The following is a 55,789-nucleotide window of genomic DNA, read 5'->3' on the forward strand; positions in this document are numbered from 1 at the left end:
GTGGCCTTGCAACACTTGCGGCACGATCGTTTTGGTCGGTTTGTCGGCGCCCATTTTCGGGCCCCAGAATGCCAGCTTGCCGGCGACGGTGGCGTTGATATGGTCGACCACCGGTTGTGGCGCCAGCACCTTGGCGTCGGGGAACGCGGCGGTCAGGGTGTCGAGGCCGAAGTAGTAGTCCGGGTCGCCATGGCTGATGTAGATGGTGGTCAGGTGCTTGCCGCTGGCGCGGATTTTCTGCACCAGTTGTTCGGCCTGGCCTTTGCCGAATTGGGCGTCCACCAGGATCGCGTCTTTGGCACCGCTGACCAGCACCGAGCTGACGGGGAAGATCGCCGCTTCGCCTGGGTTGTACACGTCCAGTTTCAGCTCAGCGGCTGCCGCGTGGGCGGCGAACGCCAGGGCGGCAGTGGCCAGGGTCAAGCGTTTGAAGGTCGAGAACATCGGGCAGCTCCTGCCATTGGTAAGGGGTGGGTAGAGCTTAGTTGCATAAAACACCACAAAAAATGCGATGCTTGGACATAGTTTGTTTCTGAAATCGGGCAGATCATGGATCGTCTTCAAGCAATGCGCGTGTTTGTCACCGTGGTGGACCTGGGTAGCCAGTCTGCCGCCGCCGATCATCTGGACCTGTCGCGCCCGGTCGTCTCGCGTTACCTGGCTGAGCTGGAGGATTGGGTCGGCGCGCGCCTGCTGCACCGCACCACGCGCAAGCTCAGCCTCACTGCTGCCGGGAGCGAAACCCTGCCGCGCTGCCGGCAATTGCTGGAGCTGTGCGCTGATATGCAGGCCGCCGTCAGCGAGCCCGATGACGCGCCCCGGGGCTTGTTGCGCCTGAGCGTCAGTACCTCGTTCGGCCAGGCGCAGTTGGGCGCGGCCATTGCCGAGTACGTCAAGCGCTACCCGCTGGTGACGGTGGACTTGCAGATGCTCGACCGCACGGTGAACCTGGTGGATGAGCGCATCGACCTGGCGATCCGCACCAGCAATGACCTGGACCCGAACCTGATCGCCCGGCGCTTGACCGTGTGCCGCTCGGTGGTGTGTGCCACACCGGCCTATCTGCGTGAGCATCCGGCGCCGCAAAAAGTCGAAGACCTGGCCCGGCACAACTGCCTGACCCACTCCTATTTCGGCAAGAGCCTGTGGCATTTCGAAGAGCAGGGCGAACACGTGTCGGTGCCGGTGCACGGCAATATCACCGCCAACGAGGCCAGCACGTTATTGCGTATAACCCTGGCCGGGGCAGGGGTGGCGATGCTCCCCAGTTATCAGGCCGGTGACCTGATCCGCAGTGGTGAACTGGTGCGCTTGCTGCCTGCAGCAGAGCCACGGCAGATGAACATCTATGCGGTGTACGCCTCGCGCAAGCACATGCCCTCGGCACTGCGCAGCCTGCTGGACTTTCTGGTGCTGCGGTTTCCCGAGGCGCCTGCGTGGGACGTCGGCCTCTGAGGCGATATAAACGCGCTGAATGGCAGCCAATCATGGCAACTTGCGCTGACTGACCTATGCTTTAAACAGCACCGTGTAGATCCGTTCAGAGGTCTGTGCCATGAGTATCAAAACCAGAAAATACCTGACGATTTTCACCCTCTGTGCATTGGCGACTGCGTTGTACGGGACAGCCGCCTATCGCGTTGAGCAAACGCGCATGCAACCGGCGGCGTTCGCCATCAGTTGCCATCAGGACCAATGCGTGCCGCGCACCGGCAGCTTCAGCGCGCTCAGGTAGGCTGCTCGGCCTTCAATTGCTCGCGAAACGCCTTGGGTGAAAACCCGACCCTGCGGCGAAACAGTCGTGAGAAGTTGGTCGGATCGGAAAAGCCCAGCACCTCGGACATCTCATTGATGGTCATGCTGGTGTAGGTCAACAAGCGCTTGGCTTCCAGCAATTGGCGGTCATGCATGATCTGCAACGCCGGTTGCCCGCCCAATTCCCGACAAGTCCCGTTCAAGTGTGAGACCGAGATGCCCAGCTTGTGGGCCAAATCTTCAATCTTGGGGTGCTCACGGTAATGCTGTTCGACCAGTTGGGTGAAACGCCGAAAATACTCACGGCCACGTGGGGCGCGTGGATGACGACGCTGGATCGCCTGGCGGCTGACCCACACCAGCAGCACGCTGACCAAGGCGTGCAACATCATGTCCCGTGCCGGTTGATCATCGGCGTATTCGTCCTGCAAGCGCACGAACAGGTTGTTCAAGTAGTCGCTGTCCTTGCCCGCAGGATAACTGCCGAGGGTTTGCAGGCCATCGACGGTGTCGCCCAATTGCGCCTGCAAATGGCTGACCAGCGGCGCCGAAAGGGTCACCACATAACCCTGCACATCTTCGGAAAAACGAAAGCCATGCACGCACAGTGGCGGCAGCACTTGCAGGCTCGCTTCATTGAGGGTGGTGCGCTGGCCTTCGATTTCCAGTTGTGCCTGGCCTTTGTGCACATACAGCAGTTGGCACAGATCCGCGTGCCGGTGGGGCTGGATTTCCCACTGGTATTCCCGACTGCGCCGGGAAATGGTTTCGCAGTGCAACAAATCGGGCGTCGGCCACTGCTGGCTTTCCCCGTAAAGCTTGAAGACCGGAATCGCGGTTTTGGTCATGGTTTCAATCCGATACTCAGGATAATGGTTCGGTAATCGCCCCGATTGGCGAAAAGCGCAGGCTTTGACGCAGTTTTCACCTTCTTATGCGGTTCGCTCAAGTGAAAAATGTCAGCCACAATTCCACTGACAACTCTTTCACTCGATACGTTCGGGTAAAGCGTGAAGGCCATAAAAATAATGAAAACCCTGAAAACCCAAGTCGCCATTATTGGCGCCGGTCCGTCTGGATTGCTGCTCGGCCAGCTGCTGCACAACGCCGGCATTCAAACCATTGTCCTAGAGCGCCAGAGCGCCGATTACGTGCAAGGGCGCATCCGTGCCGGTGTGTTGGAGCAGGGCATGGTCGACCTGTTGCGCGAAGTCGGGGTGAGCCAACGCATGGATGTTGAGGGGTTGGTGCACACCGGCTTTGACATTGCCCTCAATGACCAACTTATCCCAATCGATCTGAAGGCATTGACCGGTGGCCAATCGGTGATGATCTACGGCCAGACCGAAGTCACCCGCGACCTGATGGCCGCCCGCGCAGCCGCCGGCGCTACCACGCTGTACGAGGCGTGCGACGTACAGCCCCATGATCTGAAAAGTGATCGACCCTGGCTGACGTTCAATCACCAAGGCCAAGCCTATCGCCTGGAGTGCGATTACATCGCCGGTTGCGATGGCTTCCATGGCGTCGCCCGTCAGTCGATTCCGGCGCAGGCGTTGAAGGTATTCGAGCGGGTCTATCCCTTCGGTTGGCTGGGCGTGCTCGCCGATACGCCGCCGGTACACGCCGAGCTGGTGTATGCCAAACACCCACGGGGTTTTGCCCTGTGCAGCATGCGCTCACCGACGCGCAGCCGTTATTACCTGCAAGTGCCGCAGGACGAGGCTGTGGAGGATTGGTCGGATGAGCGTTTCTGGGATGAGCTGAAAACCCGCTTGCCCGGTTCATTGGCGCAGCAGTTGGTGACCGGCCCATCGATTGAAAAAAGTATCGCGCCGCTGCGCAGCTTCGTGGTGGAACCCATGCAGTACGGGCGCCTGTTCCTGCTTGGCGATGCCGCGCATATTGTCCCGCCCACCGGCGCCAAGGGGTTGAACCTGGCGGCCAGTGACGTGAGCACGTTGTTCCGGATCTTGCTCAAGGTGTACCGCGAAGGACGCCTGGACTTGCTGCAAAAGTACTCGGCTATCTGCCTGCGCCGGGTATGGAAAGCCGAGCGGTTTTCCTGGTGGATGACCTCGATGCTGCATGAGTTTCCCCAGGCGGACGCCTTCAGCCAGCGCATTGCCGAGAGTGAGCTGGACTATTTCATCCACTCGGATGCCGGGCGCAAAACCATTGCAGAAAATTACGTCGGGCTTGCTTATGAGCCTATCGAATAGCCTGCTATCGTATTGAGCATTCCCGCGGGCGATCTTGTCCTGCGGGCCTTGTTCGAAGGTTCTGCCGTGACTCACCTCAATCAGCCCGCCCCAACCGTTCCCGCCGTGCGCAGTATTCTTGCTGCGCTGATGATGGCGATCTTCCTCGGCGCCCTGGACCAGACCATTGTGGCGGTGTCCATGCCGGCCATTTCCGCGCAGTTTCATGACGTCAACCTGCTGGCCTGGGTGATTTCCGGCTATATGGTGGCGATGACCGTGGCGGTGCCGATCTACGGCAAGCTTGGCGATCTGTATGGGCGTCGGCCCATGATGCTGATCGGCATGGGCGTGTTCACCCTGGCGTCGCTGTTTTGTGGCATGGCGCAAAGCATGGAGCAATTGGTGCTGGCGCGGATTCTCCAGGGCATCGGTGCCGGCGGGATGATTTCAGTGAGCCAGGCAATCATTGGCGACATTATTCCTCCCCGCGAACGGGGACGTTATCAGGGGTATTTCAGCAGCATGTACGCGGTGGCCAGCGTGGCGGGGCCGGTGCTGGGCGGCTATATGACCGAGTACCTGTCGTGGCGCTGGGTGTTTTTGATCAACCTGCCGCTGGGTGCCGGCGCCTGGTACGTGGCCCATCGCACTCTGGTGGGGCTGCCGGTGCCGCAGCGCAAGCCGATCATCGATTACCTCGGCACGGTGCTGATGATCGTCGGCCTCACCGCCTTGTTGCTGGGTATCACCGAAATCGGCCAGGGCCATTCGTGGCGTGACGATCAAGTGCTGGGGTTGCTGGCCTGCGCACTGTTGGCGTTGAGCGTGTTTGTGTGGCACGAACGCCGCGCGCGCGAACCGCTGCTGCCCATGCACTTGTTTGCCAACCGCAGTGCGGTGTTGTGTTGGTGCACGATTTTTGTCACCAGCTTCCAGGCGATTTCCCTGACCGTGCTGATGCCCCTGCGTTACCAGACCGTGACCGGCGCCGGTGCCGACAGTGCGGCCCTGCACTTGCTGCCCTTGGCGATGGGCTTGCCGATGGGCGCGTATTTTGCCGGGCGCATGACGTCGGTGACTGGCCGCTATAAACCGATGATCCTGAGCGGCGCGGTGTTGAGCCCGCTGGCGATTCTCGGCATGGCCTACAGCGCGCCCCAGGCGGTGGTGCTCACCAGCGTATTCATGCTGTTGTGCGGCATTGCCGCCGGTATGCAGTTCCCGACCTCGTTGGTGGGTACGCAGAACTCGGTAGAGCAACGGGATATCGGTGTGGCCACCAGCACCACCAACCTGTTCCGCTCCCTGGGCGGGGCAGTGGGGGTGGCTTGCATGTCGGCGTTGCTGCTGGCGCTGTTGCACGACTCCAGTTTCGCCCATTTGACGAGCGCCGCACTGGTGGCCGAAGGCAGTTCTGGCAACGTGCTGCTTGACGGCCTCAACGCCGCACCCGGCCCGGCGCAGGATGCGTTGCGCGGGGAGTTGGCGGTGACGTTCCGGCATTTGCTGATGGTGAGTGCGGCAGTGTCGCTGCTGGGGTTGGCGGCTGCGATCGTGATGCCGAACCGGGTGCTGCGTGGTCGGGAAGACAAAGCCCGCTAGGTCCAACTGAATGTAGGAAACCAAATGTGGGAGGGGCGGCGCGACGATTCGACTTGCTCCCACAGTTTGATTGCATTTCAAGTCAGGTCAGGGGCTGTAATATCCCACCGCAACCATGAAATGCCCGCTTTTGCGCACATAAGCGTGCTTGTTCTCGACCTTACCCGTCACCGGGTTTTTCCAGCGGTATTTGTATTCGCCCTGGTCCTGCTCGGCCATCATCTTGAGGATCGGCACACCCACCGGTTTGCCATCCGGGTCCTTGATCTTGGCAAAGTCGGTGTTGATCAGGCGCAGGTTGGTGCCGTGGGCGACGTAGCGTCGCGTGTTCAGGTCTACCACGAACACGTACAGGTCATCTTGCAAGAAGCCGCCCTGCAAGGAGTTGATCGCCTTGAGCGTGCCGGTTTCATCCTTGACCAGCGCTTCCACCGCCTTGTTGCGCAGCGCCCGTGCCTGTTCTGGCGTGGCGCGCGGCAAGTAATAACCGACCGCCAGGATGCGTTCGCCCACCCGCTGATAAAACACATGCTTATGTTCGACCTTGCCGTCGTTCCAGTTCTGCCAGCGATAGTCAGCCTGCTGGATACCCTGGCCTTCCGGCTCGCTCAAGGCTTGTTTGAACGAGGCTTGCAGGTCGGGCCCGAGTACCTCGGACACGTCGCGACCGATCAGCGCGGAGGAGGGCCCGCCACTGGCCAACAGTACGCCTTGGGTATTGACCACAAACACATAACGGTCCTGGTCGATGAATTCGCCCTGACGGCTGAAGGCGGCAAACGCCTTGTCACCTTGCTTGTGGTAGTACGCCAAGGCCTTTTCCAGCAGGGCCTTGGCGGCTTGGGCATCCGCTTCCTGTGCCGTGGCGGCATGCACCTGGCTGCAACACAACAGCAGCAGCCAGGTGAGTCGGAGCAGTCTCTTCATTTACCGTCCCTCGTTCTTGTTGGTGTGCCAAGAGCGTAGACGGTTGGCGGCAAATCAGAAGGGTTTAGTGGGCAGGTATTTGCCGTCCAGGGTGATGACCGCACGGGAGCCGCCGTCCGGGTCTTCGACTTTCTTGATGTCCAGCTTGAAGTTGATGGCGCTGATGATGCCGTCGCCGAATTGCTCATGCACCAAGGCCTTCAAGGTCGAGCCGTAGACCTGCAGCATTTCGTAGAAGCGGTACATCGTCGGATCGGTCGGCACACCGCTGGGGAAACTGCCGCGCAGTGGGACGCTTTGCAGCAGGCGGCTGGCGTCCTGGTCGAGGCCGAGTTTGTCGCACACGATGTCGGCCGCCTCCTTGGGCAGTGGGTGCTGGCCGAGCAGGGCGGCGGTGACGAACGCCAGGCTCAGGCCGGTGCCATCGGTGAGGTCCTGCCATGACAGATTCTTGCGTGCCTTGAGGTCGATAACGGTATCGGCCAGGGCCAGGCGTGGGGTTTGGGCGAATTGGGATTGCAACATGGTGATGTCCTCTTGGGTGGTTAAGGTTCAGGCAGCGTGGGCGCGGGTGGTTGGATGGTCGAGCAGGGAGACGAAGCGTCCGGTGCGACCGTCCAGCGCGTCGATGCCACCGGTTTCGATGTCATACACCCAGCCATGCAGGTTCATCCGGCCTTGTTCCAGGGCCAGCGCAACGCTGGGGTGAGTCTTGAGATTAGCCAGTTGGGCGACCACGTTTTCACGCACCAATGAATCCAGGCGCGCAGCGTCCGAGACATGCGTACGGGATGCATTGATCACCTTGGCTGACTCGGCATGACGCAACCAGTTGGCCACGGCCGGCAGATGGTCCAGGCACTTGCAGGTGGAAATCGCAGTCATGGCGCCGCAGTCCGAATGCCCGCAAATCACAATGTCGCTGACCCCGAGTACCGCCACCGCATATTCAACCGTGGCCGACACACCACCCGGCTCGGGGCCGTAGGACGGCACGATATTGCCGGCATTGCGGATCACGAACAGATCGCCGGGTTCCTGCTGGGTCAGAAGCTCCGGTACGACACGGCTGTCGGAGCAGGACACGAACAAGGTGCCGGGGTTCTGTGTGGTGGCCAGGTGCTTGAACAAGTCGCTGCGTTGGGAAAAGGCTTCACGTTGGAATTTGCGAAAGCCATCGATGAGATGCTGCATGGTGGTTCTCCTTGCGTCGCTGATGGGGCAAGGATGGAAGTTTTCGGCTATAGCGTCCAAGACCGGTTTATGATGCTGTCTATAAGTCATGCCTATAGCTGGAGCGCTGTCGATGCTGCTGCGTCATATCCGTTACTTGCTCGCCGTTGCCGAGCATCGCAACTTCACCCGCGCCGCCGAAGCGCTGCATGTATCGCAGCCGACCCTCTCACAACAGATCAAACAGCTGGAAGAAAGCCTCGGCGCGCCGCTGCTCGACCGCTCCGGGCGCAGTATCAGCCTGACCGATGCGGGGCGAGCCTATGTGCGCTTTGCCCGGCTGGCCTTGCAGGACCTGCAGGCCGGCAGCCGCGCCATACACGATGTGCAAGACCTCAGCCGCGGGCATTTGCGCCTGGCCATGACGCCGACCTTTACCGCCTACCTGATCGGCCCGTTGCTGGCGCGATTCAATACGCTGTACCCGGGCATCACCCTCAGCGTCGAGGAGTTGACCCAGGACCGTATCGAAGCTGCACTGGGCGAAGACCTGCTGGATATCGGTATCGGATTTACCGGCGAACATGGGCCGGACATTGAGTGCAAGGGGCTGTTTGTCGAACAACTGAGCGTAGTGGTCAGTGCCAGCCATCCCCAATTGAGCCGACTCGTTTGGCTTGAACAACCCCTGGTGCTGCTGAACACGAGCTTCGCTACCCGCCGCCATATCGATGACTACTGCCGCGGGCAAGGTGTGAAACCATTTATCGCCATGGAAGCCAACTCCATCAGCGCAATCATCGAAATCGTCCGCAACACGTCACTGGCAACCGTCCTGCCCCAAGCACTGGCCGAGGCGCAGACGGGGCTGCACGCCGTGACCATCGACCCACCGCTGCCGCAGCGTACTGCCGCACTATTGAGCCGCAAGGGCGCCTACCGCAGCGCCGCGTGCAGGGCGTTCGTCGAGCTGATGTGGGAGGGGGCTTGCTCCCGATAGCGGAGTGTCAGTTAACAATTTTTTGGCTGATCCACCTATATCGAGAGCAAGCCCCCTCCCACATTTAGATCTCGGTGTGCCAGACAGGCCGTCATGGCAGCAAATTCAAGGCGCAGCCAACCACTGGCTGACAACCCCCCCATACACACCCGTCGCCACGCTCAAGTGCAACCACTGATCCACATAACTCTTCCAGGCCACATCATCGCGAGGTAGCAGGAAGGCTTTTTCACTGTACTGCATCGGCCGCTCAGGATTGACCGCACACAACCCCGGCTTGAGCTTCTGCTGATACCGCGCCTCGCTGGCATCGGTAATCATCACATCGGCCTTGCCCGCCAGCAGCTCATCAAAAATCGTCACATTGTCATGCAGGCGAATCTGCGTCTGGCCCAGGTGGGCACGGGCAAACACTTCATTGGTGCCACCTGCCGGCTCGATCACCCGCACCTGTGGCTGGTTGATCTGCTCAACCGTTTGGTAGCGCTGCACATCGGCGCAGCGCACCAGTGGGATCTTGCCGTCAACCCCCAGCGATTGGCTGAAGAACGCCTTTTTCTGCCGCTCCAACGACACCGAAATCCCACCCACGGCGATGTCGCACCGTTGGGCGAGGAAGTCCGGCATCAGGGTTTTCCAGGTGGTGGGCACCCACTTGATCGTGGTGTTGAGGCTCTTGGCCAGGGACTCGGCCATGGCAATGTCGATACCTTCATAATGGCCATCGGCGCGCAATGAGGTGTAGGGCTTATAGTCGCCCGTTGTGCAAACGGTCAGGGTGCCGCGCTGGATCACCTCGTCAAGACGTGACGGGACAGTGTCGGCCTGGGCGATGTTTACCAGGCTTGCCAGCACACAGAGGGCCAGAGGAGCTTTCATGGGGGCGAGTCCTTGGGGCACGGTCGGGGCGCCCATTATTTCCAGCGCCGGGCAGGGTGGCAAGGCGTGGGGAATGTTTAGCCAAACTGTACCCAAACTCCATCAAGCCTGAATTTAACCGCCTATCCAGGCGTGTGACGCTCGGGGTTCTCTATTTCTGTGATCCGCGCATGGACGGTTGCCCCGACACTCACGCCGCGACACTGCCTTCTGCACTTGCGTTCTGGGCCTTGTTCCATTGTCGACACGCGCGCCCGCCAGACACCTCTTTTCTACGTTGATCCACCCCCACGGATGACGTGCACCTGTGCCCATCTGCATCTGCCCGACCCAAACGTATGAGAATTGCCATGAGTGTCTTTGCCCGCCTGCACGAAGCCCGAACCTTCCTTGAGCAGAACCCCGACATCGAGATGTTCGAGCTGTTTATCCTCGACAACAACGGCGTACCCCGCGGCAAGCTGCTGCACCGCGACGAACTGCTGGCGGTGTACGAAACCGGTCGGCCACTGCCCAGCACCATTCTCGGCCTGACCATCAATGGCGATGACGTAGAAAACTCAGGGCTGGTGTGGGAAGTCGGCGATATCGACTGCCGCGCCTACCCGATCAGTGGCAGTTTGCAGCGTATGCCCTGGCGTCTGATCCCTACCGCGGCGGTGCAAGTCAGCATGCACCCCACACAAGGCTTGCCCGCTACCGTGGCCGACCCTCGGCATTTGCTCGCCAAGGTCATCGATGCACTCAAAGCCGATGGCTATTACCCAGTGATGGCGGCAGAGCTGGAGTTCTACCTGCTCGACCAGAAGCCCGACGGCAACGGTCGTCCGCGACCGGCGCGGGATATGGACGGCAATCGCCCGCGTTCGACCCAGGTGTATGGCCTGCGCGAACTGGAGCAGATCGAGCCGTTTCTCGCCGACCTTTATAGCGCCTGCAAGCTGCAAGGTATCCCGGCGCGAACGGCCATCTCCGAGTACGCCCCGGGCCAGGTGGAAATTACCCTTGAACATCGCACTGATGCTTTACAGGCGATGGACGAAGCGGTGCGCTACAAACGCCTGGTCAAGGGCGTGGCCCACAAGCATGGAATGGCCGCATGTTTTATGGCCAAGCCGTTCGACGACCTGGCCGGCACCGGTATGCATATGCACGTCAGCCTGGCCGATGCCCAGGGCAATAACCTGTTCGCCAGCGAGGCGGCTGATGGCACGCCACTGCTGCGCCAGGCGGTGGGCGGGATGCTCAGTACGTTGCTCGATTCGCTGCTGATGTTCTGCCCCAATGCCAACTCCTATCGGCGTTTCCAAACCAACAGCTATGCACCCCTGGCTGCCACCTGGGGCGTGGACAACCGCACCGTCAGCCTGCGCGTGCCCGGTGGCCCGGCCAGTTCCCGGCATATCGAGCACCGCATCTGCGGCGCCGATGCCAACCCTTATCTGGCGGCCGCCGCGATCCTGGCCGGCATCCATCGCGGCATTCGCGAGCAACGCGACCCTGGCGCCCCGGTGGAAGGAAACGGTTATGCCCAGGCCAAGGAGCTGTTGCCCACTGACTGGCTGACCACCCTGCGTGCGCTTGAGGCTTCGCGATGGGCAAAGGATGCGTTTGGCAGTGAATTCCTTGGTGTTTACCTGGCAGTCAAACGTGCCGAATATCGCCAGTTCATGGGCGAGGTCGGCGAGCAGGATTGGCGCTGGTACCTGCATCAGGCGTGACGGAGTTTACGGTGGCGGCTTTCGACCTTTTTTTCACGTTGCAGTGGTTAAGCTGGGAATCAAGGTCGTTCACTACCGTTTTACCCACATGAGCCCGTGATGTCGCCACAACCTCCATCCCCCATCGAGACTGAATTCACCGAGCGCTGTGACCGTGAGCATGCCAGGGTGTGCGGTGATCCGCGTCCGCCAAGGCTGTTGCAGCGCTTGGCCGCGTGGCGGGATGCGCGGCTGGTACGCCATGCGCTGAAGGTCGCGGGTGAGCCAGGGCTTATCCTTGACCTGGCCTGTGGTTCGGGGCGCTTCTGGCCGGTGCTGGCCGAGCACGTCAACCGGGTGATCCTCGCCTCTGACAACTCCCAGGCCATGCTCGACCACGCGCGCACCCATCACCCGGGCACGTTGCTAAAACGTGTCAAAACCTTCCAGGGCTCGGCGTTTTCGATTGGCCTTTCGGCGAACGCGGTGGACTGTATTTTCTGCCTGGAGTTGTTTCGCCATGTGCCCAGCAGCGATGTGCGATTAATGTTGTTGCGCGAGTTTCACCGCGTCAGCCGCGACACGGTGATTGTTTCCGTAAGCGCGGGTACACCGGTAGAGGATGAGTTTCGTCAGGCGGGCTTCAAGGTTCTGAATTACCAGGAGTTCCTGCCGGGCTCCAAACTCTGGTGTGTGTACGTCCTGCGTAAGAGAGGATAACTCCCATATGTCGGACTATTCTTCATCTCCTGTCGGAGTTTTCATGATGGTGTGTGCACTACGGATGCTCGCAAGCCCCTTTCGCGATATATACTGCGCGCCATTCTTCAAGGGAGAGCCGTGTGGCCATCGATATTCACTGGATCTGCGACAACGATAGCCTCGGCCAGCATTGCGCCCAATGGCAGCAGTTGCCATTCGTCGCCCTCGACACCGAATTCATGCGGGTCGACACCTTTTACCCTATTGCCGGGCTGATCCAGATCGGTGATGGCGTACGCGCTTACCTGATCGACCCCCTGACCATCGACAACTGGCAACCCTTGGCCGCTTTGCTGGAGAACCCGGCGGTGATCAAGGTGGTGCACGCCTGCAGCGAAGACCTGGAAGTGCTGTTGCGCCTGACCGGCAGCCTGCCGGCACCGTTGTTCGACACCCAGTTGGCCGCGGCTTACCTCAACCTCGGCTTTTCCATGGGCTATTCGCGCCTGGTGCAAGCCGTGCTGGATATCGAGCTGCCCAAGGGCGAAACCCGTTCGGACTGGCTGCAGCGGCCATTGTCCGAGACGCAGGTCAGCTACGCCGCTGAAGACGCGGTGCACCTGGCCGAGGTCTATATTCGCCTGCGCCCGCAGCTATCGGATGACAAGTACGCCTGGGTCCTGGAAGACGGTGCCGAACTGGTGGCCAACCTGCGCCGCGAAATCGACCCTTTCGAGGTGTACCGCGATGCCAAGCTGGCGTGGAAACTGTCCCGTGCCCAACTTGCCGTGCTGCGTGAATTGTGCGCCTGGCGCGAACAGCAGGCCCGCGCCCGGGACCTGCCGCGCAACCGCATCATCCGCGAGCATTCGCTCTGGCCGTTGGCCAAATCCCAGCCGGATAACCTGGCCGCGCTGGGCAAGATCGAAGACATGCACCCGCGTACCGTGCGTCAGGACGGCCAGTTCCTGCTGGACCTGATCAAACGTGCCGGTAGCGTGCCGATGGACCAATGGCCTCCCGCCGTGGCCGAACCGTTGCCGGTGGACGCCGCCGCGCTGATCAAGCAACTGCGCGCCCTGGGCCAGACGTTCGCCGAGCGCCTGGAGATGGCGCCGGAACTGATGCTGCGCAAGAAAACCCTCGAAGCCCTGGTCAAAAGTGGCTACCCCGATGGGCCTTACCAATTGCCAGACTCGCTGCGTGGCTGGCGCCGCGAGTTGATGGGCCAGGCGCTGCTCGACAGCCTGGCCAATGCCGGAGAACAGCCTTGAAACGTATTTGTTCCATCTACCGCAGCAAGAAAAAAGACGGCATGTACCTCTACGTGCTCAAAAGCGATGCCCTCGAGCGCGTGCCCGAGCCGTTGATGGAGGCCTTCGGCAAGGCGCATCACGCGTTTGACATGGTGCTGACGCCGGAGCGCAAGCTGTCGCGCGAAGACATCACCGTGGTGCTGGAAAACCTCGACAAACAGGGCTACCACCTGCAAATGCCGCCGGCCGAAGACGAGTACATCGAGCACTTGCCCGAAGAGTTGCTGCGCCGCAACGACCCGATGTGATCGATCAGTGCCCGTGTCAGGGCACAGGCTTTAAATGGAATCGTATTAGACGACGGTGGCCGTAAGGATGCGGGCGGCCGTCTGCATTGTTTTTGAAAGGTTTGAACCATGCGTGTTCTGATTGCTGAACAGGATCACCCGCTCTACGCCCAACTGCTCAAGGAGGCCGCCCCGGACCTTGACGTGCTGACCAGCGGTGACTCGGCCGAACTCTCGCGCCTGGCCGCCGATTGCCCGGTGTGGCTGGGCCAGCCCGATCTGCTGGCGACGCTGCTGCGCCAGGGCCATCAACCGCAGTGGTTGCAATCGACCTGGGCCGGTATCACGCCGCTGCTGGCCGATGGCTTGCCCCGCGACTATCGCCTCACCCGTGCAGTCGGCATCTTTGGCCAGGTCATGGCCGAGTTTGTCCTCACCTATATGCTGGGCCATGAGCGCGAAGTGCTGGCGCGCCTGGTCAGCCAGGTCGAGCGCAAGTGGGACAACCGCATGGGCCAGAGCCTGGCGGGGCGCAAGGCGCTGATTGTCGGCACGGGTGATATTGGCAAAAGCGTGGCTGATTTCCTGGTGCCCTTTGGCGTCAAGCTGTACGGCATCGCCAGTACGGCGCGGGAACAGGCACCCTTTATTGAAGTGGCCGGGCTCGATCAGTTGGGCCGCTTGGTGGGCGAGGTCGATTACGTGATCAACCTGCTGCCCAATACCCCGGACACCCATGACGTGTACAACGCGGCGTTGTTCAAGCAATTCAAGTCGACGGCGCTGTTTATCAACGTCGGGCGCGGCGTGGCGGTGGTGGATGCCGACCTGGTCGAGGCCCTGAAAGAAGGGCATCTGGCCGGCGCGGTGATCGACGTGTGCCGTCAGGAGCCGTTGCCGCAACGCCACCCGTTCTGGACCGCGTGGGGTTTGCTGTTGACTGGGCACAGCTCGGCACCGACTTCGCCGTCGATGATGGTGGCGTTGTTTGTGCAAAACGTGCGCGCCTACCAGGCCAAGCAAGCGCTGCGCGGCGAAGTGGACTTCGACCGGGGCTACTGATCCTTGACCATGCATCAATCTAAAATGTGGGAGGGAGCAAGCCCCCTCCCACATTGGAGTTGCACTAGGCTTACAGGCTGAAGTCGCCCTCGGACACCAGTTCAGTCAACGGCTTGCGCGGGCTCGGCGCTTCACGGCCTTGCAGGTATTCCGGCAGGTTCGACTTGTCACCCAGCTTACCCACCGCTACGGCCGCGTGCAGCGCATAGCCTTGTGGAATCTTCAGCTCTTTGCGGGTCAGCTCCTGATCGAAACCGGCCATGCCGTGGGTGTGCCAGCCGCTGAGGCTGGCTTGCAGCGCTAGGTGGCCCCAGGCCGAGCCGGTGTCGAAGGTGTGCCACAGCGCCGGGGTTTCTTCTGTAGCGCCGGGGGCGATGAAGTCGGTTTTCGACGCGATGATGACCAGGGCCGACGCATGCTGCGCCCAATTGCGGTTGAACTCATTCAGCAGGCCCAGGAAACGCTCCCAGTCCGGCGTGTCCCGGCGGGCGTAGAGAAACCGCCACGGCTGCGAGTTGTACGCCGAGGGTGCCCAGCGTGCGGCTTCGAAGAAACTCAGCAACGTCTCTTGCGGGATGCTTTCGCCTGTAAAGGCGCGGGGCGACCAGCGTTCGGTGAATTGGGTATGGATCGGGTAATCGGCAACGCGTGGGTTATCGCTCATGGACAGATCCTGATGAAAAAAGCCGGGGTTCAAAACTACTGCGCCAACCCAGGCCTGACAAGTCTTGCAACACCGTCAGTCGTAAGCGCTTGGCCGTAACGGGCTTGGGCACTAGACTGGCGGCCTTTTCACCTTCTGATACTGATGTAGAGCCATGGCCGCCAAAGTCGAACCTTTCTGGATACGCAAAACCCTTGAGCACCTCGACCAGGAGGAGTGGGAGTCGTTGTGCGACGGCTGCGGCCTGTGCTGTCTGCAAAAGCTTGAGGATGAAGACGACAACAGCGTCTATTACACGCGTATCGCCTGCAAACTGCTCGACCTGAAAACCTGCCAGTGCACCGATTACCCCAATCGCCGCGCTTCGGTGCCGGACTGTATCCAGCTCACGCCCGGCCAGGCCGACCAGTTCAAATGGCTGCCGCCAACCTGCGGCTATCGTCTGGTCAGCGAGCGCAAGGATTTGCCGCTCTGGCACCACCTGGTCTGCGGCGACCGCGACGCCGTGCACCATGAACGCATTTCCCAGTCCGGGCGCATGCTCAGCGAAGGCAGCGTGCCAGAGGACGACTGGGAGGATTACCTGATCTTCCGTGCAGGCTGAACAAAGGAGTGTGTATGAAGGTGGCAGCCAAGTTGGCAGCGGCCCTGGTATTGCTGGCCCTGAGCGGGCCGGGCTGGTGCGCGAAGAAGGTTGACCTGGATTATCACGTCAAGCTGCTGCCCCAGAGCGAGCAGGCCGAGGTGCGCGTCAGCCTGTCCCAAGGCTCGGCGGTGCGCAGCCTGGACTTTGACCTGGGCCGCAGTGGTGATTACAGCGACTTCAAGGCCGACGGCCATTGGCAAGTCACGGGCAGCCGTGGTGTGTGGCAGCCCAGCGCCGACAAGGCCAGCCTGACCTACCGCGTGCGTCTGACCCACGCGCGCAAGCCGGGCACCTTTGACACGCGGGCCACGCCCAATTGGGCATTATTGCGCGGTGAAGACCTGGTGCCGGCTGCGCGCCTGGACCAGCAAGATGGCATTGAATTGGTCTCGCGCCTGATGTTCGAACTGCCCGCGGGCTGGAAGAGCGTCGAAACTGCCTGGCCGCGCATTGGCAAAAACAAATTCCGCATCGACAACGTGTCCCGCCTGTTCGATCGCCCCACCGGCTGGATGCTCGCCGGTAACCTCGGCAGCCGTCGCCTGCGCCTGGGTGAAACCGAGGTCACCGTGGCCTCGCCAAAGGGGCAGGGCATGCGCCGTATGGACGTGCTGACGCTGCTGACGTTCGTCTGGCCGCAGGTGGACGCTGCGTTCCCACGCCATCCCGCCAAATTATTGATCGTCGGCGCGAGTGACCCGATGCGCCGCGGAGCCTGGGCGTCGCACGATTCGATCTACCTCAACAGCCGTACGCCACTGGTCAGCGAAAATGGCGGCAGCCCGTTGCTGCGCGAGGTGGTGCAGGCCATCGGGCGCTTCAACGACCACGACAGCAGTGACTGGATCAGCGAGGGCCTGGGGGAGTATTACGCGATTGAACTGGTGCGACGTGCCGGGGGCCTCACCGATGAGCGTTATGCGGCGATCCAGGCGCGCCTGGCCAAAGAAAGCAAGGCGGTCACCACGCTGAGGGGCGAGCAAATCGGCAGCGCTGGTGTAGCGCGGGCAGTACTGGTGTTGCAGGACCTGGACCGCGAGATCCGCGTGAAAACCCACAACAAGCGCTCCCTGGATGATCTGGCGCAGGCGGTGATGCGGGTGAACAGCATCAACACCAAAGAGTTCGTTCAGTTGGCTGAAAGCGTAATCGGCGAATCGTCGGTGGTACTGGATAGCAAGCTGCTGCGCTGATCCCAGGCCCTGTGCAATTCAAAATGTGGGAGGGGGCAAGCCCCCTCCCACATTTGAATCTCCAGCATGTCCAAGACTTAGGTCAGGCTTTGGGTTTTACAGCCTTCTCAGCCGCCACTTCCGCCTTGGTCTTCAAATTCTTCAATTCTTCCCCGGCCCGCTCGATCTTCGTGCGCACGCTGTTCATTTCCTGGCGACCCTGCTCCAGCTTGTCTTTGAGCGAACTGTGCCCGGTAAAGCCACGGGCCAGTGCCACGCCGCCAATCGCCACCTGGATCAGCCCGAAAATCCCGCCGCGGCGCAGGCCTTTGCCGACCATCATCACGCCGCCCGCCACTGAGCCGATGCGCTCCCAGCCATGCACGTTCTGGGTAGGCTGAGGCTTCAACGGTGTGGCTTCGATGATAGGTTGCAAGATTTTGCTGTCGCTCATGATCTGTCTCCAACAAGGGCTAGTGTTACTAGCTGACTGCGCGCAGGTGCCGGATGTTCCCGCAGAATCAGTACTTGGGGCCCGAACGGGTGTTGTTGCCCTTGGCCAGGCGGTCGTAGAGCACCACATTGACGGTGGCTGCCAGGTTCATGCAGCCCGTGGTGGGGATGTACACCACATCTTCGCACCAGTCGCGGATCTCCTTGTCCAGGGAACCGTCCTCGGGGCCGAAGATATACAGCGCGCGGTCGGGGTGGGTGTATTCAGGCAGCGGGCGGGCACCTTCCACCAGTTCCACGGCAACCGGGATGCAGCCCAGGGGCAGGATCTTCTTCAGGTCGTCGATGCCGATCAGCGGAATGTCGTGGTGGACCTTCTTGGTGTCGGTGATGAAGTCCCGGGCTCGCTCGTAGCGCACGCCGGTGTAGAACACCGAGGCCACGCCGTAGCAACCGGCGGCACGCATCACCGAGCCGACGTTTTCGGGGGATTTTGGGTTATACAGACCGATGCAGCTGTAGCGTTTATTGCCCACGGGGAAGGGTGCCTTGGAGAAAAACGGCGATTATACGGCCTGGGGGTATGCAGTGCTTGGGCGATCGTCATCGCGGGCAAGTCCTGCTCCCACAGGGGAATGCATTCCAAATGTGGGAGCTGGCTTGCCTGCGATGAGGCCAGTACAGACAAGGACGATCTTCAGTCGTCTTTCTTCATCAACCCCGCCAGCGCCGCAAACGGATTGTGCGTCGCCTTGGCAATGCTCGGGCTGCTGGTGGAGCCTTCGCCGAAATACTGCTGGTCGGTGTAGCGCGAGTGTTCGTTGTCGTGGCAGTACAGGCACAGCAATTCCCAGTTGGAGCCGTCCTGGGGATTGTCATCATGATTATGGTTGCGGTGGTGTACGGTCAGTTCACTCAAACGCTTGCCGGCGAATTCACGGGCGCAGCGACCGCACACGTGGGGGTACATCTTCAAGGCTTTGTCGCGGTAGCCCATTTCGCGGTCGCGCTGGGCGTCGGCGAGGATGCGGTCCAGCTTGGCGGTGTGGGAGGGCGGGTTGGTCGAGCTCATCATGGCTCCTGGCTATTTGGTGGGTCACGGATAAGGTTGATTCTAGCCGCTTACGCTGAAAATCACCCCTAGGGATTGCTTCACTGACTGATAAGGATTTGAAATTTATGCGTCTGTATTCATGGACTATCGGGCTTGTGCTCTGTGTGGTTACCGCTCAGGCCCAGGCGTTCTCTACGCCGCAGCCCGGGCAGGTGATCGAGGTGGCCCTGGAGCAATTGCACCCCACCCAGGCCGTGGTGGGTTTCGACCAGATCTACTACAGCCTCGGGCTGTTCGCCGACAAGCCGGCCAAGGCTTTCGATGAATACTGCGAAACCAACGGCCAGGGCGAGGCTGACCAGGTGCCGAAAAACGCCGAGCTGCTAAGGCCCGACAGCTTTACCTGCAAGCACCCGGTCGGCACCTACCCGCAGGATATGAAAACCGTGGTGGTGGGCCCCGGCGGCCAGCTTTACCTGACCGATGGTCATCACAGTTTCACCACCCTGTGGGAAACACCCGGCGCTGGCCCGCGCTTGAAAATGTGGGTCAAGGTCACCGACGACTTCAGTGCCAGCCCTAACCTCGCCACGTTCTGGCAGCGGATGGAAGCGGCCCGCAAGGTCTGGCTCAAGGACAATCGGGGCCAGGCGTTGCCAGCGGAGCAACTGCCGGCGCACCTGGGCTTCAAGAACCTGCAGGACGACACGTTCCGCAGCCTGGTGTATTTCACCCGCAAGGCCGCCTACGGCAAGCCAACCGAGGGGGCGATTGCGCCGGAATTTCTGGAGTTCTACTGGGGCAACTGGCTGCGCACGCAGATTGATCTGGGCCATTACAACCTGAACAAGAAGGGCGGCTACAAGGATGCCATCGAGGCTGTGGCCAAGCGCATGGTCAGCCTGGCGCCGGGGGCAAAGGTCGGCGACAGCGGTTTCACTGCCCGGCAGTTGGGCGGTATGACCCAGCTGGATCAAAAGGAGTTGGAAAAGACCTTCGATAAAAAAGTGCCGTACGTGATCGATTACCGCAAATCCAGAGACTGAAGCAGTACCAAATGTGGGAGGGGGCTTGCTCCCACATTTGACCGATGGTGATTCAGCCCTTGAGCTTTTCTGCAATCCAGATGGTATGCCGCGTGCCTTTATTGCCATGGGCGAACACCTGAACCTCTTCAGCCTTGAAGCCGGCCTTGCGCAGTTTGTCGCTGAACAGCTTATCGGCACTGGCCGACCACACGGCGAGCACGCCCTTGGGCCGCAGGGCTTTGGCGCAGGCGGCCAGGCCACCGGCGGAATACAGCCAGCTGTTGGCCTTTTGCGTAAGCCCCTCGGGACCGTTGTCGACGTCAAGCATGATCGCGTCGAAGCCCTGGGGCTCGGCCTGTAGCACCTTGGCCACATCTTCCAGACGAATCACCGTGCGCGGGTCCTGCAAGGGGCACCCGGATTTTTCTCCCAGTGGCCCACGGTTCCATTCCACGACGCCCGGCACCAGCTCGGCCACCACCACTTCGGCAGTCTTGCCCAAATGCTTGAGCGCCGCGGCCAAGGTAAAGCCCATGCCCAAGCCGCCGATCAGCACGCGTGAGTTCGGGCGACCGGCGACCTTGCGGCAGGGAATCTCCGCCAGGGCGTCTTCGGAACCGTGCATGCGCGTGTTCATCAACTGGCCGCCGTCACCGCCCTGGATCTTGATGACGAAGTCCTCGCCGTACTCGAACAGGCACAAGGCGCCGCCGTTGTCGGGGATCGGAGTAGTGTCCAGCAGAACGAAACGTTTCATGGAAATCTCATTGGGAAGGGCATTCTTGCGCAGTTGGGAGTAGCCTTAAGGCATTCCGGTCAGGCCATGGAGCCATCGATGAAGTGCAGCATTCTAACGGTCATTGTATTGAGCGCGCTCATATCCGCTGCGGCGCAGGCTCAGGAGTTGCAAACCGTACCGGTCGCGCCCGCACCAACCCCAGGCGCGCCGGGCACGCCGACCCCGACGTTGTACCCTCAAGTCAGCCCGCCCGCCACGCCCAAGACGAACGGTACGCCACCGTTGGTGCCCATCGTGTTGCCCACGCCGCCCAAGGACCAGACTGTCCCCGGCTTGCAGCAGAACGACAGCAAGCCGAAGACGCCCGGCGGTTAAAACAGTCAAGGCGGTCCCGCGTTCAGACAGGACCGCTCCATCAAGTGCTTAGATCAGCCCGAGCGCCTTGAACACAAACGCATATTCGAGCGCTACGTCACGCAATCCCTGGTAGCGCCCGCTCATGCCGCCATGGCCGGCGCCCAGCTCGGTCTTGAGCAGTAACAGGTTGTCTGAAGTGGCGGTATCGCGCAGCTTGGCCACCCACTTGGCGGCCTCCCAATACTGCACGCGGCTGTCGTTGTAGCCGGCAATCACCAGCATGGCCGGGTACGCCTGGGCGCTGACGTTTTCGTATGGCGCGTAAGCCTTGATGCGCGCATACACTTCGGGTTCCTCGGGGTTGCCCCATTCGTCGTACTCGGTGATGGTCAGCGGTAGCTCCGGATCGAGCATGGTGTTGAGCACATCGACAAACGGCACTTCGGCAATCGCCGCCTGGAACAGTTCCGGGCGCTGGTTGAGCACCGCGCCAATCAACAGGCCGCCGGCACTGCCGCCACTGATCGCCAGTTGCCTGGAAGTGGTCAGCCCCTCGGTGATCAGGTGTTCGGCGCAGGCGATAAAATCGCTGAAGGTATTCTGTTTGTGTTCCTGCTTGCCGTTGCGGTACCAGGCTTCACCCAGCTCACCGCCGCCGCGCACATGGGCGATGGCAAACGCGACCCCTCGGTCCAGCAAGCTCAGGCGTGCGTGGGAGAACCATGGGTCCAGGCTTGAGCCGTAGGCACCGTAGCCGTACAGATACAGCGGGGTGGGTTTACCCAGTTGATCACGCTTGACCACCAGGCTGATGGGCACTTGGGTGCCGTCGGCAGAGGTGGCCCACAGGCGCTGGCTGACGTAGTCGTCGGCGTTGAATGTGCCGAGTACCGGGGTTTCCTTGAGCACCACCTGCGCGCCGCTTGCCAGCTCTAGCTGACGCACCTGGGCGGGACGGTTCAGGGCCTCATAGCGTAGGCGGATGTTGTCGCTTGGAAATTCCAGGCTGTTTTGTACGTAGAGGCTGTAGGCGGCGTCGGGTAATTCCACGCGATAAGCCGGTACACCCTCGGGGTGCACCTCGATGACCGGCAGGCCGCCGATGCGCAGGCTCAATGTCATGGCGCTGGCGTTCAGGCTCACGCCGTCGAGCATGACTTCGTCGCTGTGAGGGATCAGGTTCTGCCAGTCGGCCTCGGTAGGCGGCGTACCGGTATCGGCGGCGAGGTAGAGCGCGTAGTTGATGCCGTCGCGGTTGCTGCGAATAAACCAGGCCCACTCGCCGTTACGCTTGCCGTGGTCGACATCGTATTCGTGGTCCTCGACCCGCGGCGCCAGGCAGGTGAAGGCCAGGTGCGGCTGATCGGCATCCAGTGCCCAGATCTCACTGGTGGTCTTGCTGCCCAGAGCCAGCAGCAGTTGGCGCTCGGAGCTGGAACGGTAGCAGTGCAGGAAGAAACGGCCATCGGGCTCGTGGAACACTTCCTGCGCCGCCGTACCGTCCAGACGGTAGCGATACAGCTTGTGCGGGCGATGGGTGTCGTCGAGTTCGCCGAAGAACAGCGTCAAGCTGTCATTGGCCCAGGTCATGCTGCCGTCGCAGTTGTCGAACGCCAGTTCGCTGACCTTGTCGGTGGCCAATTCCTTCACGTACAGGGTGTAGATCTCTTCACCGCTGGTGTCGAGGCTGTAGGCCAGGCGCTGGTGGTCGGGGCTGATGCTGAACGCGCCGAGGGAGAAAAAGCCGCCATTGGCCAAGACGTTCGGGTCCAGCAGCAGTTCTTCGCTGCTCTCGTCCACCTGGTTGCTGTCATCGGCCGGGCGGCGGCAGCGATAGTGGCGTGCGTATTCGTCACCGGCGGTGGTGCGGGTGTAGTACAGGTACGGGCCCCAGGGGGAGGGCAGGGACAGATCGGTTTCGAGGATGCGGCCCTTGATCTCTTCGAACAGCGTTTCGCGCAAAGCCTGCTGGTCGGCGAGTTGGGCTTCCTGCCAGGCGTTTTCCGCCTTGAGGTAATCGAGCACTTCAGGGGTGTCGCGCTCCTGCAGCCAGGCGTAGGGGTCTGCGCCTGGGGCCTTGCGGGCAATCGGAGCGGTAGAAATAGGCATGGATAATTCCCTATCTGGCGGACGGTGGCCGGCATTGCAGCCGCGACACGCAAAAGCCGTTATCATAGCCGCCTCTTTGCCAGCCTTGCCATGGACACCATGACCGAGAACGACTATCTGACCGCTTGGGGCCTCTACGCCTTCGCCGCTTTGGGCTGCCTGTTAGTGTGGTGGCGCATGACCCGCTGGGTCTGGCGCTGGCTGCGCGAGCCGCTGCAATTGCTGATGGCGGTGCTGTTACTGAGCCCGACCATCGTCGACCCGGTCAAGACCCAGTTTGCGCCGGCCGTGGCCATTACCGCCCTGGACCTGGTGCTCAAGGTCGGCAACAACGCCTGGCGGGCGATCTCCGATCTGTTCATGTACACGATGATCGTGTTTGCCCTGTACATCGTGTTTGTGCTGATCCGCTGGCCCATCGAACGCGCGGCCAGCGCTCGCCGTGAGCGCAAGGCTGCTGCAGATGCCGCCTTGGCCGCCGAGCCGGAAGACGACGAACCGTTCCGTCGCCCGGCGCCTGCTGGTGGTATGCGGGTCGAGCCGCGCCTTTAAACGTAGACTGCCCCTGCAGCGAGAGCCCTGGCATGTGTGAATTATTGGGCATGAGTGCCAACGTCCCCACCGATATCGTGTTCAGCTTTACCGGGCTGATGCAGCGCGGTGGGCGTACCGGCCCGCACCGCGACGGTTGGGGCATCGCCTTCTATGAAGGCCGTGGCCTGCGCCTGTTCCAGGACCCGGCCGCGAGCAGTGAGTCTGAAGTGGCGCTGTTGGTGCAGCGCTATCCGATCAAGAGCGAAGTGGTGATCGGCCATATCCGCCAGGCCAATGTGGGCAAGGTCAGCCTGGCCAATACCCATCCGTTCGTGCGTGAGCTGTGGGGCCGCAACTGGTGTTTTGCCCATAACGGCCAGTTGGCCGACTTCCACCCGCGCGCCACGTTTTACCGCCCGGTCGGCGATACCGACAGCGAAGCGGCCTTCTGTGACCTGCTCAACCGCGTGCGCGAAGCCTTCCCTGAGCCTGTGGACATCGAGCAAGTGCTGCCGGACCTGATCGCCGCCTGCGCCGAATACCGCAGCAAGGGCGTGTTCAACTGCTTGCTCAGCGACGGCGACTGGCTGTTTTGCTACTGCTCGACCAAACTGGCGCAGATTACCCGGCGCGCGCCGTTTGGCCCCGCACGCTTGAAAGATGTCGACGTGATAGTCGATTTTCAGGCCGAAACGACGCCCAATGACGTGGTAACCGTCATCGCCACCGAGCCTTTGACCGACAACGAAAACTGGACCCGCTATGAACCGGGCCAATGGAGCCTGTGGCGACGCGGTGAATGCGTCAGCCAGGGCGTTACCGAATAAGGAATCGACCATGTTGCTCAGCTATCTGCGGTTGGTGCTGTTTGCCATTGGCTTGTTGGTCGGCGTGCAAGTGCCGGGGTTTATCAACGATTACGCCAAGCGCGTCGAAGCCCACTTGATCGAGGCGCAGACTGGCTTGCGCGGCTTTTAGTCCACCGCGCAGCAGTTCTTCAACGGGGACATGCAAGCGCTGGTGGCGCATTACCGCGCCAGCGATGACCCGGTTTTCCAGAGCGACGCCAGCAGCCTGGGCGCGATGCTTGATCGCCAGCTTGAGTTGGACAAGCAATTCCAGGCCATGCAAGGCCCGTGGTACATCCGCGCCCTGCAAGTGGCCGTAGCCGCCGACCCGGATATCCGCCTGGAAACCTGGAATGGCTACAGCTACCAGATTCTGCTGACGCCCGAAGCCATGGGCTGGGGCTTGGGCGGGGCGATGCTGTTGTCGTTCGGCATCGAGTGCCTGTATCGCCTGATCGACTGGGTAGTGCTGGGTGGCCGGCGCTTGCGCCAGAGCCGGCCCATCGAAGAGCGGGACTTGAAGGGCCTATAAGTCAGGGCCGACTCGGTCCAATGTGGGAGCTGGCTTGCCTGCGATAGCGGTGGTCCAGTCACAGATGTGCGCGTTGGCCCATCGCTATCGCAGGCAAGCCAGCTCCCACAGTTTTAATCGGGTTTATGCAGTTGCATGCGTTCTGCACCGACTTCCTCGGCATAGCGCGCCACCACCTTCTGGCACAACCCCACAATCTCCTCCACCAACTCCACCCCCACACGCCATGACACCACCACCTGCAAGTTCGGCAGGCGCTGTGCCATCGGCAGCATCACTAATTCCCCCCGCGCCAGCTCTTCACTGACCAGCACCGGCGGCAGGGCACCGATGCCGAAGCCGTCACGCAATAATCGCGTAATCGCCGACACCGAGTTCACACAGTTCATTCTGGGCGCGGCCACGCCGTTGGCCTGCATCAGACTCAGCACGTCCTGATGCGGGTGGGAGTTTTTCGAGTAGGTGATGATGCGCTCCTGAGCCAGTTCGGCGAGGGAGGCGTAGTCACGGTTGTAAATCGAGTGGCTGGCGACGATCCAGGCCATGGGATGGCTGGCCAGTTCCAGGCTGCGCACGGTTTCCAGGCGCAGCAGGTCAGTTTGCAGGATCAGGTCGAGAAAACCTTTTTGCAACTGATCGCTGAGGTTCAGCGCGGTATCGGCGACCAGCTCGATTTCCACCAGCGGGAACAGCTTCATCAGTTCTGCCACCAGCGGGCTGAGCCAGGTGTGGATCACCGTGTCCATCGCGCCGATCCGAATGCGCCCGACCTTGCTGCTGGTGGTCTCCAGGGACTGTTTCAAACCCTGCATGGTCACCATCATCTGCTCGGCATAATCGAGCACCTTCAAGCCTTCCGGGGTCAGGCTCACGCCCCGGGAGTCACGCAGGAACAGCTTCACCCCCAGCTCGCTTTCAAGCACGGCGATGCGGCTGGAAATCGAGGCCTGGGTGGTGAACAGCTTCTCGGCAGTCAGGCGAAAGCTCTTGAGCTTGGCCACCCAGACGAAGGTTTCGAGGAACTTCAAATTCATGGGATCAACTTTTTCTTATGCATGGATCGGTTTTTATTAGTTGGACGTCGCACCGGGCAAGCGCCAAAAATCGAGCCGTTCCACGATAAGCGTCGTTGGGGTGCCAGGACAAGTTGCGAGTTCTGTGTAATAAATCCCACACTACAAAAAAACAAAACCTACAGGAGCGACCACCGTGAGCCGCCTGCTACTGAACTGCGACATTGGCGAAAGCTTTGGCAACTGGACCATGGGTCTGGACGCCGAAGTCATGCCGTTCATTGATTGCGCCAACGTGGCCTGCGGTTTCCATGCCGGCGACCCGAGCATCATGCGCAAGACCGTCAGCCTGGCGTTCAAGCATGGCGTGCAAGTGGGCGCTCACCCGGCCTATCAAGACCTGCAAGGCTTTGGCCGACGGTCAATGAACTACACGCTGCAGGAAATCCAGGACCTGTTGCATTACCAGATCGGCGCGCTGGACGGCATCTGCCGGGTCCAGGGCGGACGCGTCAGCTACGTGAAACCCCACGGTGCGATGTACAACGACATGATGGCCAACCCCGCGCAGTTGCGTGCGGTGATCCAGGCCGTGGCGGCCTACGGCGACCTGCCGCTGATGCTGCTGGCTACCCGTGACAACAGCGCCGCCCAAGCTGTGGGTGACGAATACGGTGTGACCCTGTGGTTCGAAGCCTTTGCCGATCGCGCCTACGACAGCAAGGGCCATCTGGTTTCCCGCCAGTTGCCCGGCGCGGTGCACCACGACAGCGACACTATCGTGCAGCAGGCCCTGACCATTTCCCGTGGCGCGGCATTGGTCGCCAGCGACGGCAGCCCGTTGGCCTTGCAGGCCGATACCTTGTGCGTGCATGGCGACAACGCCAGCTCGGTGGCCGCGGTGCAGCGTATCCGCCAAGCGTTGCATACAGCATGAAGCCACGCATTGAAGTGGTGGCCATCGACTGCCTGATGGTGCGTCTGTTTGAGGTGATTGCCGAGGCCAACATGCAGTGGATGCTCGCTGCCACGCAGCGTTTGCGCGCAGAGTTCGGCACGGCGCTGGTGGATCTGGTGCCGTCCTACACCACCTTGATGGTGCATTACGACCTCAGGGAGCTGACCCCGACACAGGCTCGGGAGCTGATCGACCTTGCGCTCACGGACCTGCAACCCCAGGCCCAGGGCAGCGGCCAGTGCCACGTGCTGCCGGTGTGGTACGACCTGAGCGTCGGCCCGGAGTTGACCCTGTTGTCCCAGCGCAGCGGGCTGACGGTAGAGGACGTGATCCGCCGCCACAGCGCCCATGAATACCAGGTGTTCGCCCTTGGTTTCGCGCCGGGTTTTGCCTTTATGGGCCTGGTGGATGAAAGCCTCGCCACACCGCGCCTCAACACGCCGCGCAAACGCGTGGCTGCTGGCAGCGTCGGCATTGCCGAACGGCAAACTGCTGCGTACCCGGTGGTGTCCCCGGGCGGCTGGAACCTGATCGGCCGCACCCCGGCCAAACTCTTCGACCGTGAGCGCGACGGCTACAGCCTGATGCAGCCCGGCGACACGGTGCGCTTCGCCCCGGTCAGCCACACCGAATTCGTCAACCTGGGTGGCGATGACACGCCGTTGGAGGCGCTGGAATGAGCCGCTTGATGATCGAGGCCAGCACGCCGCTGTGCCTGTTGCAGGACGCCGGGCGTTTTGGCGTGCGCCACCTGGGTGTAACCCAGGGCGGCGCACTGGACTGGGTGTCGATGTCCTGGGCTAACTGGCTCTTGGGCAATGCCCTGGGTGCGCCGGTGGTGGAGATCACCCTGGGTGGTTTCACCGTGCAGGCCGAGGATTATTGCCTGCTGGCACTGGCCGGTGCAGACCTGGGCGCCTATATCGATGAGCGCGCCATTAGCCCCGGTCGCAGTTTTATCCTGCAAAAGGGCCAGCGACTGCGCTTTACCCAGCCGTTCAATGGGGCACGCGCTTATCTGGCGGCGCCCGGTGGGTTCGATGCCCCGGCTGTACTTGGCAGTTGTGCCACGGTCGTGCGCGAAGCGTTGGGCGGGGTGGACGGTTTCGGCAAGGCATTGGCTGAAGGCGGGCGGTTGGCTTATTCCGGTACGGGCGGTGCAATGAAGGTGCTGGCCAAGCCGGAGTTGCAATCCGGTGCCTCACTGGACGTGATTATCGGCGCGCAGATCGGCCAGTTCAGCGGGCAGAGCTTATTCGACGCCTTCAACACCGAATGGGCGCTGGACAGCCGCGCCGACCGCATGGGTATGCGCTTGCTCGGCACGCCGTTGCAGTACCAGGGGCCGTCGTTGATTTCCGAAGGGATTCCGTTGGGCGCGATCCAGGTGCCCCCGGATGGGCAGCCGATTGTGTTGCTCAATGACCGGCAGACGATCGGCGGTTATCCGCGGTTGGGCGCGTTGACGCCTCTATCCTTGGCGCGGCTGGCGCAGTGTTTGCCGGGGGAGAAGGTGCGGTTGGCACCGGCGGTGCAGGAGGCGGCGCATCGGCAGCACACCAAGTTTTTGCAGCGGTTTGCCGATCGCTAAAAGCATCGCAGGCAAGCCAGCTCCCACAGAGGAATGCATTCCAACCTTGAAATTCAGTCAATATGTGGGAGCTGGCTTGCCTGCGATGAGGCCGGTCAAAACACCGCCTATTTCGAGAGAAAACGCATACCTTCTTCCAGCCCGCGCAGCGTCAGCGGGTACATCTGGTCCTCCACCAACTCCCGCACAATCCCCGTCGAGGCCGTATAGCCCCAGGTATCTTTCGGGTAGGGGTTAATCCAGATCAGCTTCTTGTACTTGGCCATGAACCGCTGCATCCACACATACCCCGGTTCTTCATTCCAGTGCTCGACGCTGCCGCCAGCCTGGGTGATTTCATAGGGCGCCATGGCCGCATCGCCAATGAAGATCACTTTGTAGTCGGCGCCGTACTTGTGCAGCAGGTCCTGGGTGGACGTGCGCTCCGAAGTGCGACGCTGGTTGTTCTTCCACACTGACTCGTACACAAAGTTATGGAAGTAGAAGTACTCCAGGTGCTTGAACTCGGTCTTGCACGCCGAGAACAGCTCTTCGCAGATTTTCACGTGGGCATCCATCGAACCACCAATGTCGAACAGCAACAACAGCTTGATGGTGTTGCGCCGCTCGGGGCGCATCTGGATATTCAGCAGCCCGGCATCGCGTGCGGTGTGGTCGATGGTGCCGTCGATATCCAGCTCTTCGGCCGCACCCTGACGTGCAAACTTGCGCAGGCGGCGCAGGGCGATCTTGATGTTGCGCGTGCCCAGTTCCACCTGATCGTCGAGGTTTTTGTACTCGCGCTGATCCCAGACTTTCACCGCCTTGCCCTGGCGCTTGCCGGCGTCACCGACACGAATGCCTTCGGGGTTGTAGCCACCGGAACCGAACGGGCTGGTGCCGCCGGTGCCGATCCATTTGTTGCCGCCGGCATGGCGTTCTTTCTGTTCTTCCAGGCGCTTCTTGAATTCCTCGATCAGCTTGTCGAGGCCGCCGAGGGACTGGATCTGCGCGCGTTCTTCTTCGCTCAGGGAACGTTCGAATTCCTTGCGCAGCCACTCTTCGGGGATCAGCGCCTGCAAATGGTCATCGAGTTTTTCCAGGCCATTGAAATAGGCACCGAAGGCACGGTCGAACTTGTCGAAATGCCGTTCGTCCTTGACCAGTATCGCCCGGGCCAAGTAGTAGAACTCGTCCATGTCAGCGAAGGTCACGCGCTGTTTCAGCGCGTTGATCAGGTCCAGCAGCTCGCGCACCGACACCGGCACCTTGGCCGCACGCATTTCATTGAACAGGTTGAGCAGCATCAGCGATTACCGCGGCGGCTCATGAACGCCAGCCGTTCCAGCAATTGCACATCCTGCTCGTTTTTCACCAAAGCGCCGGCCAGCGGTGGGATGGCCTTGGTCGGGTCACGCTCGCGCAGTACCGCTTCGCCAATATTGTCGGCCATCAGCAGCTTGAGCCAGTCGACCAGTTCGGACGTGGAGGGCTTCTTCTTCAGGCCCGGAACCTTGCGCACATCGAAGAACACGTCCAGCGCTTCGCTGACCAGGTCTTTCTTGATGTCCGGGTAGTGCACATCCACGATTTTTTGCAGGGTGGTGCGGTCGGGGAAGGCGATGTAGTGGAAGAAGCAGCGGCGCAGGAATGCATCCGGCAGCTCTTTTTCGTTGTTGGAGGTAATGATGATGATCGGGCGCTTCCTGGCCTTGATGGTCTCGTCGATTTCGTAGACGTAGAACTCCATTTTGTCGAGTTCCTGCAACAGGTCGTTGGGGAACTCGATGTCGGCCTTGTCGATTTCGTCGATCAGCAGGATCACCCGCTCCTCGGACTCGAAGGCTTCCCAGAGCTTGCCCTTTTTCAGATAATTGCGCACGTCGTGAACCTTGTCCACGCCCAGTTGCGAATCGCGCAGGCGGCTCACTGCGTCGTACTCGTAGAGGCCCTGATGCGCCTTGGTGGTGGACTTGATGTGCCAGGTGATCAACTTGGCGCCGAAGGACTCGGCCAGTTGCTCGGCAAGCATGGTCTTGCCAGTGCCCGGTTCGCCCTTGACCAGCAATGGCCGCTCCAGGGTGATGGCGGCGTTGACGGCCAGTTTCAGGTCATCGGTAGCCACATAGGCCTGGGTGCCTTCGAACTTCATCGGTCATTCCTCGGATTCATCAATGCCCCGACTATACCCCGCAGCCCCGGCGACTGTGAACGCAGACGGGGCATTCAGTCTCTGAATGGCGGGTCACATCAATATCCTGAGCAATGAGGGACATGTGGGAGGGGGCTTGCTCCCGATAGCGGTGGATCAGGTACAGATATAAACCTGACACACCGCTATCGGGAGCAAGCCCCCTCCCACAGGGTTAATCAGCGCTGGGCTTGGGTTGTTCATACCGGGCATTGAACGCCTGGATAAACCCATTGCGCAGAATTGCGATCACCGCAGAAAACGCACTGACATTCTGCTGGTGCACGCTACCGCTGAGCTCCACACGGGTGGCGAACTGGTTTTTGCGCTGGTTTTTCAGCACCGTCTCGCTGGCTCCGACCACGGCCTCCCAGATTGAGCGGAAGATATTCTTGTCCTTGTTTTCAACGTCTTGTTGCCAGTCAAACACCTCTACGTCACGCAGCAGCGGCTTGATGTAGCCGGTGAGTCGGCCATTTTCAGCCTGGGCTTCGATCACCACGTCGCCCGTGCCGGCCTTGAAGTCGAACTTGCCATAGGCCGATGCAAAGTCGTTCATGCGCTTGAGTTGCAGGTCGCGGGCGCGGAAGCGGAACTCGAATTCTTCGAAATCGCTCAGCGGATCAAAGGTGGCATTGGCCTCCAGCGGCGCCTGGCCTTGCAGCAGTGCCTTGCCTTCGAAGCGGGCGTCGCGCTTGCCTTTGACATCCACCACATTGGTCAGGTTGTAGAAGCTGGCGTTGACCCCAGTGGCGTTGATATTGACCCGGGGCTTGGAGCTGAAGTTATGGAAGGCAATCTCGCCGTCTTCGATGCGCACTTCATTGAGGGTGATCGGCAGCAACTTGCGCAGTTGTTCCTGCCAGTCGGTGCCTTTACCCGTCTGGGACGCCTGCTTGTTGGCACCGCCATCGACGAAGTTGATCTGCGGACGCACAAAATGCCCCTCGGCCACGACGGCGTGGTCGTACCAGAGTGAATGCCAGCTCACGGCGAACTCGATCAGCGGCGCCTTCACGAACGGCACCGGGACCTTGCCGTCCACCTTGACGATTTGCAAGCCGTTGATCCGGTAGGCGCCGCGCCACAGGGCCAGGTCCACATCGGCGATTTCGCCGCGGTAATCGCCCATGTTGGCGAGTTTCTCGTTCAGGTAATTGCGCACCAGGTAGGGCAGCGCGATATTCAAGGCAATCAGGACCAGCACCAGAGCGGCGATTGTCCCTAACGGCCAACTGTAACGACGTTTCATGGGGCAGTTCTCCTTGCTTGTAGGAGATTGACTGTTCTGATGAACGCAACGTTCCCCCGTCTGGACGCCCTGGAGAACGAGGCATACCCTTGGGACCTTCTTCAAAGTCGCCAACAGGATCCCTCATGAGCCGTATCTTTGCAGACAACGCGCATTCCATCGGTAACACGCCCCTGGTTCAGATCAACCGCATCGCACCGCGTGGCGTGACGATTCTGGCCAAGATCGAAGGGCGTAACCCGAGTTATTCAGTGAAGTGCCGCATTGGCGCAAGCATGATCTGGGATGCCGAAAGCAGCGGCAAGCTCAAGCCAGGCATGACCATTGTCGAGCCGACTTCCGGCAATACCGGTATCGGCCTGGCGTTTGTCGCGGCGGCCCGTGGCTATAAATTGCTGCTGACCATGCCGGCGTCCATGAGCCTTGAGCGCCGCAAAGTGCTCAAGGCCCTGGGCGCCGAGCTGGTGCTGACCGAGCCGGCCAAGGGCATGAAGGGCGCCATCGAAAAGGCCGGTGAAATCCTCGCCGGCGACCCGACCACCTACTTTATGCCGGCCCAGTTCGAAAACCCGGCCAACCCTGCGATCCACGAGAAAACCACCGGCCCGGAAATCTGGAACGACACCGACGGCGCCGTGGATGTGCTGGTGGCGGGCGTGGGGACCGGCGGCACCATCACCGGGGTGTCACGCTATATCAAGAACACTGCGGGCAAGCCGATCCTGTCGGTGGCCGTGGAACCCATGGTTTCCCCGGTGATCACCCAGGCCTTGGCGGGGGAAGAAATCAAGCCCAGCCCCCACAAGATCCAGGGTATCGGCGCCGGGTTTGTGCCAAAAAACCTCGATCTGTCGATGGTCGACCGCGTGGAGTTGGCGACCGACGAAGAGTCCAAGGCCATGGCCCTGCGGCTGATGCAGGAAGAGGGTATCTTGTGCGGTATCTCCTGCGGTGCCGCCATGGCTGTGGCAGTACGCCTGGCCGAGAAGCCGGAAATGCAAGGCAAGACCATCGTGGTGATTTTGCCGGACTCCGGCGAGCGCTACCTGTCGAGCATGTTGTTCAGCGATGTGTTTACCGACCAGGAAAACCAGGCCTGATCTTCAAAGCGGTCCCACAAGGTTGATGTAAGTCATCCGGTCGGCGTGGGCCTTCTGCATAATGGCTCAAGTGTTTATCATGGCCGGCTGTTACGTCTGGTTTCCCGTTGACGCAAGTTTGCCGGCCAGGCGCTTATTTCCAGGAGTTGCTGCATGACCTTTTCTTTGGCCGCCAAACTGTCGGTGTTGCTGCTGTTTATCGGCAGCACGCTGTATGTGCACCTGCGTGGCAAGGCCCGTTTGCCGATGCTGCGCCAGTTCGTCAACCATTCGGCGCTGTTCGCCCCGTATAACGCCTTGATGTACCTGTTTTCCGCGGTGCCGTCCAAGCCGTACCTGGACCGCAGCAAGTTCCCGGAACTGGACGTGCTCAAGGACAACTGGGAAGTGATCCGCGAAGAGGCCATGCACCTGTTCGACGAGGGCTACATCCGCGCCGCCGAAAAGAACAACGACGCCGGTTTCGGTTCGTTCTTCAAGAAAGGCTGGAAGCGCTTCTACCTCAAGTGGTACGACAAACCCCTGCCATCGGCCGAGGCCCTGTGCCCCAAAACCGTGGCACTGGTGAGCAGCATCCCCAACGTCAAGGGCGCGATGTTCGCGCTGTTGCCGGGCGGCAGCCACCTGAACCCGCACCGCGACCCCTTCGCCGGTTCGTTGCGTTATCACCTGGGGCTGTCCACGCCGAACTCTGACGACTGCCGCATCTTCGTCGACGGCCAGGTCTACGCCTGGCGCGACGGTGAAGACGTGATGTTCGACGAAACCTACGTGCACTGGGTGAAGAACGAAACCGAGCAGACCCGCGTGATCCTGTTCTGCGACATCGAACGGCCGTTGAGCAACCGTGTGATGACCCGCGTCAACCGCTGGGTCAGCAAGCAACTGGGCCGTGCTACTGCGCCGCAGAACCTTGACGACGAACGCGTGGGCGGCATCAACCAGGCCTATGCCTGGAGCAAGACCTTCAGCGACAAGTTCAGTGGCCAGGTCAAGCAGTGGAAGCGCAAGCATCCCAAGGCGTACCGCATTGCGCGGCCGGTGCTGGCGGTAGTCGTCTTGGTATTGCTCTGGAAGTGGTTGTTCGGCTGATTGTGATTTCTTGACTTGAAATGCAGCCAAATGTGGGAGGGGGCTTGCTCCCGATAGCAGTGGATCAGTCAGCAAATGCCTAGCTGATACACCGCCATCGGGAGCAAGCCCCCTCCCACATTGGTTTGCAGTGTTGCTTATGACGCGATCAACTGCCGCAATACGTAGTGCAAGATCCCACCCGCTTTGAAGTACTCCACTTCATTCAAGGTATCAATCCGGCACAGCACCTCAACCTTCTCGCTGCTGCCATCTTCCCGAGTGATCATCAACGTCAGGTTCATGCGCGGTTCGACCTCGGCATCGGTCAGCCCGAGGATGTCGATCTTCTCCTTGCCGGTGAGCTTGAGCGTCTTGCGGTTCTGGTCCAGCTTGAACTGCAACGGCAACACGCCCATGCCCACCAGGTTGGAGCGGTGGATACGCTCGAAACTCTCGGCGATCACCGCCTTGACCCCCAGCAGGTTGGTACCCTTGGCCGCCCAGTCGCGGCTGGAACCGGTGCCGTATTCCTGGCCGGCAATCACCACCAGCGGCGTGCCTGAGGCCTGGTACTTCATGGATGCATCGTAGATCGCCATTTTTTCCCCGGTGGGGATATACAGCGTGTTGCCGCCTTCCTCGCCGCCCAGCATTTCATTGCGGATACGGATGTTGGCAAAGGTGCCACGCATCATCACTTCATGGTTGCCCCGGCGCGAGCCGTAGGAGTTGAAGTCACGCGGTTCCACCCCTTGCTCGCGCAGGTAGCGTCCGGCCGGGCTGTCGGTCTTGATATTGCCGGCAGGGGAGATGTGGTCGGTGGTCACCGAATCACCGAGCAGGGCCAGGATGTTGGCGCCCTTGACGTCCTTGATCACCGGCAGCGGGCCGGCAATGTCATCGAAGAACGGTGGGTGCTGGATGTAGGTGGAGTCCTTTTGCCACACGTAGGTCGCTGCCTGCGGCACTTCAATCGCCTGCCATTGCTCGTCACCGGCGAACACCTCGGCGTATTCCTTGTGGAACATGCTGGTGCTGACCTGGGCCACCGCCTCGGCGATTTCCTGGCTGCTGGGCCAGATATCTTTCAGGTACACCGGGTTTCCGCTCTGATCGTTACCCAGCGGTTCGCTGCTGATGTCGATGCGCACGGTGCCGGCCAACGCATAGGCGACTACCAGGGGCGGCGAGGCCAGCCAGTTGGTTTTCACCAGCGGGTGCACGCGGCCTTCGAAGTTGCGGTTACCCGACAGCACCGAGGCCACGGCGAGGTCGGCCTTCTGGATGGCTTTTTCGATAGGCTCGGGCAACGGCCCGGAGTTACCGATACAGGTGGTGCAGCCGTAGCCCACCAGGTCAAAACCGAGCTTGTCGAGGTACTGGGTGAGGCCCGCAGCCTTGTAATAGTCGGTGACCACCTTGGAGCCTGGGGCCAGCGAGGTCTTGACCCAAGGTTTGCGGGTCAGGCCCTTTTCCACGGCCTTTTTCGCCACCAACCCGGCCGCCATCATTACGCTGGGGTTGGAGGTGTTGGTGCAGGAGGTGATGGCGGCGATCACCACCGCGCCGTTTTTCAGGCGATAGGTGTTGCCTTCGTATTCATAATCGGCCTCACCGACCAGATCGGCGTTGCCCACGGCCACGCCGCCACCGCCTTCACTTTCCAGGCGGCCTTCTTCCTTGCTGGTGGGTTTGAATTGCAGGTCGAGGAAGTCGCTGAACGCTTGGCCGACATTCGGCAGGGATACCCGGTCTTGGGGGCGCTTGGGCCCGGCGAGGCTGGCTTCGACGCTGCCCATGTCCAGGGCCAGGGTGTCGGTGAACACCGGTTCCTGGCCGGCGTTGCGCCACAGGCCCTGGGCCTTGGTGTAGGCCTCCACCAGTTTGACCGTCTCAGCCGGGCGGCCGGACAGGCGCAGGTAGTCCAGCGTCACCTCATCCACTGGGAAAAAGCCACAGGTAGCGCCGTACTCCGGCGCCATGTTGGCGATGGTGGCGCGGTCGGCCAGGGGCAGGTCGGCCAGGCCGTCGCCGTAGAACTCGACGAACTTGCCCACTACGCCTTTCTTGCGCAGCATTTGTGTAACGGTGAGCACCAGGTCGGTGGCGGTGATGCCTTCCTTGAGCTTGCCGGTGAGCTTGAAGCCGATGACCTCCGGAATCAGCATCGACACCGGCTGGCCGAGCATGGCCGCTTCGGCTTCGATCCCACCCACGCCCCAGCCGAGTACGCCGAGGCCGTTGATCATGGTGGTATGGGAGTCGGTGCCGACCAGGGTGTCGGGGAAGGCGTACGTGCGGCCGTCTTCGTCCTTGGTCCACACGGTGCGGCCCAGGTATTCCAGGTTCACCTGGTGACAGATGCCGGTGCCAGGTGGCACGACGCTGAAGTTGTCAAAGGCGCTCTGGCCCCAGCGCAGGAAGGCGTAGCGTTCGCCGTTGCGCTGCATTTCGATGTCAACGTTCTGCTCAAAGGCGCTGGTGGTACCGAACTTGTCGACCATCACCGAGTGGTCGATCACCAGGTCCACCGGCGACAGCGGGTTGATGCGCTGCGGGTCACCGCCGGCCTTGGCCACGGCGGCGCGCATGGCGGCCAGGTCGACCACCGCGGGCACCCCGGTAAAGTCCTGCATCAGCACGCGGGCGGGGCGATACTGAATCTCGCGGTCCGACTGGCGCTCTTTGAGCCAGGCGGCGATGGCTTTGAGGTCGGTGCCGGTAACGGTCTTGGCATCTTCCCAGCGCAGCAGGTTTTCCAGCAGTACCTTGAGCGACATCGGCAGCTTGTCCAGATCACCCAGGCTCTTGGCGGCTTCGGGCAGGCTGAAGTAGTGGTAGGTCTTGCTGTCTATTTGCAGTGTCTTAAGGGTTCTCAGGCTATCAAGGGATGACATTACATGACTCCTTATGGTCCGCACGGCCACGGACCTGGCGGGACGAACAGAGCTAACACGTTAGCGCTGTTTTCATTAGCAGGCTAATAACTGGACTCTATCGCCGAGCCCAAGGTTCCGAACTCGGCTATCATGCGCGCGTTTTCATGACAGGCATTGCGATAGCGCAAGGTCAGTTGATTCACCAGGAGAGTAGATGAACACCCTTTTTATGCACTGCCGCCCGGGTTTTGAAGGCGAAGTCTGTTCCGAGATCGCGGAACACGCCGCGCGCCTGAACGTGTCCGGCTACGCCAAGGCCAAGACCGGCAGCGCCTGCGCCGAATTTGTCTGCACGGAAGAAGACGGCGCCCAGCGCTTGATGCACGGCCAGCGCTTCGCCGAGCTGATCTTCCCAAGGCAGTGGGCACGCGGGGTGTTTATCGACCTGCCGGAAACCGACCGCATCAGCGTGATCCTTACCCACCTGCGCGACTTCCCGGTGTGCGGCAGCCTGTGGTTGGAAATGGTCGACACCAATGACGGCAAGGAACTCTCCAACTTTTGCAAAAAATTCGAAGTGCACCTGCGCAAAGCCCTGCTGGGCGCCGGCAAGCTGGTGGACGACCCGAGCAAGCCGCGCCTGTTACTGACCTTCAAGAGCGGCCGCGAAGTGTTCATGGGGCTGGCCGAGTCGAACAACTCGGCAATGTGGCCGATGGGCATCCCGCGCCTCAAGTTCCCGCGTGACGCGCCCAGCCGCTCGACCTTGAAGCTGGAAGAGGCCTGGCATCACTTTATCCCCCGTGACCAGTGGGACGAGCGCCTGCACGGTGATATGACCGGCGTCGACCTCGGCGCAGCGCCAGGCGGTTGGACCTGGCAACTGGTCAACCGTGGCATGCTGGTCACCGCCATCGACAACGGCCCCATGGCCGAAAGCCTGATGGACACCGGCCTGGTGCAACACTTGATGGCTGACGGCTTCACCTTCGTGCCCAAGCAGCCGGTGGACTGGATGGTCTGCGATATCGTCGAGAAGCCTGCGCGCAACGCGGCGCTGCTGGAAACCTGGATCGGCGAGGGGCATTGCCGTGAGGCGGTGGTCAACCTGAAGTTGCCGATGAAGCAGCGTTACGCCGAAGTGAAGCGCCTGCTCGAACGCATCGAAGAGGGCTTCAAGGCGCGTGGCATACGGGTGGAAATCGGTTGCAAGCAGCTGTACCACGACCGCGAAGAAGTGACATGTCACCTGCGCCGTCTGGTGGACGTAAAGAAATCCAAAAGCCGCTGATAATAATTGTGGGAGCTGGCTTGCCTGCGAAAGCGGTATAACAGTCGAAATGTATGTTGAATGTGCCCCCGTCATCGCGGGCAAGCCCACTCCCACATAAGAGCGGGCCTGTTTCAGGAGTGAAGTATGAGTGTTGATTTACCCGTAGACGGCACCCTCGACGCCACCGGCCTCAACTGCCCGGAGCCGGTGATGATGCTGCACCAGCACATCCGTGACCTGCCGGCGGGCGGCTTGCTCAAGGTGATCGCCACCGACCCGTCGACCCGTCGTGATATTCCCAAATTCTGCGTTTTTCTTGACCACGAACTGGTGGATCAACAGGAAGATGCTGGCACCTACCTGTACTGGATCCGCAAGAAAGCCGATTAAGCCAGCGCCTTTTCGGCCCGAATGCGCCGGCGTGCACTGCGCGCCAGGCGCACCAGCAACATCCCCGCCGCACAGCTCAAACCCACGATCAGCCCTTGCCATAAACCGCTTGGGCCGCTGGGTTCGCCGAGCCAGTCGGTCAGCCCTAGGGCATAACCCACCGGCAGCCCCACGCCCCAATAGGCGAACAAGGTCAGCACCATGGTCACCCGGGTGTCCTGGTAGCCGCGCAAAGCACCGGCGGCAGTGACCTGAATCGAGTCGGAGAACTGGAACAGCGCCGAGAACACAATCAGCATCGACGCCAGGTGGATGACCACCGGGTCGGGCGTGTAGATCGCCGCGATCTGCTCACGAAACACCAGCATCAGGCTGCACGACAGGCACGCATAGGCCAGTGCAGTGCCCATGCCGACCCCGGCGGCGAAGCGCGCTTCACGCGGTTCGCCACGCCCCAGGGCCTGGCCGACGCGCACGGTCACGGCCATGCTCAGGGAGTAGGGGATCATGAATACCAAAGAACTGACATTCAACGCGATCTGATGGCCGGAAACCACGGTGGCGCCCAGGCTGCCAAGCAACAGGGCAATCACCGCGAATATGCTCGACTCGGCGAAGATCGCTACGCCAATCGGCAGGCCGATGCCCAGGATGCGCTTGATTACCGCCCATTTCGGCCAGTCAAAGCGCTTGAACAGTTCGCTGCTCTGGTACACCGGGCCCCAGCGCGTCCAGCCAGCCAGGCCGAGCATCATCACCCACATCGCAATGGCCGTGGCCCAGCCGCAACCCACGCCGCCCATGGCCGGTACGCCGAAGTGGCCGTAGATGAAGATGTAGTTCAGCGGAATATTCAGCGCCAGGCCGCACAGGCCCATGACCATGCTCGGCCGCGTACGGCCCAGGCCATCACTGAAGCAGCGCAGCACGTAATACAGCGCAATTGCCGGCATCCCCGCGGCGATGCCGTGCAGGTAACCCATGGACGGCTCGATCAGGTCGGGCTCGACCTTCATCGCATGCAGGATCGGCTCGGCACATAGCAACAGCACCGCGCCGCAGAGGCCGACCACCACGGCCAACCACAACGATTGGCGCACCAACGGTCCGATCTCTGTGAGTTTTCCCGCGCCATAGCGCTCGGCCACTTTCGGCGTGGTGGCCAGCAAGGTGCCGGTCATCAGCAGGTACACCGGGATCCAGATCGAGTTACCCAGGCCGACCGCCGCAAGGTCCTGGGGGCTGACACGCCCGGCCATCACCGCATCGACAAAACTCATCGCAGTAGTTGCCAATTGGCCGATCATGATCGGCAAGGCCAGCGTCAGCAGGCCGCGCACTTCCCGGCTGATGCGGGCTGGGCGGGAAAGGGTAGCGGTGGCAGTGTTCACGTACAGGTGTCCAATAAAAAAGCAGTCGCAAGGACGGCGGATTCTACGCTTTGACGCAGTGGTCAGGAAAAAACCTGTGTTGCTGATTTGTAATGCAGCCCCACAGGGATCTGTTGTGTTAGTTGAATCCCATGCCTGTACACTGCTGATCCGCCAAAGGAGCCTGCCATGCTGATTGTTGCCGACGAAAATATTCCGCTGCTTGATGACTTTTTCCAGGGGTTTGGCGAGATTCGCCGCGTGCCTGGGCGGTCCATCGACCGCGCTACCGTCGAGCAGGCCGACGTGCTGCTGGTGCGCTCGGTGACCAACGTCAACCGTGCCCTGCTCGAAGGCAGCAACGTACGCTTTGTCGGCACCTGCACCATCGGCACCGACCATCTGGACCTGGACTTTTTCAAGCGGGCAGGGATCCAGTGGGCCAGCGCGCCTGGCTGCAATGCGCGGGGGGTTGTGGATTACGTACTCGGCAGCTTGCACACCCTGGCCGAAATCGAAGGCGTCGAGTTGGGCTCGCGCAACTACGGTGTCGTCGGTGCCGGTGAGGTGGGCGGGCGACTGGTCAAGGTCCTCAAGGGCCTGGGTTGGAACGTGCTGGTGTGCGACCCGCCGCGCCAGATCGCCGAGGACGGCGACTACGTCAGCCTGCAACAGATCATCGAGCAGTGCGATGTGATCAGCTTGCACACGCCGCTGATCAAGTCCGGCAATGGCGCCACCTGGCATTTATTCGACCGCCAGCGCCTGGAGCAACTCAAGCCCGGCACCTGGCTGATCAACGCCAGCCGTGGCGCGGTGGTGGACAACGCCGCGCTGCGCGAGGTGCTGCTGGCCCGCGAAGACCTGCAATCGGTGCTGGATGTGTGGGAAGGCGAGCCGCAAGTGGACGTCGACCTGGCTGACCTGTGCGTGCTGGCCACGCCGCATATCGCCGGCTACAGCCTCGATGGCAAGCAGCGCGGCACCGCGCAGATCTACCAGGCATTTTGCGCGCACCTGGGCCACGAACCGAGCGTTCAGCTCAGTGATTTATTGCCGGCAGCGTGGCTGGACGAAGTCCACCTGGACGCTTCAACCGATCCGGCCTGGGCACTGGCGGCCCTGTGCCGCAGCGTGTACGACCCGCGCCGTGATGATGCAGATTTTCGTCGCAGCCTGGTGGGGACCGTGCAGGAGCAGCGCCAGTCCTTCGATTTGCTGCGCAAGCACTACCCGCAGCGCCGTGAGATAGATGGCCTGAAAGTGCGCATCAAGGGCGAGTCGACGGCGCTGTCGGCTATCGTTTCGGCTCTGGGCGCTGAAACGCTGTAAACACCCATAAAAAACCCGGCCACCTGGGCCGGGTTTGAAAGAGCGTGGGCACTTCAGCCTTGCTGGGCAGGTTTGACCAGTCGCTGTTCCAGCTCGCTGCAGGCTTGCTGGATCATCTCTTCGGTAATCTGCACCTCGCGGCCCTTGGCATCGATATACGAGCAAGGCAACACCTGCTGCTGGCGGATCACTTCAATCTTGGCGTTGCTGCTATCTTGCAAGGTCATGGCCTGTCTCCTCATCAGGTTGTGTACCTATCTTAAATCCCCCGCATGAACGCGCTGTTACAACTCCTTGCACGCTCATCGGTTCGAACACCCAGTCCACCAGAAACCGGTACATATTTCCAGATGAGTCTTAGACCGATAGCCTCTAGCGGCCTGTATCGGCGGGCATAATTAACCTGACTCATTGTTATTTGCGCAAGTTCCCCCAATGTTGAAGTACAGATTCCTCATTGGTGGTGCCTTCCATGCTCTCAACCCGTCAACGCCGTGCGATCCGCCTGGCCAGCCGCTTTATTGCGCCCTACCGCTGGCAGGCCCTGGGCGCCTTGCTGGCGCTGATCGTCACCGCCGGCATCACCTTGTCCATGGGGCAGGGCATTCGCCTTCTGGTCGACCAGGGTTTCATGACCCAGTCACCGCACTTGCTCAACCAGTCCATCGGCTTGTTCATGGTGCTGGTGCTGGGCCTGGCTGTGGGTACGTTCACGCGGTTTTACCTGGTGTCGTGGATTGGCGAGCGCGTGGTGGCCGATATTCGCCGGCAAGTGTTCAACCACCTGATCTACCTGCACCCAGGCTTCTATGAGAACAACCGCAGCTCGGAGATCCAGTCGCGGCTGACCACCGATACCACGTTGCTGCAATCGGTGATCGGCTCGTCGCTGTCGCTGTTCCTGCGCAACGCCCTGATGGTCATCGGCGGCATCGTGTTGCTGTTCATCACCAACCCCAAGCTCACCAGCATCGTGGTGGTGGCGCTGCCGCTGGTACTGGCGCCGATCCTGATCTTCGGGCGCCGGGTGCGCAGCCTGTCGCGTCTGAGCCAGGATCGTATTGCCGACGTCGGCAGCTATGTCGCCGAGACCTTGGGCCAGATCAAAACGGTGCAGGCCTACAACCACCAGGTGCAGGACGAACAGCGTTTCGCTGTTACCGTGGAGGACGCGTTCACCACCGCACGTAAACGCATCCTGCAACGCTCCTGGCTGATAACCCTGGTGATCATGCTGGTGCTCGGCGCCGTGGGCGTGATGCTATGGGTAGGTGGCATGGACGTGATCAGCGGGCGCATTTCCGGCGGTGAGCTGGCGGCGTTTGTGTTCTATAGCCTGATAGTCGGCAGTGCGGTTGGCACTCTGAGCGAAGTGCTCGGCGAGTTGCAGCGCGCTGCCGGTGCGGCCGAGCGTATCGGTGAGCTGTTGCAGTCGAGCAACGACATCCAGGCGCCGGCCGATGGCAGCGAACGCTTGCCGCAGCGGGTCAGTGGCCGCATGGAGCTGCAAGATCTGCGCTTTTGCTACCCCTCACGGCCGGACAGTTACGCCATTGATGGCTTGAACCTGACCATCAATCCCGGCGAAACCCTGGCGCTGGTAGGCCCATCAGGCGCGGGTAAATCGACAATCTTCGACCTGCTGCTGCGCTTCTACGATCCCCAGCAAGGGCGCATCCTGCTCGAAGGCCGCCCGCTGACCGAGCTGGACCCCCTGGACCTGCGTCGCCACTTTGCACTGGTGTCCCAGAGCCCGGCGCTGTTTTTCGGCAGCGTCGAGGACAACATTCGCTACGGCAACCCGTCCGCCACCATGGCCCAGGTCGAAGCCGCTGCGCGCATCGCCCATGCCCACGATTTCATCCTGCAAATGCCCGAGGGCTACCAGACCCACCTCGGCGACGGTGGCCTGGGCCTCTCTGGCGGCCAGCGCCAACGCCTGGCCATCGCCCGCGCCTTGTTGGTCGACGCGCCGATCCTGCTGCTGGACGAAGCCACCAGCGCCCTCGACGCGCAGAGTGAGCACCTGATCCAGCAAGCGCTGCCGCAATTGATGCAAGGAAGAACCACGCTGGTGATCGCTCACCGTCTGGCGACCGTCAAGAATGCCGATCGAATAGCGGTGATGGATCAGGGCAAACTGGTGGCGGTGGGCACGCACCAGGAGTTGATTGCGAGCAATCCACTGTATGCGCGGTTGGCGGCGCTGCAGTTCAGCGCAGATCACTAGCGCCATAAGCATTGCAGAAATGCCAATGTGAGAGGGGGCTTGCTCCCGATAGCAGAGTGTCAATCAGCAGTTTTGTTGCTGACCCACCGCTATCGGGAGCAAGCCCCCTCCCACATTGGAAGCAGGTTCAGTGCCTTACTGGTCGTCGAAGTACCGCTCATGCCAATCCACCAGCGGCTGCGGCGAATTGAGCTTCTGCCCGTAGATCACCGAATAAGACAGCACGTTCTGCACATACTGGCGGGTTTTGTCGAACGGGATGCTTTCAACCCACACATCGAAGCTCAGGTGGTCTGCACCGCGCAGCCATTGGCGCACGCGGCCGGGGCCGGCGTTGTAGGCGGCGGAAGCGAGCACACGGTTGCCGTTGAACTGGCTGTGCACCTGGCTCAGGTAGGCGGCGCCGAGCTGGATATTTTTATCCGGGTCCAGCACCTGGGCCGGGGAGGCCAGGGGGATGCTGAATTTGCGTGCGGTTTCCTTGGCGGTGCCGGGCATCAGTTGCATCAGGCCGCTGGCGCCAACGCCGGAGCGGGCATCGTCCATAAACGCGCTTTCCTGACGCGTGATGGCAAATATCCAGCTTGAATGCAGGCCGCGCACCTTGGCTTCGCGCACCAGGGTATCGCGGTGCGCCATCGGGAAGCGGATGTCCAGGTCGTCCCAGTACTGCGCCTGGCTGATGGTACGGATCGCCGGGAAGTACCACTTCATGTCGTAGGCCAACTTGGCCTGGGCGACCATTTCGTCACGGTTGAAGTGCCGGCTGACGTGGTACCACTCGCGGCGACCGTCCACGATCTGGCCACGGGCGTAGAACTCCAGGGCGCGGCGCACCCCGGGGGTATTGCGGACCTTGTTGACCAATGCCTGGCTCATCACCAGCGGCTTGTTGTTCAGTTGGTAAGGGGATTTGGAACGGTCAGCAGCAAGGAAACCGTAGAAGTCCCGTTCCTTGGCCACGTTTTTGTACAGCACCAGGGCCTGCGGGTTTTTCGGTTCGGCCAGCTCCAGGCTGCGCGCCTGCCAGTAGCGCCAGCGGTTAGTGGTGGCCAGGTCTTGTGGGAGTTTGCGGGTCAACTGGTAGGCATCTTCCCAGCGTGCCAGGCGCAACAGCAGGCGCAGGCGCCATTCGGACACGGTGTTGTCGCGCAGTTCCGGGTCGTACTTGGTCATCACGTCCAGCGCACGTGGGTCGAAGCGCTTGGCCAGGGTCAGGCCAATCTCGCGGGCAATCGACACCTTTTCGTCACGGGAGAAGTGCATGCTGCTGGCGTAGCCGTCGAGCAGGGCCATGGCCTTGTCCGGATCCTGGCGGGCCAGGCGGCGCAGGCCCAGGCCGACGGCGTCAGACATCGCCTCGGTGGCCGGCAGGAAGCGTGACGGATCGCTGAGCATGTCAGGCTTTTGCGCCACATCCACCATCAGGCGGCCTTGGGCGCCTAGGGTTGGCAGGGTCTTCACCAGGCTGTTGGCCAGCGCGTAATTGCGGGCTTCGGCGGCGAGCTTGGTGCGGTCCCAAATCTTCTGTTCGGTCAGTTGGCCGGCAGCGGCCCATTGGCCGAAGGTGGCATCACAGGCGGCGGGCTGGGATTTGCCGGTCATCCACAACTTTTCAGCGGTCTTGTAGCCTTCAGCCTTCAGATTGTGGCTGAGCTGGTACTGGCCATGCAGGCAGTCCAGCTCGACGAAATTGAGCTTGGTGTCGTAGTACTTTTCAAAGGTCTGCCAATCGCCACGCTCGGCCAGCCAGCGCAGCCAACGCAGTTTCATCCAGTTGGCCTGGGGCAGGTCGCCGTGTTTGGCGAGGAACTGTTCGATTTCCTCGTTGCTCGCGGTTTTCAGGCGTGCAGTCAGCTCGTCATACGCCAGGTACGGCGTGAGCGGGTAGTCGGCCAGGGCCTGGCTGTATTGCATGTACGGGCCGCTGTCGCCCTTGGCCAGGGCGCGTTTGGCTTGATCGTAATACTGACGTTGGGTGGTGAGGTCCACCGCCTGGGCGGTTTGAACGGCAGTGGCGGAAAGAAGCAGACAAGATAAAAAGTTGAAAAGGCGACTGCGCATGAGACGTCCGTGCAGAGAAATCACGACTAGCACCGGCACTGCCGACACTGATTGCCCCTAGCTTAGCCTTTTGCCAGCGGCCCGCGAAAGCTTTGCCGTCTGGTTCGTTCAAGTTCGCCGGAAATGTCCTACAGAACGTGTCAATAGAGAAAATGCCGACCGCATCCCACCCTCAAGTCAGGTAGAATGCGCGCCCAGTTTTTGGAGAAGCGTATGACCCTGCTCAAATTCAGCGATGTGTCCCTTGCTTTCGGCGCCATGCCGTTGTTGGACAAGGTGTCCTGGCAGATCGCCCGTGGTGAGCGGGTGTGCATCATCGGCCGCAACGGCACCGGCAAGTCCAGCATGATGAAGCTGGTAAAAGGCGACCAGAAGCCTGATGACGGCTCTGTCTGGCGTGCCCCGGGCCTCAAGATCGGCGAATTGCCGCAGGAATTGCCGGTGGCCGACGGACGGACAGTGTTCGACGTGGTTGCCGAAGGCCTGGACGGCGTCGGCGAGTTGCTCGCGCAATACCATCACCTGGCGCAGAACTGCGTCACCGAGGAAGACCTGGACAAGCTGATGCACGTCCAGCAAGACCTCGAAGCCCGTGACGGCTGGCGCTTGCAGCAACTGGTGGACAGCACCCTGAGCCGCCTGCAACTGCCGGCCGACAAGACCCTCGCCGAATTGTCCGGCGGCTGGCGTCGCCGTGTGCTGCTGGCCCAGGCCCTGGTGTCCGAGCCGGACCTGCTGTTGCTCGACGAACCGACCAACCACCTGGACATCGGCGCCATCGCCTGGCTTGAAGAAGCCATCAAGGACTTCCAGGGCGCCGTGCTGTTTATCACGCACGACCGTGCTTTCCTGCAGAGCCTGGCCACGCGCATCCTCGAGCTGGACCGTGGCGGCCTGATCGACTGGAACGGCGACTACGCCAGCTTCCTGGTGCACAAGGAAGCCGCCCTGGCTGCCGAAGAAACCGCCAACGCGCTGTTTGACAAAAAGCTGGCCCAGGAAGAAGTCTGGATCCGCCAGGGCATCAAGGCCCGTCGCACCCGTAACGAAGGCCGCGTGCGTGCCTTGAAAGCCTTGCGCGTGGAGCGCAGTGAGCGCCGCGAGCGTACCGGCAAGGCCAATATCCAGCTGGACACCGCCGACAAGTCGGGCAAGCAGGTAATGGTGCTGGAGAACGTCAGCTTCCATCACCCGGACGGCCCGTTCCTGATCAAGGACTTCTCCATGGTCCTGCAGCGTGGCGATCGTATCGGCCTGCTGGGCGCCAACGGTACCGGCAAGACCACCTTGCTCAAGCTGATGCTCAGCGGTCTGCAACCGACCAGCGGCAAGGTAGAAGAGGGCACTCGCATCGACGTGGCCTACTTTGACCAGTTGCGCCACCAGTTGGACCTGGAAAAGACCGTGATCGACAACGTCGCCGAAGGTCGCGACTTTATCGACATCGACGGCCAGAGCCGCCACGTACTCAGCTACCTGGGCGACTTCCTGTTCAGCCCGCAACGTGCGCGCACGCCGGTCAAGGCCTTGTCTGGTGGTGAGCGTGCGCGTTTGCTGCTGGCCAAGCTGTTCAGCAAGCCGGCCAACCTGCTGGTGCTCGACGAACCGACCAACGACTTGGATGTGGAAACCCTTGAGTTGCTCGAAGAAGTGCTGCTGACGTTCAACGGCACTGTGCTGATGGTCAGCCACGACCGGGAATTCCTCGACAACGTGGTCACCAGCACTCTGGTCTTCGAAGGCGAAGGCAAGGTGCGCGAATACGTCGGTGGTTACCAGGACTGGTTGCGTCAGGGTGGTTCGCCACGTCTGCTGGGCGTGACCGAGAGCAAGTCCGGCAAGGCCGACCTGACCTCGGCGGTGGTGACTCCTGTGCAAGAGGCTGCACCGGCCCAGGAAGCTGCACCCGCGGCCAAGAAGAAGCTCAGCTACAAGCTGCAGCGTGAGCTGGAAGCCTTGCCGGGTGAGATCGACGCCAAGGAACAGCAGATTGCTGCGGTCGAAGCTGAAATGGCTGACGCCGGTTTCTATCTGCGACCCGCGGCTGAAACCGCCAAGGTCATCGCTTCCCTGGAGACGTTGAACCAGGAGCTGGAAGCGTTGGTTGAGCGTTGGGCCGAGCTGGATGCCTGAGTAATCGCACCGCAATAAAAAAGCCCGGCACTCTTCTATGAGCGCCGGGCTTTTTAATATGAAATGCGATTCAACTGTGGGAGCTGGCTTGCCTGCGATAGCGGTGTAACAGCCACCTGATGCATCAACTGACAGGCTGTTATCGCAGGCAAGCCAGCTCCCACATTAGACCTTCATCGGTCTTACGAACTCTTTGCCAGTTTGACGGCCAGTACATCGCAAGGCGCGCCGTGCAATACATCATTGGCGGTGGAGCCCAGCAACAGTGCCAGGCCATGACGGCCGTGGCTGCCGACCACGATCAGGTCACAGGCCTTTTCCTTGGCCAAGTGGTGGATTTCCTGACGCGGTTGGCCGTATGTCAGGTGGCAGTCTTCCTTTTTCAGGTGCGGGTATTTGAGAATCAAGCGGTCCAGGCGCTCCTTGGCCTGGTCGAATTGTTGTTGCTGCAACTGGGAAAGGTCCATCGGTACGTCACCGCCAAAGGCCATGGCCATGGGCTCGACGATATGCACCAGCGACAGTATGGCGCCATTGGCCAATGCGGATTCCTGCGCGCGCTTGATCACCGGATCGCACTCTTCGGTCAGATCGACAGCGACCAGAATATGTTTGTAGGGCATGAGGCGTTCCTCCAAGGGACTGCAATAAGTTCAGTATGGCTGCTTTCAAGCGGATGGGGTTGCGTCAGGTCAAATCCGCTCATCTAGAAATTCGGGAGTACACATATGACGGTGTGGATAGTGGTGTCAATCCTTGCGGTGGTTTTAAGCCCCCTGGCCTGGCTGCGCCCGTCGCGTGGGCAGAGCGGGCGCATGGCCCTGCGCATGGAGGCACGCCGCATCGGCCTGGCCATGCAGTTGGCGCCCCAGGAATGGCCGCACTGGCTCAAGCAAGAGCCGCCGAGCCCTTGTGCGCAGTACTGTCGACCGCGGCGTGGGAGCACGCCGGCTATCTGGAGTTACTGGCAGTTGGAGCCGGGTGTGTGGGTCAATCAATGGCGCGAAGAGTGTGTGGATGAAAAGTTGTTGCCGTATTTTGCGACGCTGCCGGCGAACGTCTACAAAATTGAAGCGGACAAGCAAATGATCGCGTTGTATTGGGGCGAGAAGGGCGACGCGAGCGTGCTGAAAGACATCGATGCGCTGCTCAAGGCTCTGGCCTGACCCCGCGTTTGTAGGACCGAGCAAGCTCGCTCCTACAGAGATCGGGCAATAAAAAGCCCGACTTCATCATCGGGCTGGAGGTGGCCAGGCAGGCCGGTAAATCTGCAAGTTCCCGCTAGCCTAGCCGTATATCCCTTTCTGTACAGCCGCTTCCCACATCTTTTCTATTATTGATCTTGTGAATATTTGAATATTGACGGGTTGCCTGCCTGTGGGCCTGGTTCTGAAATGACTGGAAAGTCGCGTTTTACCTAGCCTTTGGAGCGATTGACAATTGCCCGGAATTGGATGAAGGTGGCGTACCCAAATCAAACGGGCGTATGAATTGAGCGTTTGTCCTACAGGCAGCTCAGACATAACCCCGACTATCGCACTGGCGGGTGTGCCTGGCGGATGGGTTTGAGCATTGATGCGACTATCAACGTCAAACCAGAGGCCAGCGTCCGGTGTGTACTGTTCAGCTTCCATATCGTGGAGATCAGTTGATGATTTACGAAGGTAAAGCCATCACGGTTAAGGCTCTTGAAAGTGGCATCGTCGAATTGAAATTCGACCTCAAGGGTGAGTCCGTCAACAAGTTCAACCGTCTAACCCTGAACGAACTGCGTCAGGCCGTAGACACCATCAAAGCAGATGCTTCGGTCAAGGGCGTGATCGTCTCCAGCGGCAAGGACGTGTTTATCGTCGGCGCTGACATCACCGAATTCGTCGACAACTTCAAGCTGCCCGATGCCGAGCTGGTGGCTGGCAACCTCGAAGCCAACAAGATCTTCAGCGATTTCGAAGACCTCAACGTGCCGACCGTTGCCGCGATCAATGGCATTGCGTTGGGTGGCGGCCTGGAAATGTGCCTGGCAGCGGATTTCCGTGTCATGTCCGCGACCGCCAAGATCGGCCTGCCGGAAGTCAAACTGGGCATCTACCCGGGCTTCGGCGGTACCGTGCGCCTGCCGCGCCTGATCGGTGCCGACAATGCGATCGAATGGATCGCCGCCGGTAAGGAAAACAAGGCCGAGGACGCACTGAAGGTCGGTGCCGTCGACGCAGTGGTGGCTCCGGACAAACTGGCCGAAGCCGCGCTGAACCTGATCAAGGGCGCCATCAGCGGCGAATTTGACTACAAGGCCAAGCGTCAGCCGAAGCTGGAAAAACTCAAGCTCAACGCTATCGAACAGATGATGTCGTTCGAAACCGCCAAAGGTTTCGTGGCAGGCCAGGCCGGCCCGAACTACCCGGCCCCGGTTGAAGCGATCAAGACCATCCAGAAGGCCGCGAACTTCGGTCGCGACAAAGCCCTGGAAGTGGAAGCGGCAGGCTTCGTCAAACTGGCGAAAACCTCGGCGGCCCAGAGCCTGATCGGCCTGTTCCTGAACGATCAGGAACTGAAGAAAAAGGCCAAGGCCTACGACGAAATTGCCAAGGACGTGAAACAGGCTGCCGTACTCGGCGCCGGTATCATGGGCGGCGGTATCGCCTATCAGTCGGCGTCCAAAGGCACGCCGATCCTGATGAAAGACATCAACGAGCACGGTATCGAGCAGGGCCTGGCCGAAGCCGCCAAGCTGCTGGTGGGCCGCGTTGATAAAGGTCGCATGACCGCTGCAAAAATGGCTGAAGTGCTCAATGGCATTCGTCCTACGCTGTCCTACGGCGATTTCGGCCACGTCGACCTGGTGGTCGAAGCGGTAGTCGAGAACCCGAAGGTCAAGCAGGCGGTATTGGCTGAAGTGGAAGCCCAGGTCAAAGACGACACTATCCTGGCCTCCAACACCTCGACCATTTCCATTTCGCTGCTGGCCAAGGCCCTCAAACGTCCGGAAAACTTCGTCGGCATGCACTTCTTCAACCCGGTGCACATGATGCCACTGGTGGAAGTGATCCGTGGCGAGAAGTCCAGCGAGCTGGCCGTTGCCACCACCGTTGCCTACGCCAAGAAAATGGGCAAGAACCCGATCGTGGTCAACGACTGCCCGGGCTTTTTGGTCAACCGCGTGCTGTTCCCCTACTTCGGCGGTTTCGCCAAGTTGGTCAGTGCCGGTGTGGACTTCGTGCGCATCGACAAGGTCATGGAGAAATTCGGCTGGCCCATGGGCCCGGCGTACCTGATGGACGTGGTCGGCATCGACACCGGCCACCACGGCCGCGACGTGATGGCTGAGGGCTTCCCGGACCGCATGAAAGACGACCGCCGCTCGGCGATCGACGCGCTGTACGAGGCCAAGCGCCTGGGCCAGAAGAACGGCAAGGGCTTCTACGCCTACGAGGCCGACAAGAAGGGCAAGCAGAAGAAAGTCGCCGACCCGTCGGTGCACGAAGTGCTCGCTCCGGTCATCTACGAACAGCGTGAGGTGTCGGACGAGGACATCATCAACTGGATGATGATCGCCCTGTGCCTGGAAACCGTACGTTGCCTGGAAGACGGCATCGTCGAAACCGCCGCCGAAGCCGATATGGGCCTGGTGTACGGTATTGGTTTCCCTCCATTCCGTGGTGGTGCACTGCGCTACATCGATTCGATCGGTGTGGCCGAGTTCGTTGCCCTGGCTGACAAATACGCTGATTTGGGCCCGCTGTACCACCCGACCGCGAAGCTGCGTGAAATGGCCAAGAATGGCCAGAGCTTCTTCGGTTAAGCGCCCAATCGACTAGAGCGAGAATATTTATGAGCTTGAATCCAAGAGACGTCGTGATTGTCGACTTCGGTCGTACTCCGATGGGCCGCTCCAAGGGCGGCATGCACCGCAACACCCGCGCTGAAGACATGTCGGCGCACCTGATCAGCAAGCTGCTGGAACGTAACGTCAAGGTTGACCCGAACGAAGTCGAAGACGTGATCTGGGGCTGCGTCAACCAGACCCTGGAGCAGGGCTGGAACATCGCGCGCATGGCGTCGTTGATGACTCAGATCCCGCACACCGCAGCGGGCCAGACCGTCAGCCGCCTGTGTGGCTCGTCGATGAGCGCGCTGCACACCGCTGCGCAAGCGATCATGACCGGCAACGGTGATGTATTCGTGGTCGGCGGCGTGGAACATATGGGCCACGTCAGCATGATGCACGGCGTCGATCCCAACCCGCACATGTCGCTGTACGCAGCGAAAGCCTCGGGCATGATGGGCCTGACCGCGGAAATGCTTGGCAAGATGCACGGCATCACTCGCGAAGCCCAGGACGCGTTCGGCCTGCGTTCCCACCAGCTCGCCCACAAGGCGACCGTGGAAGGCAAGTTCAAGGATGAGATCATCCCGATGAACGGCTACGACGAGAACGGTTTCCTGAAACTGTTCGACTACGACGAAACCATTCGTCCGGACACCACCCTGGAAAGCCTCGCGGCGTTGAAGCCTGCGTTCAATCCAAAGGGCGGCACCGTGACAGCCGGTACGTCGTCGCAGATCACCGACGGTGCTTCGTGCATGATCGTGATGTCGGCGCAGCGTGCCCAGGACCTGGGTATCCAGCCGCTGGCCGTGATCCGTTCGATGGCGGTAGCAGGTGTGGACCCGGCGATCATGGGCTATGGTCCAGTACCGGCCACACAAAAAGCCTTGAAGCGCGCGGGCCTTTCCATCTCCGATATCGACTTCTTCGAGCTCAACGAAGCTTTCGCCGCACAGGCCCTGCCAGTGCTGAAAGATTTGAAAGTACTCGACAAGATGAACGAGAAGGTTAACCTGCACGGCGGTGCGATTGCCCTGGGCCACCCATTCGGTTGCTCCGGTGCACGTATCTCCGGCACTTTGCTTAACGTGATGAAGCAAAATGGCGGCAACCTTGGGGTTGCAACCATGTGCATTGGTCTCGGCCAAGGCATCTCCACCGTCTTCGAACGCGTCTAAACGTTCGGTTGACGGAAGCCGGGGCCCAGTGCCCCGGTTTTTGTTTTTTGGAACTTTTTAATATTTTTTTTCAACAAATTTTGTACGAGGGCCAGAGCATGAAAGTCGAACCAGGGCTCTACCAACATTATAAGGGGCCGCAGTACCGCGTTTTCAGCGTGGCACGGCACTCCGAAACCGAAGAAGAAGTGGTGTTTTACCAAGCACTGTATGGCGAATACGGCTTTTGGGTGCGTCCCTTGAGCATGTTCCTTCAGACCGTTGAAGTTGACGGCGAGCAGGTCCCGCGCTTTGCTTTGGTCCAGGCCGAACCCAGTCTTTTTAAAGGGCAATAACGGCAGGTCGCGCAGAATGCTGCGCTTGACCTCACCTTGTTGCCACTATATATAGCGTTGCCGCGACAGGCGCCAACTGCCTTTCACTTCTCGAATTCAGGAATTTTCCGATCCATGGGCAAATCGCTGGTCATTGTGGAATCCCCGGCTAAGGCCAAGACCATCAACAAGTACTTGGGCAACGAGTACGTGGTGAAGTCGAGTATCGGCCATATCCGAGACCTGCCCACCAGCGGTTCGGCTAGCGCCAGCAAGGAGCCTGCCGCCAAGCGCGGCAAGGCGGCCGCGGGCGAAGGTCCGGTGCTCAGCCCTAAAGAGAAAGCGCGCAAGCAGCTGGTCTCGCGCATGGGTGTGGACCCGGACCATGGCTGGAAGGCCAAGTACGAAATCCTTCCGGGCAAGGAAAAGGTCATCGAAGAGCTGCGCCGGCTCGCCAAGGATGCTGACACCATCTATCTCGCGACGGACTTGGACCGCGAAGGGGAAGCCATTGCCTGGCACCTGCGCGAAGCCATCGGCGGTGATGACAGCCGCTACAAGCGTGTGGTGTTCAACGAAATCACCAAGAAAGCCATCCAGGAAGCCTTCTCCAAGCCGGGCGAGCTGGATATTGACCGCGTCAACGCCCAGCAGGCCCGTCGCTTCCTCGACCGCGTCGTGGGCTACATGGTCTCGCCACTGCTGTGGGCGAAAATTGCCCGTGGTTTGTCCGCCGGCCGTGTGCAATCGGTTGCGGTGAAGCTGGTGGTGGAGCGTGAGCGTGAGATTCGTGCGTTCAACCCCGAAGAATACTGGGAAGTGCACGCCGATCTCGGCACCGCCAAGGGCGCCAACGTGCGCTTTGAAGTGGCCCGCGAGAAAGGCGAGGCCTTCAAGCCGCTGAACGAAGCCCAGGCCATGGCCGCGCTGGAGAAGCTCAAGGCCTCCAGCTACAGCATCGTCAAGCGCGAAGACAAACCGACCAGCAGCAAGCCGTCGGCGCCGTTTATCACTTCTACCCTGCAACAGGCCGCGAGCAACCGCCTGGGCTTCGGGGTGAAGAAGACCATGATGATGGCCCAGCGTCTGTATGAAGCCGGTTACATCACCTACATGCGTACCGACTCCACCAACCTGTCGCAAGACGCGGTGGCGATGGCGCGCACGTATATTGAAAGCGAATTCGGCAAGACCTATCTGCCGGAGAAGCCGAACGTCTACAGCAGCAAGGAAGGCGCACAAGAGGCTCACGAAGCGATTCGTCCTTCCGACGCCAACACCACGCCCGCCAAGCTGAGCGGCATGGAGCGTGACGCTGAGCGCCTCTACGAGCTGATCTGGCGCCAGTTCCTGGCCTGCCAGATGCTGCCGGCGCAATACCTGTCTACCACTGTCAGTGTGGGCGCTGGCGACTTCGAGCTGCGCGCCAAGGGCCGTATCCTCAAGTTCGACGGCTACACCCGTGTCATGCCGCAAATCGCCAAGCCTGGCGATGACGACGTGCTGCCGGACATGGCCCAGGGCGATACGTTGAAGCTGATCAAGCTCGACCCGTCCCAGCACTTCACCAAGCCGCCGGCGCGCTATTCCGAAGCCAGCCTGGTGAAAGAGATGGAAAAGCGCGGTATCGGTCGCCCGTCGACCTATGCAGCGATCATTTCTACCATCCAGGACCGTGGCTACGTCGCGCTGCACAACCGTCGTTTTTATTCGGAAAAGATGGGCGATATCGTTACCGAGCGTCTGTCCGAGAGCTTCTCCAACTTGATGGACTACGGCTTCACCGCCGGTATGGAAGAGAACCTCGATGACGTGGCCCAGGGCGAGCGCGACTGGAAAAACGTGCTGGATGAGTTCTACGGCGACTTCAAGAAAAAACTCGAAGTGGCCGAGAACCCTGAGAGCGGTATGCGCGCCAACCAGCCGGTGATGACGGATATTCCGTGCACCACCTGCGGTCGACCAATGCAGATTCGTACCGCCTCCACGGGCGTGTTCCTCGGTTGCTCAGGCTACAGCCTGCCGCCCAAAGAGCGCTGCAAGGCGACCGTCAACCTGGTGCCGGGCGATGAAATCGCGGCTGATGACGAGGGTGAATCCGAGTCGCTGGTGCTGCGTGGCAAGCACCGCTGCCCGATCTGCAGCACGGCGATGGACGCCTACCTGCTGGACGAGAAGCACAAGTTGCACATCTGCGGTAACAACCCCGATTGCAATGGCTACGAGATCGAAGAGGGCACCTACCGCATCAAAGGCTATGAAGGTCCGAGCCTGGAATGCGATAAGTGCGGCAGCGAGATGCAGCTCAAGACCGGCCGTTTCGGCAAGTTCTTCGGCTGCACCAATCCTACCTGCAAGAACACGCGCAAACTGCTCAAAAGCGGTGATGCGGCGCCGCCGAAGATGGATCCGGTGAAGATGCCGGAGCTCAAGTGCGAAAAGGTCAACGACACCTACATCCTGCGTGACGGTGCTTCGGGGCTGTTCCTGGCTGCCAGCCAGTTCCCGAAAAACCGCGAGACCCGTGCGCCGCTGGTGATGGAGATCGTGCCGCACAAGGACGAGATCGATCCGAAGTACCACTTCCTGTGTGAAGCGCCGAAGAAGGACCCGGATGGTCGCCCAGCCGTAATCCGCTACAGCCGCAAGACCAAGGAGCAGTACGTGCAGACCGAAGTGGACGGCAAGCCTACCGGCTGGAAAGCGTTCTACGACGGCGGCAAGTGGAAGGTCGAGGACAAGCGCCAGGGCGCTTGATCCGTCGGATGCGCTGAAGATCCAATGTGGGAGGGGGCTTGCCCCCGATGAGGGAGTGTCAGTTGATACATCTGTAACTGACCCACCGCCATCGGGAGCAAGCCCCCTCCCACATTTGCACTTGCAGTACGTTCGGCTGATCCGTGACACTGTTCAGCCAGCATCACGCCTATTCGTTGTGGAGATTGCCGTCATGGCCAAC

Annotated in this window: 53 protein-coding genes and 1 pseudogene (2 of these 54 running past the window's edge); 33 read left to right on the forward strand and 21 right to left on the reverse strand. The window is 60.9% G+C overall.

Annotation, left to right across the window (positions count from 1 at the left end; all coding sequences use genetic code 11):
* Positions 1-444 carry the 5' portion of an MBL fold metallo-hydrolase gene (locus tag E4P00_RS01395; RefSeq protein ID WP_216090892.1) on the reverse strand. Its footprint begins 423 nt before the window's first position, so the window shows 444 of its 867 coding nt (coding positions 1-444); it begins with the start codon at positions 442-444; its stop codon lies off the left edge, out of view.
* A 105-nt stretch (positions 445-549) separates the two neighbouring features.
* Between E4P00_RS01395 and E4P00_RS01400 the strand changes: the two genes are divergently transcribed.
* Positions 550-1,455, forward strand: a complete 906-nt coding sequence (locus E4P00_RS01400) for a LysR family transcriptional regulator (RefSeq protein ID WP_005786071.1) — start codon at positions 550-552, stop codon at positions 1,453-1,455.
* A 100-nt stretch (positions 1,456-1,555) separates the two neighbouring features.
* Positions 1,556-1,735: a hypothetical protein gene (locus E4P00_RS01405; protein ID WP_003189580.1), complete on the forward strand. Its 180-nt coding sequence runs from the start codon at positions 1,556-1,558 to the stop codon at positions 1,733-1,735.
* Here E4P00_RS01405 and E4P00_RS01410 read toward each other — a convergent pair.
* On the reverse strand, positions 1,728-2,603 hold the full coding sequence (locus E4P00_RS01410; RefSeq protein ID WP_005786075.1) for a helix-turn-helix domain-containing protein: 876 nt from the start codon (positions 2,601-2,603) through the stop codon (positions 1,728-1,730). The genes E4P00_RS01405 and E4P00_RS01410 overlap by 8 nt on opposite strands.
* Positions 2,604-2,783: 180 nt before the next feature.
* On the opposite strand from E4P00_RS01410, the gene pobA reads away from it, so the two are divergent.
* Positions 2,784-3,977: a 4-hydroxybenzoate 3-monooxygenase gene (gene pobA, locus E4P00_RS01415; protein WP_248130538.1), complete on the forward strand. Its 1,194-nt coding sequence runs from the start codon at positions 2,784-2,786 to the stop codon at positions 3,975-3,977.
* 66 nt (positions 3,978-4,043) lie between these two features.
* Positions 4,044-5,561 (forward strand): MDR family MFS transporter, encoded by a 1,518-nt coding sequence (locus E4P00_RS01420; RefSeq protein WP_032881060.1) that lies wholly within the window; start codon positions 4,044-4,046, stop codon positions 5,559-5,561.
* Positions 5,562-5,648: 87 nt separating this feature from the next.
* Here the strand turns inward: E4P00_RS01420 and E4P00_RS01425 are convergent, their stop codons facing one another.
* Genes E4P00_RS01425 through E4P00_RS01435 form a run of 3 tightly spaced genes read right to left on the reverse strand, consistent with a single transcriptional unit; the run spans position 5,649 to position 7,682 of the window.
* Positions 5,649-6,488 carry a cache domain-containing protein gene (locus tag E4P00_RS01425; protein WP_248130539.1) on the reverse strand — a complete coding sequence of 280 codons (840 nt, stop codon included), beginning with the start codon at positions 6,486-6,488 and terminating at the stop codon, positions 5,649-5,651.
* Positions 6,489-6,542: 54 nt separating this feature from the next.
* Positions 6,543-7,013: a cyanase gene (gene cynS / locus E4P00_RS01430; RefSeq protein ID WP_005786081.1), complete on the reverse strand. Its 471-nt coding sequence runs from the start codon at positions 7,011-7,013 to the stop codon at positions 6,543-6,545.
* 27 nt (positions 7,014-7,040) lie between these two features.
* On the reverse strand, positions 7,041-7,682 hold the full coding sequence (locus E4P00_RS01435) for a carbonic anhydrase (RefSeq protein WP_005786082.1): 642 nt from the start codon (positions 7,680-7,682) through the stop codon (positions 7,041-7,043).
* Between the two features lie 112 nt (positions 7,683-7,794).
* Here E4P00_RS01435 and cynR point away from each other — a divergent pair, with 112 nt between their 5' ends.
* A complete protein-coding gene (gene cynR, locus E4P00_RS01440) occupies positions 7,795-8,661 on the forward strand; it encodes a transcriptional regulator CynR (RefSeq protein WP_248130540.1) in 867 nt (288 codons plus the stop codon).
* A gap of 105 nt (positions 8,662-8,766) precedes the next feature.
* Here cynR and E4P00_RS01445 read toward each other — a convergent pair whose 3' ends face one another.
* The gene (locus E4P00_RS01445; protein WP_078820605.1) at positions 8,767-9,540 is read right to left on the reverse strand and encodes a transporter substrate-binding domain-containing protein; all 774 of its coding nucleotides are present in this window, start codon (positions 9,538-9,540) and stop codon (positions 8,767-8,769) included.
* A gap of 350 nt (positions 9,541-9,890) precedes the next feature.
* Between E4P00_RS01445 and E4P00_RS01450 the strand changes: the two genes are divergently transcribed.
* From E4P00_RS01450 to E4P00_RS01470, 5 genes are all read left to right on the forward strand, one after another.
* Positions 9,891-11,261, forward strand: coding sequence for a glutamine synthetase family protein (locus E4P00_RS01450; protein WP_248130541.1), 1,371 nt, complete (start codon positions 9,891-9,893; stop codon positions 11,259-11,261).
* A gap of 99 nt (positions 11,262-11,360) precedes the next feature.
* Positions 11,361-11,960, forward strand: a complete 600-nt coding sequence (locus tag E4P00_RS01455; RefSeq protein ID WP_005786086.1) for a class I SAM-dependent methyltransferase — start codon at positions 11,361-11,363, stop codon at positions 11,958-11,960.
* Between the two features lie 122 nt (positions 11,961-12,082).
* Positions 12,083-13,216: a ribonuclease D gene (gene rnd, locus E4P00_RS01460; protein ID WP_032877242.1), complete on the forward strand. Its 1,134-nt coding sequence runs from the start codon at positions 12,083-12,085 to the stop codon at positions 13,214-13,216.
* On the forward strand, positions 13,213-13,506 hold the full coding sequence (locus tag E4P00_RS01465; RefSeq protein ID WP_014717482.1) for a YcgL domain-containing protein: 294 nt from the start codon (positions 13,213-13,215) through the stop codon (positions 13,504-13,506). The genes rnd and E4P00_RS01465 overlap by 4 nt, the downstream gene beginning before the upstream one ends.
* Before the next feature lie 108 nt (positions 13,507-13,614).
* Positions 13,615-14,547: a D-2-hydroxyacid dehydrogenase gene (locus E4P00_RS01470; RefSeq protein ID WP_078820607.1), complete on the forward strand. Its 933-nt coding sequence runs from the start codon at positions 13,615-13,617 to the stop codon at positions 14,545-14,547.
* Between the two features lie 70 nt (positions 14,548-14,617).
* Here the strand turns inward: E4P00_RS01470 and E4P00_RS01475 are convergent, their stop codons facing one another.
* The gene (locus tag E4P00_RS01475; protein ID WP_032877240.1) at positions 14,618-15,211 is read right to left on the reverse strand and encodes a nitroreductase family protein; all 594 of its coding nucleotides are present in this window, start codon (positions 15,209-15,211) and stop codon (positions 14,618-14,620) included.
* Between the two features lie 154 nt (positions 15,212-15,365).
* Here E4P00_RS01475 and E4P00_RS01480 point away from each other — a divergent pair, with 154 nt between their 5' ends.
* Both E4P00_RS01480 and E4P00_RS01485 read left to right on the forward strand, forming a co-directional pair.
* Positions 15,366-15,815, forward strand: a complete 450-nt coding sequence (locus tag E4P00_RS01480; RefSeq protein ID WP_003172524.1) for a YcgN family cysteine cluster protein — start codon at positions 15,366-15,368, stop codon at positions 15,813-15,815.
* A gap of 14 nt (positions 15,816-15,829) precedes the next feature.
* A complete protein-coding gene (locus E4P00_RS01485; protein WP_216090898.1) occupies positions 15,830-17,050 on the forward strand; it encodes a hypothetical protein in 1,221 nt (406 codons plus the stop codon).
* Between the two features lie 82 nt (positions 17,051-17,132).
* Here the strand turns inward: E4P00_RS01485 and E4P00_RS01490 are convergent, their stop codons facing one another.
* The 3 genes from E4P00_RS01490 to E4P00_RS01500 all read right to left on the reverse strand — a co-directional run bounded on the left by E4P00_RS01490 (position 17,133) and on the right by E4P00_RS01500 (position 18,554).
* On the reverse strand, positions 17,133-17,483 hold the full coding sequence (locus E4P00_RS01490) for a DUF2892 domain-containing protein (RefSeq protein ID WP_032877238.1): 351 nt from the start codon (positions 17,481-17,483) through the stop codon (positions 17,133-17,135).
* Between the two features lie 67 nt (positions 17,484-17,550).
* Complete coding sequence (locus E4P00_RS01495) at positions 17,551-18,018, reverse strand: RNA methyltransferase (protein ID WP_003189607.1); 468 nt, start codon at positions 18,016-18,018, stop codon at positions 17,551-17,553.
* Between the two features lie 161 nt (positions 18,019-18,179).
* A complete protein-coding gene (locus E4P00_RS01500) occupies positions 18,180-18,554 on the reverse strand; it encodes a YajD family HNH nuclease (protein ID WP_005786102.1) in 375 nt (124 codons plus the stop codon).
* A gap of 107 nt (positions 18,555-18,661) precedes the next feature.
* Here E4P00_RS01500 and E4P00_RS01505 point away from each other — a divergent pair, with 107 nt between their 5' ends.
* Positions 18,662-19,582, forward strand: a complete 921-nt coding sequence (locus E4P00_RS01505) for a ParB/Srx family N-terminal domain-containing protein (RefSeq protein WP_248130542.1) — start codon at positions 18,662-18,664, stop codon at positions 19,580-19,582.
* A gap of 52 nt (positions 19,583-19,634) precedes the next feature.
* Here the strand turns inward: E4P00_RS01505 and E4P00_RS01510 are convergent, their stop codons facing one another.
* Positions 19,635-20,321: a hypothetical protein gene (locus E4P00_RS01510; protein WP_032877236.1), complete on the reverse strand. Its 687-nt coding sequence runs from the start codon at positions 20,319-20,321 to the stop codon at positions 19,635-19,637.
* Between the two features lie 78 nt (positions 20,322-20,399).
* Here E4P00_RS01510 and E4P00_RS01515 point away from each other — a divergent pair, with 78 nt between their 5' ends.
* Complete coding sequence (locus E4P00_RS01515; protein ID WP_005786107.1) at positions 20,400-20,678, forward strand: hypothetical protein; 279 nt, start codon at positions 20,400-20,402, stop codon at positions 20,676-20,678.
* Positions 20,679-20,726: 48 nt separating this feature from the next.
* Here the strand turns inward: E4P00_RS01515 and E4P00_RS01520 are convergent, their stop codons facing one another.
* Positions 20,727-22,769, reverse strand: a complete 2,043-nt coding sequence (locus E4P00_RS01520; protein WP_248128173.1) for a S9 family peptidase — start codon at positions 22,767-22,769, stop codon at positions 20,727-20,729.
* 24 nt (positions 22,770-22,793) lie between these two features.
* Here E4P00_RS01520 and E4P00_RS01525 point away from each other — a divergent pair, with 24 nt between their 5' ends.
* From E4P00_RS01525 to E4P00_RS01535, 3 genes and pseudogenes are all read left to right on the forward strand, one after another.
* Positions 22,794-23,321, forward strand: a complete 528-nt coding sequence (locus tag E4P00_RS01525; protein ID WP_032877234.1) for an MFS transporter — start codon at positions 22,794-22,796, stop codon at positions 23,319-23,321.
* Positions 23,322-23,353: 32 nt separating this feature from the next.
* The gene (locus E4P00_RS01530; protein WP_032877233.1) at positions 23,354-24,130 is read left to right on the forward strand and encodes a class II glutamine amidotransferase; all 777 of its coding nucleotides are present in this window, start codon (positions 23,354-23,356) and stop codon (positions 24,128-24,130) included.
* Positions 24,131-24,140: 10 nt separating this feature from the next.
* Positions 24,141-24,683 (forward strand): annotated as a pseudogene (locus E4P00_RS01535) (DUF2937 family protein).
* Between the two features lie 113 nt (positions 24,684-24,796).
* Here E4P00_RS01535 and E4P00_RS01540 read toward each other — a convergent pair.
* Positions 24,797-25,717 carry a LysR family transcriptional regulator gene (locus E4P00_RS01540; protein WP_005786115.1) on the reverse strand — a complete coding sequence of 307 codons (921 nt, stop codon included), beginning with the start codon at positions 25,715-25,717 and terminating at the stop codon, positions 24,797-24,799.
* Between the two features lie 175 nt (positions 25,718-25,892).
* Here E4P00_RS01540 and E4P00_RS01545 point away from each other — a divergent pair, with 175 nt between their 5' ends.
* The 3 genes from E4P00_RS01545 to E4P00_RS01555 are packed head-to-tail and all read left to right on the forward strand — an operon-like array spanning position 25,893 to position 28,245.
* Entirely contained in the window at positions 25,893-26,633 is a 741-nt protein-coding gene (locus tag E4P00_RS01545; protein WP_248130543.1) for a 5-oxoprolinase subunit PxpA, read from the forward strand.
* Positions 26,630-27,334, forward strand: a complete 705-nt coding sequence (pxpB, locus tag E4P00_RS01550) for a 5-oxoprolinase subunit PxpB (protein WP_248130544.1) — start codon at positions 26,630-26,632, stop codon at positions 27,332-27,334. Before E4P00_RS01545 ends, pxpB begins: the two co-directional genes overlap by 4 nt.
* Positions 27,331-28,245, forward strand: a complete 915-nt coding sequence (locus E4P00_RS01555) for a biotin-dependent carboxyltransferase family protein (protein ID WP_248130545.1) — start codon at positions 27,331-27,333, stop codon at positions 28,243-28,245. The genes pxpB and E4P00_RS01555 overlap by 4 nt, the downstream gene beginning before the upstream one ends.
* Before the next feature lie 107 nt (positions 28,246-28,352).
* Here the strand turns inward: E4P00_RS01555 and E4P00_RS01560 are convergent, their stop codons facing one another.
* The 3 genes from E4P00_RS01560 to E4P00_RS01570 form a co-directional block, all read right to left on the reverse strand.
* Positions 28,353-29,531: a VWA domain-containing protein gene (locus tag E4P00_RS01560; RefSeq protein ID WP_078820616.1), complete on the reverse strand. Its 1,179-nt coding sequence runs from the start codon at positions 29,529-29,531 to the stop codon at positions 28,353-28,355.
* The gene (locus tag E4P00_RS01565; protein ID WP_025858471.1) at positions 29,531-30,376 is read right to left on the reverse strand and encodes a MoxR family ATPase; all 846 of its coding nucleotides are present in this window, start codon (positions 30,374-30,376) and stop codon (positions 29,531-29,533) included. The genes E4P00_RS01560 and E4P00_RS01565 overlap by 1 nt, the downstream gene beginning before the upstream one ends.
* A 214-nt stretch (positions 30,377-30,590) precedes the next feature.
* Entirely contained in the window at positions 30,591-31,667 is a 1,077-nt protein-coding gene (locus E4P00_RS01570) for a DUF748 domain-containing protein (RefSeq protein WP_043046513.1), read from the reverse strand.
* Between the two features lie 125 nt (positions 31,668-31,792).
* Here E4P00_RS01570 and cysK point away from each other — a divergent pair, with 125 nt between their 5' ends.
* Together cysK and E4P00_RS01580 are read left to right on the forward strand one after the other, a co-directional pair.
* Positions 31,793-32,767 (forward strand): cysteine synthase A, encoded by a 975-nt coding sequence (cysK, locus tag E4P00_RS01575; RefSeq protein ID WP_032877228.1) that lies wholly within the window; start codon positions 31,793-31,795, stop codon positions 32,765-32,767.
* Between the two features lie 153 nt (positions 32,768-32,920).
* Complete coding sequence (locus E4P00_RS01580; protein ID WP_032877227.1) at positions 32,921-33,859, forward strand: aspartyl/asparaginyl beta-hydroxylase domain-containing protein; 939 nt, start codon at positions 32,921-32,923, stop codon at positions 33,857-33,859.
* 137 nt (positions 33,860-33,996) lie between these two features.
* Here the strand turns inward: E4P00_RS01580 and acnA are convergent, their stop codons facing one another.
* Entirely contained in the window at positions 33,997-36,738 is a 2,742-nt protein-coding gene (gene acnA, locus E4P00_RS01585; RefSeq protein WP_078820618.1) for an aconitate hydratase AcnA, read from the reverse strand.
* A 196-nt stretch (positions 36,739-36,934) separates the two neighbouring features.
* Between acnA and rlmM the strand changes: the two genes are divergently transcribed.
* The gene (gene rlmM / locus E4P00_RS01590) at positions 36,935-38,011 is read left to right on the forward strand and encodes a 23S rRNA (cytidine(2498)-2'-O)-methyltransferase RlmM (protein WP_078820619.1); all 1,077 of its coding nucleotides are present in this window, start codon (positions 36,935-36,937) and stop codon (positions 38,009-38,011) included.
* Between the two features lie 126 nt (positions 38,012-38,137).
* The gene (gene tusA / locus E4P00_RS01595; protein ID WP_032877224.1) at positions 38,138-38,383 is read left to right on the forward strand and encodes a sulfurtransferase TusA; all 246 of its coding nucleotides are present in this window, start codon (positions 38,138-38,140) and stop codon (positions 38,381-38,383) included.
* Here the strand turns inward: tusA and E4P00_RS01600 are convergent.
* On the reverse strand, positions 38,380-39,774 hold the full coding sequence (locus E4P00_RS01600; protein ID WP_032877223.1) for an MATE family efflux transporter: 1,395 nt from the start codon (positions 39,772-39,774) through the stop codon (positions 38,380-38,382). The genes tusA and E4P00_RS01600 overlap by 4 nt on opposite strands.
* A gap of 168 nt (positions 39,775-39,942) precedes the next feature.
* Between E4P00_RS01600 and pdxB the strand changes: the two genes are divergently transcribed.
* Complete coding sequence (gene pdxB / locus E4P00_RS01605) at positions 39,943-41,085, forward strand: 4-phosphoerythronate dehydrogenase PdxB (RefSeq protein WP_248130546.1); 1,143 nt, start codon at positions 39,943-39,945, stop codon at positions 41,083-41,085.
* 53 nt (positions 41,086-41,138) lie between these two features.
* Here the strand turns inward: pdxB and E4P00_RS01610 are convergent, their stop codons facing one another.
* Positions 41,139-41,312, reverse strand: coding sequence for a PA1571 family protein (locus E4P00_RS01610; RefSeq protein WP_057013325.1), 174 nt, complete (start codon positions 41,310-41,312; stop codon positions 41,139-41,141).
* 236 nt (positions 41,313-41,548) lie between these two features.
* Here E4P00_RS01610 and E4P00_RS01615 point away from each other — a divergent pair, with 236 nt between their 5' ends.
* Positions 41,549-43,315 carry an ABC transporter transmembrane domain-containing protein gene (locus E4P00_RS01615; RefSeq protein WP_179119801.1) on the forward strand — a complete coding sequence of 589 codons (1,767 nt, stop codon included), beginning with the start codon at positions 41,549-41,551 and terminating at the stop codon, positions 43,313-43,315.
* 135 nt (positions 43,316-43,450) lie between these two features.
* On the opposite strand, the gene E4P00_RS01620 is transcribed toward E4P00_RS01615, so the two are convergent.
* A complete protein-coding gene (locus tag E4P00_RS01620; protein WP_248130547.1) occupies positions 43,451-45,379 on the reverse strand; it encodes a transglycosylase SLT domain-containing protein in 1,929 nt (642 codons plus the stop codon).
* Between the two features lie 213 nt (positions 45,380-45,592).
* Here E4P00_RS01620 and E4P00_RS01625 point away from each other — a divergent pair, with 213 nt between their 5' ends.
* On the forward strand, positions 45,593-47,512 hold the full coding sequence (locus E4P00_RS01625) for an ATP-binding cassette domain-containing protein (protein WP_032877220.1): 1,920 nt from the start codon (positions 45,593-45,595) through the stop codon (positions 47,510-47,512).
* Between the two features lie 182 nt (positions 47,513-47,694).
* Here the strand turns inward: E4P00_RS01625 and E4P00_RS01630 are convergent, their stop codons facing one another.
* Positions 47,695-48,135 (reverse strand): universal stress protein, encoded by a 441-nt coding sequence (locus E4P00_RS01630; protein ID WP_005786147.1) that lies wholly within the window; start codon positions 48,133-48,135, stop codon positions 47,695-47,697.
* A 105-nt stretch (positions 48,136-48,240) separates the two neighbouring features.
* Between E4P00_RS01630 and E4P00_RS01635 the strand changes: the two genes are divergently transcribed.
* From E4P00_RS01635 to E4P00_RS01660, 6 genes are all read left to right on the forward strand, one after another.
* Positions 48,241-48,678 (forward strand): hypothetical protein, encoded by a 438-nt coding sequence (locus tag E4P00_RS01635; protein WP_148852352.1) that lies wholly within the window; start codon positions 48,241-48,243, stop codon positions 48,676-48,678.
* A 485-nt stretch (positions 48,679-49,163) separates the two neighbouring features.
* The gene (gene fadB / locus E4P00_RS01640; protein ID WP_005786151.1) at positions 49,164-51,311 is read left to right on the forward strand and encodes a fatty acid oxidation complex subunit alpha FadB; all 2,148 of its coding nucleotides are present in this window, start codon (positions 49,164-49,166) and stop codon (positions 51,309-51,311) included.
* A gap of 29 nt (positions 51,312-51,340) precedes the next feature.
* Positions 51,341-52,516, forward strand: coding sequence for an acetyl-CoA C-acyltransferase FadA (gene fadA / locus E4P00_RS01645; protein WP_005786153.1), 1,176 nt, complete (start codon positions 51,341-51,343; stop codon positions 52,514-52,516).
* A gap of 98 nt (positions 52,517-52,614) precedes the next feature.
* Positions 52,615-52,851, forward strand: a complete 237-nt coding sequence (locus tag E4P00_RS01650) for a DUF1653 domain-containing protein (protein ID WP_046071494.1) — start codon at positions 52,615-52,617, stop codon at positions 52,849-52,851.
* Between the two features lie 114 nt (positions 52,852-52,965).
* Positions 52,966-55,587, forward strand: a complete 2,622-nt coding sequence (topA, locus tag E4P00_RS01655) for a type I DNA topoisomerase (protein WP_005786156.1) — start codon at positions 52,966-52,968, stop codon at positions 55,585-55,587.
* A gap of 193 nt (positions 55,588-55,780) precedes the next feature.
* On the forward strand, positions 55,781-55,789 hold the 5' portion of the coding sequence (locus E4P00_RS01660) for a DUF6586 family protein (RefSeq protein WP_032877217.1). It continues 513 nt past the right edge of the window; only the first 9 of its 522 coding nucleotides appear in the window; it begins with the start codon at positions 55,781-55,783; its stop codon lies off the right edge, out of view.

Source organism: Pseudomonas sp. B329 (assembly GCF_023127835.1).
GTDB lineage: Bacteria > Pseudomonadota > Gammaproteobacteria > Pseudomonadales > Pseudomonadaceae > Aquipseudomonas > Aquipseudomonas synxantha_A.

What these genes read in the sequence shown, in the direction of transcription:
- fadB (WP_005786151.1), top strand. Translation starts at nt 49,164, where the DNA reads ATGATTTACGAAGGTAAAGCCATCACGGTTAAGGCTCTTGAAAGTGGC.
- E4P00_RS01505 (WP_248130542.1), top strand. Translation starts at nt 18,662, where the DNA reads ATGCGTCTGTATTCATGGACTATCGGGCTTGTGCTCTGTGTGGTTACC.
- E4P00_RS01405 (WP_003189580.1), top strand. Translation starts at nt 1,556, where the DNA reads ATGAGTATCAAAACCAGAAAATACCTGACGATTTTCACCCTCTGTGCA.
- E4P00_RS01540 (WP_005786115.1), bottom strand. Translation starts at nt 25,717, where the DNA reads ATGAATTTGAAGTTCCTCGAAACCTTCGTCTGGGTGGCCAAGCTCAAG.
- E4P00_RS01490 (WP_032877238.1), bottom strand. Translation starts at nt 17,483, where the DNA reads ATGAGCGACAGCAAAATCTTGCAACCTATCATCGAAGCCACACCGTTG.
- E4P00_RS01570 (WP_043046513.1), bottom strand. Translation starts at nt 31,667, where the DNA reads ATGAAACGTCGTTACAGTTGGCCGTTAGGGACAATCGCCGCTCTGGTG.
- E4P00_RS01515 (WP_005786107.1), top strand. Translation starts at nt 20,400, where the DNA reads ATGAAGTGCAGCATTCTAACGGTCATTGTATTGAGCGCGCTCATATCC.
- E4P00_RS01625 (WP_032877220.1), top strand. Translation starts at nt 45,593, where the DNA reads ATGACCCTGCTCAAATTCAGCGATGTGTCCCTTGCTTTCGGCGCCATG.
- E4P00_RS01650 (WP_046071494.1), top strand. Translation starts at nt 52,615, where the DNA reads ATGAAAGTCGAACCAGGGCTCTACCAACATTATAAGGGGCCGCAGTAC.
- E4P00_RS01485 (WP_216090898.1), top strand. Translation starts at nt 15,830, where the DNA reads ATGAAGGTGGCAGCCAAGTTGGCAGCGGCCCTGGTATTGCTGGCCCTG.
- E4P00_RS01580 (WP_032877227.1), top strand. Translation starts at nt 32,921, where the DNA reads ATGACCTTTTCTTTGGCCGCCAAACTGTCGGTGTTGCTGCTGTTTATC.
- fadA (WP_005786153.1), top strand. Translation starts at nt 51,341, where the DNA reads ATGAGCTTGAATCCAAGAGACGTCGTGATTGTCGACTTCGGTCGTACT.
- E4P00_RS01500 (WP_005786102.1), bottom strand. Translation starts at nt 18,554, where the DNA reads ATGAGCTCGACCAACCCGCCCTCCCACACCGCCAAGCTGGACCGCATC.
- E4P00_RS01555 (WP_248130545.1), top strand. Translation starts at nt 27,331, where the DNA reads ATGAGCCGCTTGATGATCGAGGCCAGCACGCCGCTGTGCCTGTTGCAG.
- E4P00_RS01635 (WP_148852352.1), top strand. Translation starts at nt 48,241, where the DNA reads ATGACGGTGTGGATAGTGGTGTCAATCCTTGCGGTGGTTTTAAGCCCC.
- E4P00_RS01455 (WP_005786086.1), top strand. Translation starts at nt 11,361, where the DNA reads ATGTCGCCACAACCTCCATCCCCCATCGAGACTGAATTCACCGAGCGC.
- rlmM (WP_078820619.1), top strand. Translation starts at nt 36,935, where the DNA reads ATGAACACCCTTTTTATGCACTGCCGCCCGGGTTTTGAAGGCGAAGTC.
- cynS (WP_005786081.1), bottom strand. Translation starts at nt 7,013, where the DNA reads ATGTTGCAATCCCAATTCGCCCAAACCCCACGCCTGGCCCTGGCCGAT.
- tusA (WP_032877224.1), top strand. Translation starts at nt 38,138, where the DNA reads ATGAGTGTTGATTTACCCGTAGACGGCACCCTCGACGCCACCGGCCTC.
- E4P00_RS01510 (WP_032877236.1), bottom strand. Translation starts at nt 20,321, where the DNA reads ATGAAACGTTTCGTTCTGCTGGACACTACTCCGATCCCCGACAACGGC.
- E4P00_RS01610 (WP_057013325.1), bottom strand. Translation starts at nt 41,312, where the DNA reads ATGACCTTGCAAGATAGCAGCAACGCCAAGATTGAAGTGATCCGCCAG.
- cynR (WP_248130540.1), top strand. Translation starts at nt 7,795, where the DNA reads ATGCTGCTGCGTCATATCCGTTACTTGCTCGCCGTTGCCGAGCATCGC.
- pxpB (WP_248130544.1), top strand. Translation starts at nt 26,630, where the DNA reads ATGAAGCCACGCATTGAAGTGGTGGCCATCGACTGCCTGATGGTGCGT.
- E4P00_RS01520 (WP_248128173.1), bottom strand. Translation starts at nt 22,769, where the DNA reads ATGCCTATTTCTACCGCTCCGATTGCCCGCAAGGCCCCAGGCGCAGAC.
- E4P00_RS01425 (WP_248130539.1), bottom strand. Translation starts at nt 6,488, where the DNA reads ATGAAGAGACTGCTCCGACTCACCTGGCTGCTGCTGTTGTGTTGCAGC.
- E4P00_RS01470 (WP_078820607.1), top strand. Translation starts at nt 13,615, where the DNA reads ATGCGTGTTCTGATTGCTGAACAGGATCACCCGCTCTACGCCCAACTG.
- E4P00_RS01410 (WP_005786075.1), bottom strand. Translation starts at nt 2,603, where the DNA reads ATGACCAAAACCGCGATTCCGGTCTTCAAGCTTTACGGGGAAAGCCAG.
- topA (WP_005786156.1), top strand. Translation starts at nt 52,966, where the DNA reads ATGGGCAAATCGCTGGTCATTGTGGAATCCCCGGCTAAGGCCAAGACC.
- E4P00_RS01475 (WP_032877240.1), bottom strand. Translation starts at nt 15,211, where the DNA reads ATGAGCGATAACCCACGCGTTGCCGATTACCCGATCCATACCCAATTC.
- E4P00_RS01435 (WP_005786082.1), bottom strand. Translation starts at nt 7,682, where the DNA reads ATGCAGCATCTCATCGATGGCTTTCGCAAATTCCAACGTGAAGCCTTT.
- E4P00_RS01400 (WP_005786071.1), top strand. Translation starts at nt 550, where the DNA reads ATGGATCGTCTTCAAGCAATGCGCGTGTTTGTCACCGTGGTGGACCTG.
- E4P00_RS01480 (WP_003172524.1), top strand. Translation starts at nt 15,366, where the DNA reads ATGGCCGCCAAAGTCGAACCTTTCTGGATACGCAAAACCCTTGAGCAC.
- pobA (WP_248130538.1), top strand. Translation starts at nt 2,784, where the DNA reads ATGAAAACCCTGAAAACCCAAGTCGCCATTATTGGCGCCGGTCCGTCT.
- E4P00_RS01630 (WP_005786147.1), bottom strand. Translation starts at nt 48,135, where the DNA reads ATGCCCTACAAACATATTCTGGTCGCTGTCGATCTGACCGAAGAGTGC.
- E4P00_RS01560 (WP_078820616.1), bottom strand. Translation starts at nt 29,531, where the DNA reads ATGCTGCTCAACCTGTTCAATGAAATGCGTGCGGCCAAGGTGCCGGTG.
- pdxB (WP_248130546.1), top strand. Translation starts at nt 39,943, where the DNA reads ATGCTGATTGTTGCCGACGAAAATATTCCGCTGCTTGATGACTTTTTC.
- E4P00_RS01445 (WP_078820605.1), bottom strand. Translation starts at nt 9,540, where the DNA reads ATGAAAGCTCCTCTGGCCCTCTGTGTGCTGGCAAGCCTGGTAAACATC.
- E4P00_RS01565 (WP_025858471.1), bottom strand. Translation starts at nt 30,376, where the DNA reads ATGAAGTTCGAAGGCACCCAGGCCTATGTGGCTACCGATGACCTGAAA.
- E4P00_RS01620 (WP_248130547.1), bottom strand. Translation starts at nt 45,379, where the DNA reads ATGCGCAGTCGCCTTTTCAACTTTTTATCTTGTCTGCTTCTTTCCGCC.
- E4P00_RS01450 (WP_248130541.1), top strand. Translation starts at nt 9,891, where the DNA reads ATGAGTGTCTTTGCCCGCCTGCACGAAGCCCGAACCTTCCTTGAGCAG.
- acnA (WP_078820618.1), bottom strand. Translation starts at nt 36,738, where the DNA reads ATGTCATCCCTTGATAGCCTGAGAACCCTTAAGACACTGCAAATAGAC.
- cysK (WP_032877228.1), top strand. Translation starts at nt 31,793, where the DNA reads ATGAGCCGTATCTTTGCAGACAACGCGCATTCCATCGGTAACACGCCC.
- E4P00_RS01530 (WP_032877233.1), top strand. Translation starts at nt 23,354, where the DNA reads ATGTGTGAATTATTGGGCATGAGTGCCAACGTCCCCACCGATATCGTG.